At 64.0% G+C, this 55,217-nt stretch carries 57 protein-coding genes and 1 tRNA gene (2 of these 58 cut by a window edge); 39 read left to right on the top strand and 19 right to left on the bottom strand.

From position 1 onward, the window contains the following. Both ACVJNE_RS16110 and ppx read left to right on the top strand, forming a co-directional pair. Positions 1 to 1,715: the 3' portion of an RNA degradosome polyphosphate kinase gene (locus ACVJNE_RS16110; RefSeq protein ID WP_499567170.1), read on the top strand. It extends 496 nt beyond the left edge of the window; 1,715 of the gene's 2,211 nt are visible here — the last part of the coding sequence; its start codon lies off the left edge, out of view; the stop codon is at positions 1,713 to 1,715. Then, positions 1,712 to 3,226: an exopolyphosphatase gene (gene ppx / locus ACVJNE_RS16105; protein WP_499567168.1), complete on the top strand. Its 1,515-nt coding sequence runs from the start codon at positions 1,712 to 1,714 to the stop codon at positions 3,224 to 3,226. The genes ACVJNE_RS16110 and ppx overlap by 4 nt, the downstream gene beginning before the upstream one ends. 16 nt (positions 3,227 to 3,242) lie before the next feature. Here the strand turns inward: ppx and ACVJNE_RS16100 are convergent, their stop codons facing one another. The 4 genes from ACVJNE_RS16100 to ACVJNE_RS16085 form a co-directional block, all read right to left on the bottom strand. Continuing rightward, positions 3,243 to 3,944, bottom strand: a complete 702-nt coding sequence (locus tag ACVJNE_RS16100; RefSeq protein WP_499567166.1) for a DUF899 family protein — start codon at positions 3,942 to 3,944, stop codon at positions 3,243 to 3,245. 72 nt (positions 3,945 to 4,016) lie between these two features. Beyond that, on the bottom strand, positions 4,017 to 4,559 hold the full coding sequence (locus tag ACVJNE_RS16095; RefSeq protein ID WP_499567164.1) for a dihydrofolate reductase family protein: 543 nt from the start codon (positions 4,557 to 4,559) through the stop codon (positions 4,017 to 4,019). An 80-nt stretch (positions 4,560 to 4,639) separates the two neighbouring features. After that, positions 4,640 to 5,191: a dihydrofolate reductase family protein gene (locus ACVJNE_RS16090; protein WP_499567162.1), complete on the bottom strand. Its 552-nt coding sequence runs from the start codon at positions 5,189 to 5,191 to the stop codon at positions 4,640 to 4,642. A gap of 160 nt (positions 5,192 to 5,351) precedes the next feature. Then, positions 5,352 to 5,933, bottom strand: a complete 582-nt coding sequence (locus ACVJNE_RS16085; RefSeq protein WP_499567160.1) for a VOC family protein — start codon at positions 5,931 to 5,933, stop codon at positions 5,352 to 5,354. A gap of 250 nt (positions 5,934 to 6,183) precedes the next feature. On the opposite strand from ACVJNE_RS16085, the gene ACVJNE_RS16080 reads away from it, so the two are divergent. Continuing rightward, positions 6,184 to 7,395 carry a hypothetical protein gene (locus tag ACVJNE_RS16080; RefSeq protein WP_499567158.1) on the top strand — a complete coding sequence of 404 codons (1,212 nt, stop codon included), beginning with the start codon at positions 6,184 to 6,186 and terminating at the stop codon, positions 7,393 to 7,395. Positions 7,396 to 7,498: 103 nt separating this feature from the next. Here ACVJNE_RS16080 and rnd read toward each other — a convergent pair whose 3' ends face one another. The 4 genes from rnd to serB all read right to left on the bottom strand — a co-directional run bounded on the left by rnd (position 7,499) and on the right by serB (position 11,537). Then, positions 7,499 to 8,668, bottom strand: coding sequence for a ribonuclease D (rnd, locus tag ACVJNE_RS16075; RefSeq protein WP_499567156.1), 1,170 nt, complete (start codon positions 8,666 to 8,668; stop codon positions 7,499 to 7,501). A 77-nt stretch (positions 8,669 to 8,745) separates the two neighbouring features. Beyond that, entirely contained in the window at positions 8,746 to 9,993 is a 1,248-nt protein-coding gene (locus tag ACVJNE_RS16070; protein WP_173190574.1) for an MFS transporter, read from the bottom strand. Positions 9,994 to 10,092: 99 nt separating this feature from the next. Then, the gene (locus tag ACVJNE_RS16065; protein WP_499567154.1) at positions 10,093 to 10,653 is read right to left on the bottom strand and encodes a GNAT family N-acetyltransferase; all 561 of its coding nucleotides are present in this window, start codon (positions 10,651 to 10,653) and stop codon (positions 10,093 to 10,095) included. Next, the gene (gene serB / locus ACVJNE_RS16060; protein WP_499567152.1) at positions 10,650 to 11,537 is read right to left on the bottom strand and encodes a phosphoserine phosphatase SerB; all 888 of its coding nucleotides are present in this window, start codon (positions 11,535 to 11,537) and stop codon (positions 10,650 to 10,652) included. Before serB ends, ACVJNE_RS16065 begins: the two co-directional genes overlap by 4 nt. On the opposite strand from serB, the gene miaA reads away from it, so the two are divergent. Both miaA and ACVJNE_RS16050 read left to right on the top strand, forming a co-directional pair. After that, positions 11,536 to 12,453, top strand: a complete 918-nt coding sequence (miaA, locus tag ACVJNE_RS16055) for a tRNA (adenosine(37)-N6)-dimethylallyltransferase MiaA (protein WP_499567150.1) — start codon at positions 11,536 to 11,538, stop codon at positions 12,451 to 12,453. The two genes, serB and miaA, sit on opposite strands and share 2 nt — an antisense overlap. Before the next feature lie 135 nt (positions 12,454 to 12,588). After that, a complete protein-coding gene (locus ACVJNE_RS16050; protein ID WP_368802755.1) occupies positions 12,589 to 13,380 on the top strand; it encodes a GGDEF domain-containing protein in 792 nt (263 codons plus the stop codon). Positions 13,381 to 13,410: 30 nt separating this feature from the next. Here the strand turns inward: ACVJNE_RS16050 and ACVJNE_RS16045 are convergent, their stop codons facing one another. Together ACVJNE_RS16045 and ACVJNE_RS16040 are read right to left on the bottom strand one after the other, a co-directional pair. Further along, the gene (locus ACVJNE_RS16045; RefSeq protein ID WP_499567148.1) at positions 13,411 to 15,240 is read right to left on the bottom strand and encodes an ATP-binding protein; all 1,830 of its coding nucleotides are present in this window, start codon (positions 15,238 to 15,240) and stop codon (positions 13,411 to 13,413) included. 91 nt (positions 15,241 to 15,331) lie between these two features. Beyond that, positions 15,332 to 15,700: a hypothetical protein gene (locus ACVJNE_RS16040; protein ID WP_499567147.1), complete on the bottom strand. Its 369-nt coding sequence runs from the start codon at positions 15,698 to 15,700 to the stop codon at positions 15,332 to 15,334. 247 nt (positions 15,701 to 15,947) lie between these two features. On the opposite strand from ACVJNE_RS16040, the gene ACVJNE_RS16035 reads away from it, so the two are divergent. From ACVJNE_RS16035 to ACVJNE_RS15995, 9 genes are all read left to right on the top strand, one after another. Then, positions 15,948 to 17,735 (top strand): acetolactate synthase 3 large subunit, encoded by a 1,788-nt coding sequence (locus ACVJNE_RS16035; protein WP_499567145.1) that lies wholly within the window; start codon positions 15,948 to 15,950, stop codon positions 17,733 to 17,735. A 67-nt stretch (positions 17,736 to 17,802) separates the two neighbouring features. Beyond that, positions 17,803 to 18,087 (top strand): AbrB/MazE/SpoVT family DNA-binding domain-containing protein, encoded by a 285-nt coding sequence (locus ACVJNE_RS16030; protein ID WP_499567143.1) that lies wholly within the window; start codon positions 17,803 to 17,805, stop codon positions 18,085 to 18,087. Beyond that, entirely contained in the window at positions 18,071 to 18,466 is a 396-nt protein-coding gene (locus ACVJNE_RS16025) for a type II toxin-antitoxin system VapC family toxin (protein WP_173190592.1), read from the top strand. The genes ACVJNE_RS16030 and ACVJNE_RS16025 overlap by 17 nt, the downstream gene beginning before the upstream one ends. A 27-nt stretch (positions 18,467 to 18,493) precedes the next feature. Further along, positions 18,494 to 19,066: an acetolactate synthase small subunit gene (gene ilvN / locus ACVJNE_RS16020; protein ID WP_173190600.1), complete on the top strand. Its 573-nt coding sequence runs from the start codon at positions 18,494 to 18,496 to the stop codon at positions 19,064 to 19,066. A gap of 119 nt (positions 19,067 to 19,185) precedes the next feature. Beyond that, complete coding sequence (locus tag ACVJNE_RS16015; protein ID WP_444725324.1) at positions 19,186 to 19,782, top strand: LysE family translocator; 597 nt, start codon at positions 19,186 to 19,188, stop codon at positions 19,780 to 19,782. Positions 19,783 to 19,840: 58 nt separating this feature from the next. Continuing rightward, the gene (locus ACVJNE_RS16010; protein WP_499567140.1) at positions 19,841 to 20,341 is read left to right on the top strand and encodes a hypothetical protein; all 501 of its coding nucleotides are present in this window, start codon (positions 19,841 to 19,843) and stop codon (positions 20,339 to 20,341) included. A gap of 12 nt (positions 20,342 to 20,353) precedes the next feature. Then, on the top strand, positions 20,354 to 20,986 hold the full coding sequence (gene nthA / locus ACVJNE_RS16005) for a nitrile hydratase subunit alpha (protein ID WP_499567139.1): 633 nt from the start codon (positions 20,354 to 20,356) through the stop codon (positions 20,984 to 20,986). Then, positions 20,983 to 21,642 (top strand): nitrile hydratase subunit beta, encoded by a 660-nt coding sequence (gene nthB, locus ACVJNE_RS16000; protein ID WP_499567137.1) that lies wholly within the window; start codon positions 20,983 to 20,985, stop codon positions 21,640 to 21,642. Before nthA ends, nthB begins: the two co-directional genes overlap by 4 nt. Then, entirely contained in the window at positions 21,629 to 21,970 is a 342-nt protein-coding gene (locus ACVJNE_RS15995) for a nitrile hydratase accessory protein (RefSeq protein WP_499567135.1), read from the top strand. Before nthB ends, ACVJNE_RS15995 begins: the two co-directional genes overlap by 14 nt. A 20-nt stretch (positions 21,971 to 21,990) precedes the next feature. On the opposite strand, the gene ACVJNE_RS15990 is transcribed toward ACVJNE_RS15995, so the two are convergent. Further along, positions 21,991 to 22,794 (bottom strand): endonuclease/exonuclease/phosphatase family protein, encoded by an 804-nt coding sequence (locus tag ACVJNE_RS15990; protein ID WP_499567133.1) that lies wholly within the window; start codon positions 22,792 to 22,794, stop codon positions 21,991 to 21,993. A gap of 109 nt (positions 22,795 to 22,903) precedes the next feature. Between ACVJNE_RS15990 and ACVJNE_RS15985 the strand changes: the two genes are divergently transcribed. Beyond that, a complete protein-coding gene (locus tag ACVJNE_RS15985) occupies positions 22,904 to 24,031 on the top strand; it encodes an ATP-dependent DNA helicase (RefSeq protein ID WP_499567131.1) in 1,128 nt (375 codons plus the stop codon). On the opposite strand, the gene ACVJNE_RS15980 is transcribed toward ACVJNE_RS15985, so the two are convergent. Together ACVJNE_RS15980 and ACVJNE_RS15975 are read right to left on the bottom strand one after the other, a co-directional pair. Beyond that, positions 24,015 to 24,908 (bottom strand): hypothetical protein, encoded by an 894-nt coding sequence (locus ACVJNE_RS15980; protein WP_499567129.1) that lies wholly within the window; start codon positions 24,906 to 24,908, stop codon positions 24,015 to 24,017. The genes ACVJNE_RS15985 and ACVJNE_RS15980 overlap by 17 nt on opposite strands. 63 nt (positions 24,909 to 24,971) lie before the next feature. After that, complete coding sequence (locus ACVJNE_RS15975; RefSeq protein ID WP_499567127.1) at positions 24,972 to 25,379, bottom strand: SpoIIAA family protein; 408 nt, start codon at positions 25,377 to 25,379, stop codon at positions 24,972 to 24,974. 115 nt (positions 25,380 to 25,494) lie between these two features. On the opposite strand from ACVJNE_RS15975, the gene ACVJNE_RS15970 reads away from it, so the two are divergent. Continuing rightward, positions 25,495 to 26,241 carry a pyridoxine 5'-phosphate synthase gene (locus ACVJNE_RS15970; RefSeq protein WP_499567125.1) on the top strand — a complete coding sequence of 249 codons (747 nt, stop codon included), beginning with the start codon at positions 25,495 to 25,497 and terminating at the stop codon, positions 26,239 to 26,241. Between the two features lie 108 nt (positions 26,242 to 26,349). Further along, entirely contained in the window at positions 26,350 to 28,281 is a 1,932-nt protein-coding gene (locus ACVJNE_RS15965; protein WP_499567123.1) for a potassium transporter Kup, read from the top strand. A gap of 38 nt (positions 28,282 to 28,319) precedes the next feature. Here ACVJNE_RS15965 and ACVJNE_RS15960 read toward each other — a convergent pair whose 3' ends face one another. Then, positions 28,320 to 29,207 carry an NmrA family NAD(P)-binding protein gene (locus ACVJNE_RS15960; protein WP_499567121.1) on the bottom strand — a complete coding sequence of 296 codons (888 nt, stop codon included), beginning with the start codon at positions 29,205 to 29,207 and terminating at the stop codon, positions 28,320 to 28,322. A 121-nt stretch (positions 29,208 to 29,328) separates the two neighbouring features. Here ACVJNE_RS15960 and ACVJNE_RS15955 point away from each other — a divergent pair, with 121 nt between their 5' ends. The 10 genes from ACVJNE_RS15955 (at position 29,329) to ACVJNE_RS15910 (ending at position 39,405) form a co-directional block, all read left to right on the top strand. Then, positions 29,329 to 29,739, top strand: coding sequence for a winged helix-turn-helix transcriptional regulator (locus ACVJNE_RS15955; RefSeq protein WP_499567119.1), 411 nt, complete (start codon positions 29,329 to 29,331; stop codon positions 29,737 to 29,739). A 23-nt stretch (positions 29,740 to 29,762) separates the two neighbouring features. After that, positions 29,763 to 30,992, top strand: coding sequence for an FAD-dependent oxidoreductase (locus ACVJNE_RS15950; protein WP_499567117.1), 1,230 nt, complete (start codon positions 29,763 to 29,765; stop codon positions 30,990 to 30,992). A gap of 150 nt (positions 30,993 to 31,142) precedes the next feature. Beyond that, positions 31,143 to 33,254 carry a TonB-dependent siderophore receptor gene (locus ACVJNE_RS15945; RefSeq protein WP_499567115.1) on the top strand — a complete coding sequence of 704 codons (2,112 nt, stop codon included), beginning with the start codon at positions 31,143 to 31,145 and terminating at the stop codon, positions 33,252 to 33,254. A gap of 5 nt (positions 33,255 to 33,259) precedes the next feature. Beyond that, positions 33,260 to 34,516, top strand: coding sequence for an MFS transporter (locus ACVJNE_RS15940; RefSeq protein WP_499567113.1), 1,257 nt, complete (start codon positions 33,260 to 33,262; stop codon positions 34,514 to 34,516). Then, entirely contained in the window at positions 34,513 to 35,601 is a 1,089-nt protein-coding gene (locus ACVJNE_RS15935) for a DUF2218 domain-containing protein (protein WP_499567111.1), read from the top strand. The genes ACVJNE_RS15940 and ACVJNE_RS15935 overlap by 4 nt, the downstream gene beginning before the upstream one ends. A gap of 182 nt (positions 35,602 to 35,783) precedes the next feature. Further along, entirely contained in the window at positions 35,784 to 36,440 is a 657-nt protein-coding gene (locus tag ACVJNE_RS15930) for a TetR/AcrR family transcriptional regulator C-terminal domain-containing protein (RefSeq protein WP_499567109.1), read from the top strand. Positions 36,441 to 36,466: 26 nt separating this feature from the next. Then, a complete protein-coding gene (ilvC, locus tag ACVJNE_RS15925) occupies positions 36,467 to 37,486 on the top strand; it encodes a ketol-acid reductoisomerase (protein WP_173190629.1) in 1,020 nt (339 codons plus the stop codon). 225 nt (positions 37,487 to 37,711) lie between these two features. Then, positions 37,712 to 38,773: a chymotrypsin family serine protease gene (locus ACVJNE_RS15920; protein WP_499567107.1), complete on the top strand. Its 1,062-nt coding sequence runs from the start codon at positions 37,712 to 37,714 to the stop codon at positions 38,771 to 38,773. Between the two features lie 29 nt (positions 38,774 to 38,802). After that, on the top strand, positions 38,803 to 39,015 hold the full coding sequence (locus ACVJNE_RS15915; protein ID WP_499567105.1) for a hypothetical protein: 213 nt from the start codon (positions 38,803 to 38,805) through the stop codon (positions 39,013 to 39,015). A 93-nt stretch (positions 39,016 to 39,108) separates the two neighbouring features. After that, positions 39,109 to 39,405, top strand: a complete 297-nt coding sequence (locus ACVJNE_RS15910) for a PilZ domain-containing protein (protein ID WP_499567103.1) — start codon at positions 39,109 to 39,111, stop codon at positions 39,403 to 39,405. Between the two features lie 56 nt (positions 39,406 to 39,461). On the opposite strand, the gene ACVJNE_RS15905 is transcribed toward ACVJNE_RS15910, so the two are convergent. Beyond that, positions 39,462 to 39,932 carry a BA14K family protein gene (locus ACVJNE_RS15905; RefSeq protein ID WP_499567101.1) on the bottom strand — a complete coding sequence of 157 codons (471 nt, stop codon included), beginning with the start codon at positions 39,930 to 39,932 and terminating at the stop codon, positions 39,462 to 39,464. A gap of 176 nt (positions 39,933 to 40,108) precedes the next feature. On the opposite strand from ACVJNE_RS15905, the gene ACVJNE_RS15900 reads away from it, so the two are divergent. Beyond that, a complete protein-coding gene (locus ACVJNE_RS15900) occupies positions 40,109 to 41,221 on the top strand; it encodes an endonuclease/exonuclease/phosphatase family protein (protein ID WP_499567099.1) in 1,113 nt (370 codons plus the stop codon). After that, positions 41,218 to 41,940 carry a hypothetical protein gene (locus tag ACVJNE_RS15895; RefSeq protein ID WP_499567097.1) on the top strand — a complete coding sequence of 241 codons (723 nt, stop codon included), beginning with the start codon at positions 41,218 to 41,220 and terminating at the stop codon, positions 41,938 to 41,940. Before ACVJNE_RS15900 ends, ACVJNE_RS15895 begins: the two co-directional genes overlap by 4 nt. Positions 41,941 to 41,948: 8 nt before the next feature. Here ACVJNE_RS15895 and ACVJNE_RS15890 read toward each other — a convergent pair whose 3' ends face one another. From ACVJNE_RS15890 to ACVJNE_RS15880, 3 genes are read right to left on the bottom strand one after another with little or no spacing between them, the layout of a single operon-like run. Continuing rightward, positions 41,949 to 43,157, bottom strand: a complete 1,209-nt coding sequence (locus ACVJNE_RS15890; protein WP_499567095.1) for an ABC transporter permease — start codon at positions 43,155 to 43,157, stop codon at positions 41,949 to 41,951. After that, the gene (locus ACVJNE_RS15885) at positions 43,157 to 43,864 is read right to left on the bottom strand and encodes an ABC transporter ATP-binding protein (RefSeq protein ID WP_499567410.1); all 708 of its coding nucleotides are present in this window, start codon (positions 43,862 to 43,864) and stop codon (positions 43,157 to 43,159) included. The genes ACVJNE_RS15890 and ACVJNE_RS15885 overlap by 1 nt, the downstream gene beginning before the upstream one ends. 2 nt (positions 43,865 to 43,866) lie before the next feature. Beyond that, the gene (locus ACVJNE_RS15880) at positions 43,867 to 45,201 is read right to left on the bottom strand and encodes an efflux RND transporter periplasmic adaptor subunit (RefSeq protein ID WP_499567093.1); all 1,335 of its coding nucleotides are present in this window, start codon (positions 45,199 to 45,201) and stop codon (positions 43,867 to 43,869) included. 128 nt (positions 45,202 to 45,329) lie between these two features. Between ACVJNE_RS15880 and ACVJNE_RS15875 the strand changes: the two genes are divergently transcribed. Further along, complete coding sequence (locus tag ACVJNE_RS15875) at positions 45,330 to 46,253, top strand: PhzF family phenazine biosynthesis protein (RefSeq protein WP_499567091.1); 924 nt, start codon at positions 45,330 to 45,332, stop codon at positions 46,251 to 46,253. A gap of 24 nt (positions 46,254 to 46,277) precedes the next feature. On the opposite strand, the gene ACVJNE_RS15870 is transcribed toward ACVJNE_RS15875, so the two are convergent. Then, positions 46,278 to 46,517, bottom strand: a complete 240-nt coding sequence (locus tag ACVJNE_RS15870) for a PA2433 domain-containing protein (protein WP_173190647.1) — start codon at positions 46,515 to 46,517, stop codon at positions 46,278 to 46,280. A gap of 196 nt (positions 46,518 to 46,713) precedes the next feature. Here ACVJNE_RS15870 and ACVJNE_RS15865 point away from each other — a divergent pair. The 9 genes from ACVJNE_RS15865 to ACVJNE_RS15825 all read left to right on the top strand — a co-directional run. After that, positions 46,714 to 46,789 (top strand) — tRNA-Lys (locus ACVJNE_RS15865). A 416-nt stretch (positions 46,790 to 47,205) separates the two neighbouring features. Then, positions 47,206 to 48,210, top strand: coding sequence for a LacI family DNA-binding transcriptional regulator (locus ACVJNE_RS15860; RefSeq protein WP_444725350.1), 1,005 nt, complete (start codon positions 47,206 to 47,208; stop codon positions 48,208 to 48,210). 66 nt (positions 48,211 to 48,276) lie between these two features. Beyond that, a complete protein-coding gene (locus tag ACVJNE_RS15855; protein WP_499567089.1) occupies positions 48,277 to 49,644 on the top strand; it encodes an ABC transporter substrate-binding protein in 1,368 nt (455 codons plus the stop codon). Between the two features lie 75 nt (positions 49,645 to 49,719). Continuing rightward, positions 49,720 to 50,640 carry a carbohydrate ABC transporter permease gene (locus tag ACVJNE_RS15850; protein ID WP_499567087.1) on the top strand — a complete coding sequence of 307 codons (921 nt, stop codon included), beginning with the start codon at positions 49,720 to 49,722 and terminating at the stop codon, positions 50,638 to 50,640. Next, positions 50,633 to 51,478, top strand: coding sequence for a carbohydrate ABC transporter permease (locus ACVJNE_RS15845; RefSeq protein WP_444725353.1), 846 nt, complete (start codon positions 50,633 to 50,635; stop codon positions 51,476 to 51,478). Before ACVJNE_RS15850 ends, ACVJNE_RS15845 begins: the two co-directional genes overlap by 8 nt. Before the next feature lie 26 nt (positions 51,479 to 51,504). Then, positions 51,505 to 52,701: a glycoside hydrolase family 172 protein gene (locus ACVJNE_RS15840; protein WP_499567085.1), complete on the top strand. Its 1,197-nt coding sequence runs from the start codon at positions 51,505 to 51,507 to the stop codon at positions 52,699 to 52,701. Between the two features lie 2 nt (positions 52,702 to 52,703). Beyond that, the gene (locus ACVJNE_RS15835) at positions 52,704 to 53,750 is read left to right on the top strand and encodes an ABC transporter ATP-binding protein (RefSeq protein WP_499567083.1); all 1,047 of its coding nucleotides are present in this window, start codon (positions 52,704 to 52,706) and stop codon (positions 53,748 to 53,750) included. Positions 53,751 to 54,057: 307 nt separating this feature from the next. After that, complete coding sequence (locus tag ACVJNE_RS15830) at positions 54,058 to 55,080, top strand: ABC transporter substrate-binding protein (RefSeq protein ID WP_421929639.1); 1,023 nt, start codon at positions 54,058 to 54,060, stop codon at positions 55,078 to 55,080. 66 nt (positions 55,081 to 55,146) lie between these two features. Continuing rightward, positions 55,147 to 55,217: the 5' end (the start) of a sugar ABC transporter ATP-binding protein gene (locus ACVJNE_RS15825; RefSeq protein WP_499567081.1), read on the top strand. The gene runs 1,432 nt beyond the window's last position; the window shows 71 of its 1,503 coding nt (coding positions 1–71); its start codon is at positions 55,147 to 55,149; its stop codon lies off the right edge, out of view.

Below are 55,217 nucleotides of genomic sequence, written 5' to 3'. Positions count from 1 at the left end.
CGGCACATCCGTTTCCGTTCATTCCCAATCTCGGTTTTTCGATCGCGCTGAACCTGCGCCACCGCAGGCAGGCCGAGGAGATGACGGCGCTGCTGCGCCTGCCCGTAGCCCTGCGCCGTTTCATCCGGCTGCCGGACCGCAAGAGCACGGTGCGCTACATTGCGCTGGAAGATGTCGTGGGCATGTTCATCGGCAAGCTGTTCCCCGGCTACGAGGTGAAGGGTTCGGGCACGTTCCGCATCATCCGAGACTCCGACATCGAGGTCGAGGAGGAGGCCGAAGATCTCGTGCGCCTGTTCGAAAGCGCGCTGAAGCGCCGCCGCCGGGGCCAGGTGATACGCATCGAATTCGATGACGAGATGCCGGAAGGCCTGCGCGATTTCGTTGCCAGCGAGCTTGGCGTCGGTTCGTCGCGCATCAGCGTCCTGAAGGGGCCGCTGGCGGTCAACCAGATTTCCGAGATCGTCGCTCTCCCGCGCGACGATCTCAAGTTCACGCCCTACAATCCGCGCTTCCCCGAGCGCATCCGCGAGCATGGCGGCGATTGCTTTGCCGCGATCCGTGAGAAGGACATCGTCGTCCATCACCCCTATGAGAGCTTCGACGTGGTGGTGCAGTTCCTGCGTCAGGCGGCGCTGGACCCGGAAGTCGTCGCCATCAAGCAGACGCTCTACCGCACCTCCAACGACAGCCCCATCGTGCGCGCCCTGATCGACGCGGCAGAAAGCGGCAAGTCGGTGACGGCGCTGGTCGAGCTCAAGGCGCGTTTCGACGAGGAAGCCAACATCCGCTGGGCGCGCGATCTCGAGCGTGCCGGCGTGCAGGTCGTCTTCGGCTTCATCGAGTTGAAGACGCATTCGAAGATGTCGCTCGTGGTGCGCCGCGAGGACGGCAAGCTGCGCAACTACGTGCATCTGGGCACGGGCAACTACCACCCCATCACCGCGCGCATCTACACCGATCTTTCCTATTTCACGTCCGACCCGATGATTGCGCGCGACGTCGCGCAGGTGTTCAACTTCATCACCGGCTATGCCGAACCCGCCAACGAGATGCATCTGGCCATCTCCCCGCTGACGCTGCGCAACAGGATCCTCGAGCATATCAGGGCGGAGAAGGAGTTCGTGGCCGCGGGCAAGCCTGCCCAGATCTGGATGAAGATGAACTCGCTGGTCGACCCGACCATTATCGACGCGCTCTACGATGCAAGCCGCGCCGGCGTGGAGATCGACCTCGTGGTGCGCGGCATCTGCTGCCTTCGTCCGCAGGTGCCGGGGCTGTCGGAAAACATCCGCGTCAAGTCGATCGTGGGCCGCTTCCTGGAGCACAGCCGCATCTACTGTTTCGGCAATGGTCATGGGCTGCCTTCAGACGATGCGATCGTCTACATCAGTTCCGCGGATCTGATGCCCCGTAACCTCGATCGCCGTGTCGAAACGCTGGTGCCGATCACCAACGGGACTGTGCATGAACAGGTGCTGGGCCAGATCATGCTCGGAAACATCATGGACAACCAGCAAAGTTTCGAAGTATTGGCGGACGGTACCTCGCGGCGGATGATGCCCGAGGAGGGAGAGGAACCGTTCAACGCGCAGGAATATTTCATGACGAATCCCAGCCTGTCCGGTCGAGGTGACGCCCTGAAATCCCATGCGCCGAAGCGCATTGCGCAACACAAGCGCCGCAAGAAGGCCAACACAGCCGAGACTGCATGATTCATACATCCCAGGGCCGGCTGCAAGATCGCCAGCCACTGTCGATCATCGACATCGGGTCGAACTCGATCCGTCTCGTCGTCTATGAGGGTGTTGCGCGTTCGCCGACCGTGCTCTTCAACGAGAAGATGCTGGCCGGATTGGGGCGCGGCATCGTAACGACCGGCAAGCTCGACCCCGAGGCCGTTCGCCGCGCCGTGGACGAGTTCCGGCGCTTTCGCGCGCTGTCCGAGCAGGCAGGTTCCGAGCATCTGCACGTGATCGCAACGGCGGCCGCCCGCGAGGCGGAAAACGGCATGGACTTCATCCATCGCGCGGAAGAAATCCTCGGTGCGGAGATTCGCGTGCTTTCAGGCCGTGAGGAAGCCCACTATTCGGCCCTCGGCGTCATCTCCGGTTTCCACAAGGTGGATGGTATCGCCGGCGATCTCGGGGGCGGCAGTCTCGAACTGGTCGACGTGAAGGGCGAGACGATCGGCGACGGCATCACCCTCCCGCTCGGCGGCCTGCGGTTGCAGGACATGGCGAAGAGCTCGGCCGACGCGGCAACCCGCATCGCCCGGCGCGAGCTCAAGCGCGCCAAGCTGCTTGCGGGCGGGGAGGGGCGCACCTTCTATTGCGTTGGCGGCACGTGGCGAAACCTCGCCCGCCTCCACATGAATGCCACCGGCTATCCGCTCAACGTGATGCATCACTACGAGTTCGACGTCGAAGGTTCCGAAGGCTTTCTCAAGCAGGTTGCCAGCGGCGACATCGGCAAGATGAAGGGCATCGAGCGCATTTCCAAGTCTCGACGGGCGCTGCTGCCTTATGGCGCCACCGTGCTGCAGGAAATCATCACGGCGATGAAGCCGAAGGACATCGTCGTCTCGGCGCTCGGTGTGCGCGAAGGCTATCTCTATTCGCTACTGGAGGAGGAAGATCGCCGCCGCGACGCACTGCTGTCGGCGGCGGAGGAGCTTGCGGTGTTGCGCGCCCGCTCGGTCACCCATGCGCGCGAGCTGGCGGCGTGGACCGGCGAGGCGTTCGAGGCGTTCGGGCTGGAGGAAAGCGAGGAGGATGCACGCTACCGGCAGGCGGCCTGCCTGCTGGCCGACATCGGCTGGCGCGCGCACCCGGAATACCGCGGCACGCAGTCGCTCAACATCATCGCGCACGCATCCTTCATCGGTGTCGACCATCCGGGCCGCGCCTTTATCGGCCTCACCAGCCTGTTCCGGCACGAAGGCATCTATGAGGATGCGGTCTCGCCGACGATGCAGGCGCTTGCGGGCGCGCGCCACGTCGAACGGGCGCGCATACTCGGCGCGCTCCTGCGGGTGGTCTATCTGTTCTCGGCATCCATGCCCGGCTTGATGCCGCGGCTCAAATGGCGAAAGGGCGACGGTGACAGGCTCACCCTTGTCGTGCCTGCCTCGCATGCCGGCCTGCTGGGCGAACGTCCCGAGGGGCGCATGTCCCAGCTTTCCAAGGTACTCGGCAGGCCGATGGACATCGCCGTCGGCGAGTGATCGGCTCCTGCTGGCCTCAGTAGGACAGCTTCGGATACCAGTCCGTGCCGCGACCGCCAGGCGTGAGATCGAGGATCGACCACAGCGACGCGATGTCGGGCGCGAGGCGCGGGTCCTGCCCAGGGTCCGCCGCCGCAGACGGCATTTCGGCGGCCCAGAACAGCCTTACCGCGTCGCCCTCCCGCGAAAAGACCACCAGCGCAGGGTTTTCCGTGCCGTCGTCGTTGATGAGGCCCAGATCGTTGGCGTAGTCGTCGCCGACCGTCTGCATGAAATCGAGGTGTTGCCAGCCGCGCTCTTTCGCAAACGCCAGCTGGCGCTCAACCGGGCTGCGGCCGAATATCTTGAGAGATACTCGCTGTTCAATGTCGGCCGCGTTGCCGTCGACCGCGCCGAGCCAGTTGGTGCACATAGGACAGGGGCGTTCGCGCTGAGGCCCGTACATCCAGAAATAGCTGACAAGGGTGTCGTGCTTCCCGAACAGGTCCGCGAGGCCGAGGTCATTGCCTGCGGCATCCCGGAACCTGTAGTCCTTGTCTATGACCGGGCCAGCCGGCAGGGACTGCCGCTGCTCGCACAGACGCGTCATGTGGCGGCGAAATTCGATCTCCTCCGCCAGCAAGGTCTCGCGCGCCTTGCTATATTCCGAGCTTTCGCCGGGAAACGGCGGTTGCCTGAGGGCAGCCAGCTCGGCTGCCTGCGGGAGTGGATTGGCCATGTCAGCAACTCCTTCTTTTGCGATCTTACTCAAAGACGGATTGCGTTTGCCGGTTCCGACAATCCTGCAACGTCAAGTCGGCCGATCGGCGGGAACATAGGTCAACCTGACCGCTTCGTCGCCGATGCGCTCGCTTGCCGTCAGCCGCAGCTTTGGCGGGGGAGAGGCAAAGTACGGCTTGCCGCTGCCAAGGGCGACGGGATGGACGTAGAGGCGGTAGGCGTCGATCAGGCCAAGCTCTGTCAGGCGCTGCGCCAGCTCCGGCCCGCCGACCTCGATTTCGCCGTCGAACTCTTCTTTCAAGCGGTGTACCGCCGCGCCGACATCTCCGCTGATCAGCGTCGCGTTCGGGCCGACTGACTGCAACGAGCGCGACACGACCCATTTCGGCTGGCGTCGCCATGCCTCCGCGAAGGCTCGGAGATCCGGCGTCCATTCTGGATGCTCCTCGTCCCAATAGCGCATCACCTCGTAGAGGCGCCGTCCGTAGATACTGCCTGTCTGTTCCTGCGCCTGCTCGATGAAATGCTGAAACAGTACGGGGTCGGGCCCGAATTTGTCGTGGTCGACGTAACCGTCGAGCGATACGTTCATGCCAAAAACAAGCGTGGCCATCGTCTCTGTCCTCCCGGGTGCCGCGTAACCGGCGTATTGAACTCTATGCACAGCGAAAGCGTAGGTGGCTGGCAGTGCGATCACGCCATGGCGTAGCGCATCAGGACGCCGCCATTCTGAAGCGCTTTCGCTTCCAGGAGCTTCAACGACGTCTTTTTGTCGGCCGTCTTGAACAGCGGCGTGCCCGCGCCCCGAAGCACCGGCGCGATGCAGATGCGGTACTCGTCCACGAGACCTTCGGCTATCAGGGTCGAAAGCAGGTCGGCGCTGCCGAACACGTAGATATTGCGGCCGTCCTCGGCCTTCAGTCGGCGGATCGCGTCGCCGACGTCGCCGTCGATCAGCGTCGAATTGTTCCAATCGACGCTCTTGAGCGTCCGCGAGGCGACAAGCTTCGGCACCGTGTTCATTGCCGTGCCGATCTCACCTTCGCTGTTCTCGGTCCAGTGCGCTGCCATGCCCTCGTAGGTCTTGCGGCCGAAAAGGATGTAATCGAGGTCTGCCAGTTGATCGGTGGACAGTTTCTCGAGTTCGGGACCCCACACGGTTTCGTGGAAGTCGAGCTCCCAGGGTTCCGTTCCCTCGAAATAGCCATCGAGCGTTGCGACGTTCCAGGCGATCAGCTTGCGCATCGTCTTTCTCCCTAATCTGATTGCTAATTGCAACCGGTATGTGTCTTCTCTCATATCCGATTGCTGATTGCAAGTGGTATTCTTTGAAGCGCTCGCAAAGGTGCCCGGACCGGTCGGGAGAGGGTGCCGGCCCGGGCTGTGCGCAGCAGGCGGTCTGGTTCTACAAACCCGGCGCCGGATACCGCTCCCAGAAGCCTGGAGCGGGCTCCGTCTGCTGCACGACGTCGACCAGCACACCGGCCGGGTCGCGGGTCATGAAGCGGCGCTGTCCCCATTCCTCATCCGTCAGTGGATGCACGATCGGCGCGCCGCTGGCTGCAAACCGGTCATGGACGGCTGCCACGTCACTGACTTCGACGGTCAGGATCATGCCGAGCCCATTGAAGGACTCGGGGCCGGGCGGATTGGACGGATGATCGGGATGCATGAACGCAAGCGTCGCCCCGCGCGTCTCGCCGTCGGCGGGACCGGACAGGTAGACGAACCAGCTCGCCTCGAACAGCACGTCGAACCCGAAATGTGTGACGTAGAAGTCGCGCGCTTCGAACAGCGCCGGCGTGGTGATGAGCGGGTAGAGGTCGCGAACTTTCATGGCCTGTTCCTCCTGCGGTGTGGCAGCATTGTCTGCAAAGGCGGCTGTGGACGGTGCCGTGGCGGCCAGCATTGCGCCGGCGACGAGGCTTGCGATCGCGCGCGCGAGACGGCGCGCCGGCCCCCGCCTGGGGCGGCTTTGGTATTTCATGGCAGGTTCCTTTCTTGTGAGGGCAGGTGGTCACATGACCACCAGGCCTGCCGCGAGATTAGGCTTTGCCGGAAGCATAACAATTATCCGCAAGGTAATGGCGAAGACGAGCTTTGCGGTAATCGGCCGGGCACCTTGCGGGCCGCTCCCCAACCTCGCACCAACAAGCGGTGCATCACACACAATCGGTCTTCTCATGCGGTATGTTATACTATAACAAATGCCTGCCAACAGATATGGAGGTTAGGCAATGAAGTCTATTTCACGCTGGACGTGGCTGGTTCTCGCCGCCGGCGTCGCAGCCGCTTCGGTCGCAGGAAACGCGAAGGCCGATGAAGATTCGCATTGGCGGCTTTTCGTCGGCGACCACACCGATCCCGTGGTGCGCGCCATAGAGCTGGATGACGGAAAGGAGGCGGGCCGGTTCGACCTCGATTCCTATGCGAGCCTTTATCGCAGCAAATCGGGCCGTACCGTGTTCGCTGTCCAGGGCGAAGCCGGCAAGGTCGCGATATTCCGCTCAGGTCTTGCATTGGAGGATCATGGCGAGCACGTCGATCTCGACATTGACGATCCGGAACGCCTCGAAACGGCGTTTTCAGGTGAGAAGCCTGCGCACTTCTTCGAAAATGGCGGCCGCATCGCGATGTTCTACGATGGCGAGGGGCGTGCCGACATCTTCCCCGAGGGGCAGGTGCTCGACGGAAAGTTCAGCCCGCTCACCCTCGATGTCGGAGCGCCGCATCACGGCTTGGCCGCATCCTTCGGCGACTACGTGATCCACTCGGTTCCCGATCCCGAGGACGCGTCGCGCCGGCCGGTGGCGCTGCGCATAAAGGATTCCTCGGGCAATCAGGTCGGCGAAGACGTCGCGTGCCCGGGCCTTCACGGTCAGGCGGGTTCCGGCGGCGTTCTGGCTTTCGGATGCCATGACGGTATCGTCGTTGCCATGTCCGCCGGGTCGGCCGCTCCCGAGTTGCGGCACGTGCCGACCGCGGAGCTTGGAGAAGGCAACGTCTCGACGCTGCGTGGCGGCACGGCGCTGCAGTTCTTCCTGACGAATTATGGCCAGAGCGCCGTGGTTCTGGTTGAGCCGGGCGCCGAGACCACGTTCCGCAAGGTCGATCTGCCGATGCGGCGCGTCGATTTCGCGGTGGACCCGGCCAAGACGCGCAACACCTACATCCTTACCGAGGATGGCAAGCTGCATCTGCTCGACGTTCTTTCCGGCAAGATCGAGAAAAGCCTGCAGTTGACCGAGCCCTATTCGATGGACGGCCACTGGCGCGATCCGCGGCCGCGGCTGGCGGTCGCCGGCGACTATCTTGCCGTCACGGATCCGCTGAAAGGCGTCATCCGGCTTGTCGATACGGATAGCTTCTCGGAAGAGCGCACGATCGCCGTGGAGGGCATGCCCTACACCATCGTCGCCGTCGGCGGCTCCGGGAAGCAGCACGATTGATCGGGCCAATCGCTGGTCTTAGCCGGCGACATCCCTCTCCCCCGTCGATCGGGGGAGAGGTGGTCTGCAAAGCCAACCGGATTGGGGCGCGAATCGCGAAGGTTCAGGTCGCCAGTTGGTCAGGCGTTTCGAAAATCGCGATCTTGCGTTTGTGGAATTTCAGCGCGATCTCGCCGCGCACCAGGCTGAGCGCTCGTTCGCCGAAGACCTCGCGGCGCCAGCCCTGCATCGCCGGCACGTCCGCTTCCTCGCCAGCCGCGGCGATCTTCTCGATGTCGTCGCTGGAGGCGAGAACCTTGGGCGCCACGCCCTGCTGTTCGGCCACCAGCTTCAGGAGCACTTTCAGCAGTTCGGCGGCCGCACCCGTGCCCTCGGGCTGCTGTGCAAATTTCGGCAGTTTCGGCAGCTCCTCCTTCGGCAGATCCAGCGCCGCGTTGACGATACCGAGAAGCGCGGTTGCCGTCGCAGAGCGCTCCCAGCCCTTGGGCGTGGTGCGCAGACGGCCGAGCGCCGTGGTGTCGCGCGGCCCCTGCTGGGCGATCTCGAAAATGGCGTCGTCTTTGAGCACACGTCCGCGCGGCACGTTGCGTTCGCGCGCTTCCCGCTCGCGCCAGGCGGCGACGGCCTGCACGACGGCAAGCTCCTGCGGCTTGCGAACCCGCATTTTCAGCCGCTTCCATGCATCGTCGGGATGCGGATCGTAGGTCTCGCGGGCGATCAGCACCTCCATCTCCTCGTTCAGCCAGTGGGCGCGGTCCTCGCGCTCGAGCTGGTCTCGAAGATGATGATAGACGTCGATCAGCCAGGTGACGTCGGCGAGCGCATATTCGAGCTGCTTGTCGGAGAGCGGCCGACGGCGCCAGTCGGTAAACCGCGACGACTTGTCGAGCCGCGTTCCGGTCACCTTCTGCACGAGCTGGTCGTAGGAAACGCTGTCGCCGAAGCCGCACACCATCGCGGCGACCTGGGTGTCGAACACCGGATGCGGGATGAGCGCGCCCAGATGATAGATGATCTCGATGTCCTGCCGTGCGGCGTGGAAAACCTTGATCGTCGACTCATCGGCCATCAGCCGGAAGAACGGGGCGAGGTCGATGTCGGGCGCAAGGGGATCGATCAGCGCCGTGACGCCTGGCGCGGCCATCTGGATCAGGCAAAGTTCGGGCCAGAAGGTGGTCTCGCGGATGAATTCGGTGTCGATGGTGATGAAATCGGAACGGCCGAGCGCATCGATGGCAGCTTCGAGTTCGTCCTGGCGTGTGATGAGGTCCATATAACTACTTTTTTCGTGCAATCCTGCCTCAATTCCAGCAGCGGGCGCTCCCGTCAACCCTTTCGAAAGGGGGAGGGCTACCTTTCCCGGCCGTTCGTGTCTTTGCTGCCGCCGCGCTGCGCCAGTCTGGCGAAGATGGTGGAGGTGCGCAGCAACGCCGTGAATCGCCCGCGTTCGGTGCTGGGCGCGGGCGCGCGCCGCCGCATCCGGTAGAGGATGAGCGTTATGAAGATCGCGTAGACCATTGCGCTGAACAGGAACAACGCCTGCGGTCCGAACCATTCCATGACGGTCGCCGCCGCGAACGGACCGCCGATCGCCCCGAATGAGTAGAACAGCATCAGCGCGGCGTTGAGCATGACATACTCGTTCTTTGCCGCTCGATCGTTGGCGTGTGCTGCCGAGAGCGAGAACAGCGGCATGGCAAACGAGCCGAAGACGAACACCAGCGCGAAATTCAGCAGGCGATCGCCGCCGGCGAACAGGCCGAGCGCCAGCGCCGCCGCCATGGCGAGGCCGGTCGTGACCAGCAGCACGATGCGCCGGTCATGCCGATCCGACGCGTAGCCGAGCGGATACTGGATCAGCACACCGCCGATGATCGACACGCTGACGAAGGTCGCGACATCGGCAACGGACATGCCGATGTCCTGCGCATAGACCGGGGACAGCGTGCGAAACGCGCTGTTGGTGACGCCGACCGCGATGCAGCCGATCGCAGCGACCGGCGAGATCTGCCAGGCGCGCTTCAGATCGAGCTTCACGTCTTCGGGTGGCGACGGGTTCGATCGGTCTCCGAGCGAGACCGGCACGAGCGAAAGCGTGATCATGATCGCCATCACGGCGAAGATCGGGAAGCCCTCCACACCGACGATGGGTATCAGGAACTGCGAACCGGTCACCGCGCCAAGGTCGATGATGCGATAGAATGCGAGCACCCGCGCCCGGTCGGCATTGGCGACGCCGGAATTGAGCCAGCTCTCCATTACGGTGAACAGGCCGGCGAAGCAGAAGCCGGATACGAAGCGCACCGCCGTCCACATCGTCACGTCGATGGCGATCGCCATCAGCAGCGTGCCGGCCGCCGCGATGGCGGCAAGGGCGGAGAAAGCTCGGATGTGCCCGACGGCGCGCAGCATGCGCACTATAACGAGGCAGCCGATCAGGAAGCCGGCGAAATAGGCCGTGCCCATGAAGCCGATCGCGGCCGGGGAGAAGCCTTCCTGCGCGCCGCGCAGCGCGATCAGCGTGCCCTGGAGCCCGTTTCCCCCGAGGAGAATGCCCGCGGCCGTCAGGATGGGAATGAGGGGACGCAGGCTCGTCATCGGACCGGGACAGGGAGGGCGCTCATCCCTCTATAGTCTGGCCCGCCCGATTGCGCCAAGGACAGTTTGCCAGGCGTGCTGGTCCAATCCGACGCAGCGTCAGCGTCGTGAGGCCCAATCCTGTCGTTTCAGGCTGTAGAGCACATGCCGCTTGAGCTGCGGATGTGTGTCCGGCACGCGCGGGTGGTCGAAATCGCCTTCCGGGTCGCGCGTCATGCCGATCCGGCGCATGACAGCGGTGGAACGTTCGTTGTTCCAGACGGCGAACGAGATGATCTCCTCAAGGCCGAGTTCCTCGAAACCGAATACCAGCAACGCCTCAGCCGCCTCGGTGACGTAACCCTTGCCCCAGAATTCAGGGGCGAGCCGCCAGCCGATCTCGACCGCGCCGGCAGGCCGGCTCGGGGCGACATCGTCCGGATAAAGTCCCGCGAAACCGATGCTCGCGCCGGTCTCCTTCAGTTCCAGTGCCGCAAAGCCGTAGCCGCGGGCTTCGTTTTCGGCTCGAATACGATCGAGGAAAGCGTCGGCCTCGGCGCGGCTGCGTCGGAAGGGGAAGAACTGCATCACATCGTCGTCGGAATTGATGCGATGGAACTGGTCCCGATCGCGATCCTCCCAATTGCGGATGATGAGCCGGTCGGTGTCGAGCCGCATCATGCGACGAACTCCTCCTGGCGATACCCCTGCATGTAGAGCAGCGCTGTCAGGTCCCCATGGTCGATCCGGATGCGCGCCTGCGCTGCAACCGCTGGTTTAGCATGCAGCGCGACGCCGCTGCCGGCCATCGCCAGCATGTCGAGGTCGTTCGCGCCGTCGCCCACGGCAAGCGCGTCGTCAGCGGAAATGCCAAGCCGGCCCGCGATTTCCCCCAGCGCTTCGGCCTTCGCCGCGCGGCCGAGAATGGGCTCCGCCACGGTGCCCGCAAGACGACCGTTCTCCTCGATCAGCCGGTTGGCACGGTTCTCCCGAAACCCGAGCTTGCCGGCGATCGGGCCGGTAAACGACAGGAAGCCGCCCGAGACCAACGCCGTCCAGGCGCCGTTGGTGTTCATGGTGGCAACGAGTGCCGGCCCGCCAGCTGCGAGCGTGATGCGGTTTTCGATGATGCGCTCGATGACCTCGGTCCCGAGCCCCGCCAGCAGCGCGACGCGTTCGCGCAGCGCCGGTTCGAATGCGATCTCTCCGTTCATCGACCGCGCTGTGATGTCGGCGACGCGCTCCTTCAGCCCGACCTCGTCGGCCAGCTCGTCGATGCATTCCTGGTCGATCATGGTCGAATCCATGTCGGCGATCAGCAGCTTCTTGCGCCGTGTCGCGACCTCCTGCACCACCACATCGACGGTCGCGCCTGCCAACGCGTCGACCGTGATGGTCCGTGCCGCCTCCGCCGAGATGCCCTCCGGCAGGAACAGATCGGCCGCGATCCCGTCGGCGAGCCAGTCGATACGGCTTGCGCCGAGTGCGGCGAACGCCCTATCTGCCAGTTGACGATCCAGAACCGGGCGCGCGGGATTGGCGATCAGCGTTGCGACGAGGGGCATGAGCATTTCCGATTGGACTGGCCCGCATGGGCCGTTGAAGAACGCGATCCTGATAGCCGGGCCGACCGCCAGCGGCAAGTCGGCGCTGGCGTTGCGGCTGGCGCAGGAAACCGGCGGGACCGTGGTCAACGCGGATTCCATGCAGGTCTACGGCATGCTACGGGTGCTTACCGCGCGTCCCGACGAAGCGCAGCTCGCCGCCGCTCCGCACAGGCTTTACGGCCATGTCGACCCGCGCGAGGCCTACTCCACCGGCCGCTGGATGCGCGATGTCGAGGCGCTCATCCGCTCAGGCGAACTTGGGGACAGGCCGGCCATCTTCGTCGGTGGCACCGGGCTCTATTTCCGTGCACTGCTGGAGGGCCTTTCAGCCATGCCGGAGGTTCCGGTCATTCTAAGGCGGCGGTGGCGAAACGCTCTTGCCGAACATGGGCCGAATGCTCTGCACGAGCTGCTGGTCGAACGTGACCCGGTGGCTGCCCGCGCGATCCGCCCCTCCGACGGCCAGCGTATCGTGCGCGCAATGGAGGTGCTTGAAGCGTCCGGCAAGCCGATCTCTCAGTGGCAGGCGCGCTCCGGCACCCCGCTGGTCGAGCAATCGTCGGCGCAACTTATGGTGATCGAACCGGACAGGGCGGTTCTGAAGGCCCGGATCGACCAGCGCTTCGACGCGATGATCGAGGAGGGTGCACTTGAGGAAGTGCGCGCGATTGCCGCGCTCGACCTCGACGACGCGTTGCCGGTGATGAAGGCGATCGGCGTGCGCGAGATTCTGGCTGCCGACCGTGGCGAAACCGGCTTCGACGAGGCGATTGATCGAGCCAAGATCGCAACCCGCCAGTATGCCAAGCGCCAGTCGACCTGGTTCCGCAATCAGTTGGGTCTTGAATGGCTGCGGATTCCGATGCCGGAATAGGCCGCAGAATGACATAACGCGACCGTCATATCATCCGCGCCTGCGGTGAAAAAGTTCGCGTTTTAGTTGTTTAAATTAACTTCCCGTAAGCAACGGCGTGCAATAACCGGCCCTGCATTATCCGGTGGGGAGCAGATGCGGTTTCACAAGGCCGAGTCGGCTTTTTTTGTCTTTATCGTCGTCATCCTCGCCGCCGGCGTGCTGATCCTGCACGCCTACAATACGGTTTATGCGAACGCGCGAACGCCCGATCTGGCTGAGTGGGCCTCCACCCTGGACTGGTTCCCGCGTCTGCTCTTCGCCACGGGAGTCCTGCAGGCGACCGCATTGTTCTTTGGTGTCTTCTTCATCTATCCGCTCATCCGCACGCAGGTCAGGGAAGAGGGCAAGCTGCGGGCCATGACCGCCTCGCTCAGCGCTCGGTCCGAGACACTCGAACACGCCGCCCTGACGGATGGCCTGACGGGAATGCAGAACCGGCGCTTCTTCGACGACGCCTTGCGCGAATATATCGACGAGTTCCGCAGGATCGACAAGCCCGTCGGGTTGATCATCCTCGACCTCGATCATTTCAAGGCGGTCAACGATACGCACGGCCACGATGTCGGCGACCAGGTGCTGAAGGCCGTCGCCAACAGCCTGATGGACATGACGCGCTACCACGACGTCGTTGCCCGGCTCGGGGGCGAGGAGTTCGCCGTCGTCGCCCCCAACATGGACGAAGCGCTGCTGATGAAGCTGGCCGAGCGGATCCGCAAGGCGATTGCCGGGCTGGTGATCGTATCCGGCAATGTACGGCTCAAGGTCACTACCAGCGTCGGACTTGCGGTCTGGGACCAGCATGAAAGCGCGGAGGAATTCTACCGCCGCGCCGACAAGCATCTGTATGAAGCGAAGCGGCTCGGCCGCAACCGCGTCTGCGCGTAGGCGATCATTCGTGGTGTTGTCGGGCGGGGCCTATTCGTAGAGCCGTCTGAAGGAATCGTCGTCAAAGCGGCGCTGCGGCCTGCTCGCAGGTTGTTGTGCGGGCGGCTGGGTTGCTTGCGGGGCAGCGGGTTCGCCAGCCTGACGGAATGTCTCGACCGGAGAGCCCAGCATTGACGGTGTGGTTTCCTGCTGCAGCATATGTCCCACGCTGCGAAGGTTGCGAACAAGCGAGGCAAGGTCGACTTCACGTTCGCCATTGGCTGCTTCGGCCACGTCGTCACCCGTCGTTCCCGGAAGGAGCGAGGGCGGCAGATATTCGAACTTCATGCGCATCGTCGTCGCCACGCCTTCGCCGAAGGCGATCGCCTCGCGCTGTCCCATCGACGAGAGGAAGGCAAGCGTGGAAGCCGACGAATCCGCGATGGCCGAACGAACGATTTCCTGGTCGATCTCGTTGGCAAGCCGCATCGCGAACACCGTCGAGCATTGCGACAGAACGGTCGGATCAAGCTCTCCCGGGCGCTGGGTTACGATGCCGAGATAACAGCCGTATTTGCGGCCTTCCTTGGCAATCCGCGAAAGCGCATGCCGTGTCGGCGCAAAGCCCAGCCGGCTGTCAGCAGGCATGTAACGGTGCGCTTCCTCGCACAGGACCAGCAGCTTGAGCCGTCCATGGCTGTTCAGCGCCAGGTCGAAGGCAAGCCGCGCCAGAACCGAGCAGACCGAATTGACGACTTCCGAAGGCATGCCGGCCAGCTCGAAACAGGTGATCGGCCGGCCTTCGTGCGGCACGCGGAAGATGCGGCCGATGGTTTCGTGAATATTGTCGTCGATCAGCCGCGAGCCGAACATGAACCTGTAGCGGGGATCGTTCAGCGCTGCGTCGATGCGGGCGCGTAGCGCGCGGTAGAACGGGCGGTCGTTCTTCGTCTCCAGCATGCCCATGCGCTCGTCGATGATGCGCAGTACATCTGCAATGCGATAGGGGACGGGCGTATCGGCGGTAAGCGCATTGGCGTCGGCGGCCCTGCGCATGAGCCCCGCCTGACCCGAACTGCGGTAAAGCTGCTTGGCGAGCGGCACCAGATCGCGCAGGAGGTCTACTTCTTCCGGCACCGAGTCGCGGCCGCGGAACAGGACCTCCACCAGTTCCTCGAGGCGAAACAGCCAGAACGGCAGGTCCAGCGTCGTCGTGTCGATGCGGATCGAGCGATCCGGAAATGCAGAGGAAAATTCGTTGTGCGGGTCGAGGATCAGCACGCGCAGGTCCGGCCTTGCCTCGATCGCCTTGCGCAACAACAGCGACACCGCCGTCGACTTGCCCACGCCGGTTGTGCCGACGACGGCGAAGTGGCGGTTGAGCGTGTCGTCGATCGCGATGCGAGCGTCGATCGCCGTGTCCTGCGACAACTGGCCGATCGTCAACGTGCGGCGGCCTGCGAGATCGTAGACTGCCGCGAGGTCGCGTGCGCGGATGCGGTGCGAGATCGCGCCGATATGCGGATAGGTGGTGATGCCGCGGTCGAAGACTGGCTTGCCGTCTTCGGTGTCGCGCACCTCGCCCACGAGTTCGACATGAACGTTGATCGGGTTCGGCTCGTTCTCGCTCCAGGTACCGACCGGCGTCTCGATGCGATAGACGAGGCCCACCGTGCGGATGTTGCCGAGGTTGATGGAGATCATGCGGCCGACCGTCCAGAGGCCTTGCATCGCTTCGCTGCCGTCGGAAGCGTAGGCGGCCAGCATCGCGCGCGCGCCGTCGCACTGGACGACACGCCCCAGAACACGCGAATCCGATTGCGAACCGTCGCGCCGTTCCTGGCTCGTTGCCTCGCCGATCTCCGCGCGTTCAACGAACATTGATCACACACTTCCCCGCTTACAATCCTCCCAACTTAGCAGCAGGACGGTTAAGCGGCGGTGTGGCTGCATGGTTGAGAGGACGTTAAGCTTAACCGGCGCGTTTGAACTTAGTGGGCATGGGCGAGGGTGGCGTGACGCCTGGGCTCACGCAGGCCGCTCCCGAACCGTTGTCGATGGCCAGGCTGGCATCGGTGATCGTGTAGTTGCAGCTGACCGTCACGCCATTGCCCGATGTCAGCGCGACACGTCCCTTGCTGGCGAGCTTCCAGTCGAGGCGAAGCATGTAGCCTCTGTCGTACTGGTAATCGAAGACGCCGTCGGCCTTGAACTCGACATTGCGGCCGGATCCGTCGTCGGGCAGCCAGATTGCCGTCAATGCGGCCCTGTCGGCCTCGGTTGCCGGCTCGCCGCAGCCGGGAAGCAGGACAGTTGGCACGATCAGAAGCCATTTGCGCATGGTGGCGCCCTCCAGGATGCACGACCATGCCGGATTTCCGATTGACAGTCATCGGATTGCGCAATTAATGTCTGCTCCAATGACAAATATAGCGATCATTCTCGTAGGAAGGCGCATGGGCAAGGCGGTGTAACCGCCGGGCGGAAGCTCCCATGCGCGAAACATAGGCTCCTCAGGGGGCCTTTTTTATTGCCCGCAAGACCGATAAACGACCATTGGCGCGATACGCGAAGACAGGAAGAGACCGATGAGCAACGCAGGAAGTGACGCCGGCAGGCGCGAGATGAGCGGCGCGGAGATGGTGGTGCAGGCGCTGAGGGACAATGGCGTCGAGCACATCTTCGGCTATCCGGGCGGTGCGGTCCTTCCGATCTACGACGAGCTTTTCCAGCAGGACGATATCCAGCACGTTCTCGTGCGCCACGAGCAGGGCGCAGGCCACGCGGCGGAAGGCTATGCACGCTCGACCGGCAAGGCTGGCGTTTTCCTCGTCACCTCCGGCCCCGGCGCGACCAATGCGGTGACGCCGCTGCAGGACGCGTTGATGGATTCGATCCCGCTGGTCTGCATCACCGGCCAGGTTCCGACGACGCTCATCGGCTCCGACGCGTTCCAGGAATGCGACACCGTCGGCATCACGCGACCCTGCACCAAGCACAACTGGCTGGTGAAGGACGTCAACGATCTGTCGCGCATCATCCACGAAGCGTTCCATGTCGCCACGACTGGTCGCCCCGGTCCCGTGGTAGTCGACATTCCCAAGGACGTCCAGTTCGCCAAGGGCATCTACACGCCGCCGCAGCAGGCCCCGCGTACATCCTACAGCCCCAAGGTGCAGGGCGACATCGAGGCCATCAAGCAGGCGGTCGCATTGATGGCGGGCGCCAAGCGGCCCGTGATCTATTCCGGCGGCGGCGTGGTGAACTCGGGCCCCGAGGCCAGCCACCTGCTGCGCGAACTCGTCGACCTCACTGGCTTCCCGATCACCTCCACGCTGATGGGGCTCGGCGCCTATCCGGCTTCGGGCAAGAACTGGCTCGGCATGCTTGGTATGCATGGCACCTACGAAGCCAACATGGTCATGCACGACTGCGACGTGATGATCTGCCTCGGCGCGCGTTTCGACGACCGCATTACCGGCAGGCTGGACGCGTTCTCGCCCAACTCGAAGAAAATCCATATCGACGTCGACCCGTCATCGCTGAACAAGAACGTCCATGTCGACATCCCGATCCTCGGCGATGTCGGCCGGGTGCTGGAGGATTTGGTCCGGCTGTGGCGCGCCACGGTGAAGCCCGAGAAATCGGCTTTGCACCCGTGGTGGGGGCAGATCGCGCGCTGGCGCTCGCGGGACTCGCTCGCCTACCGCAGCAGCGACGACGTGATCATGCCGCAATACGCGATCCAGCGGCTCTACGAACTGACGAAGGACCGTGACACCTACATCACCACCGAGGTCGGCCAGCACCAGATGTGGGCCGCCCAGCATTACGGCTTCGAGAAGCCGAACCGCTGGATGACGTCGGGCGGCCTCGGCACCATGGGTTATGGCCTCCCGGCAGCGCTCGGCGTGCAGATCGCGCATCCCGACGCGCTCGTCATCGACATCGCCGGCGACGCGTCGGTGCAGATGACGATGCAGGAGATGTCGACCGCGGTTCAGTACGAGGCGCCGATCAAGATCTTCATCCTCAACAACCAGTATATGGGCATGGTGCGCCAGTGGCAGCAATTGCTCCACGGCAACCGCCTGTCGCACTCCTACACCGAGGCGATGCCCGATTTCGTGCTGATGGCGCAGGCCTTCGGGGCGCACGGCATCCGGTGCGAGAAGCCGGGTGACCTCGACGCCGCGATCCAGGAGATGATCGACGTGAAGAAGCCGGTCCTGTTCGACTGCCGCGTGGCAGCACTCGCCAACTGCTTCCCGATGATCCCCTCCGGCAAGGCCCACAACGAGATGCTCCTGCCTGACGAGGCGACCGACGAAGCCGTCGCCAACGCCATCGACGCCAAGGGCAGGGAACTGGTTTGACCTACAATTGAAGTAAGACGCGGTAAGGCGTATATTCGTCTTACCGCATCTTACCTGGAGCAACGCGATGAACGCGCGGGCAAAAATCTCGAGCAAGGGTCAGATCGTCGTACCGAAGGCGGTTCGCGACGAGCTAGGCCTTGGCGAAGGCAGCGAAGTCGAGTTCATCCGCAAGGGAAAGGGATTCTTCGTGCAGCCGGTCGAGAAGTTGGATCCGAGATTCCCGCTTCAACCCAGAGGCGCGTTCCTCAAGCACGTGCTGAAGGTCGACCGGCCGTTTCCCACGGATGCCGAGATCGATCGCGCGATGATGGCCGAGGCGGCCAGACGGTTCGATGCCACTCGCCGTTGACACCAATGTCCTCGCCCGGGCGTTGGTTGACGACGGGTCGGATCAGTCGAAACGTGCGCAGAAGCTCTTGACCGACGAAGAGATTTTCATCGCAGATACGGTCCTTTTGGAGACGGAGTGGCTGATGCGCAGCGTCATGAATGTCGCCCGGGAAGACATCGGCGGGATATTCGCCGTGCTCGTGGCGACCGAGAACATCTTCTTCGCGGACCGCGGGCGGGTCGCAAACTGCATCCTGGCCCACCAGGCCGGGCTCGACTTCGCGGACGCCATGCATCTGTACGCCGCAGCCGGCAACGATGCCTTCGCCACATTCGACACCGGTTTTCGCCGCAAGTCCAAACGCTTGGCAAGCAGTGTTCCAGTGATCGCGGCATAGAATGAAACTTCAAATTCGGAAACAGTCATGAACGCCCAGCTTCAGCCCACCGGCTCCGCCTATTTCATCGCCAAGGAAACCGAGAGTGCGGAAAAGCACACGCTTTCCATGCTCGTAGATAACGAGCCCGGCACGCTTGCCCGCGTCATTGGTCTGTTCTCTGGCCGCGGCTACAACATCGACAGCCTGACCGTGTCGGAGACCGAGCATGAGAAGCACCTGTCGCGCATAACGATCGTGACGCGTGGCACGCCGCACGTGCTGGAGCAGATCAAGCACCAGCTCGAGCGCATCGTGCCGGTGCATCGCGTCAACGACCTGACGGTCATCGCGCGTGAACTTGGGCAGGAGCGCCCGCTGGAGCGCGAGCTTGCGCTGGTCAAGGTGGCCGGCACCGGCAATGCGCGGGTAGAGGCGCTGCGGCTGGCCGAAGCGTTTCGCGCCAACGTGATCGATGCAAACACAGGCCATTTCATCTTCGAGATCACCGGCCGTGTGTCCAAGATCGAGCAGTTCATCGCCATCATGCAGCCGCTCGGCCTTGTCGAGGTCTGCCGCACCGGCGTAGCCGCCATGAACCGCGGTCCGCAGGGCATGTAGCGGGCGCCTGCGGTGATCGTCGGAGCGGTTTGCTTGAATTGTCACCGGGACAACAATGCGCTTGGAGTTGCTGTTTTAGGTCAGTAATATTGACTTAAAACGCCCTTGGGAAACGCCCCATGTCCACCGACCTTTTGCTTGCGCTGGTCGTCTTCGCCTTTGTGACGTCGATCACGCCGGGCCCTAACAACTTCATGCTGCTGGCGTCCGGCGTCAATTTCGGCTTCCGGCGCACCATCCCGCATATGCTCGGCATCGGTGGCGGCTTTCTGTCGCTGCTGCTGGGCGTCGGCTTCGGGCTCGGTGCGTTGCTGACGGCCTATCCGTCGCTTCATCTTGCGCTCAAGCTCGCCGGCGGCGCCTATCTCCTCTATCTCGCCTGGCGTATCGCCATGTCGCGTTCACTGTCGGAAAAGGACGGCAAGGCGGCGCGGCCGATGACGTTCCTGGAGGCTGCGGCTTTCCAGTGGGTCAATCCCAAGGCGTGGGTGATGGCCGTCACCGCGATGGCGGTCTATTCGGACCCGGCGGCGCCGTTCCTGTCGGTGCTGGTCGTTGCGCTCGCCTTCGCGCTGGTGAATCTGCCGAGCGTCTCGACCTGGGCCGGCTTTGGCATGGCGCTGCGCGGTTTCCTCGCCGATCCGGTCCGTTTGAAGTGGTTCAACATCGCCATGGGCGTGGCGCTGGCGGTCAGCCTGTGGCCGATGCTGCGCTAACGATTGCCCTGACGCTGGGTAATCGACGGGGCAAATCGCTGCTGCTAGGGTCTCGGGCATGATTGAGAAGCTCGTCTCGCTTAAAGGACTGGTGCTGGTGGCCGTGGTGCTGCTGGTGCCGCTGTTCGCGCTCGGCTGGCTGACCCGGGAGGATCCTGCCGACAAACCCTATCTGCGCATCGTCGGCGGCGGCTTCATCTTCAACTACCGTGTTTCCGACGTGTACTACGGCTTCACCGCGATCGTGCAGAAGCCGCTGCCGACGGGCACCATCGTCGAGGCTGAATTCGAGGACCCGGCTGGCGGCACGATGCATACCGTGCGCCAGCGCATCGGCGGGTCGGAGATGGCGAAGTTTGCCATGCGTTCACCCTCCGTGCGCGGTGTCGAGGCTGGCAAGCCCTACAACGTGGCGATCCGCGTTTTCGATCGCGATGAAAAGCACCTGCTGTGGCAGGATGACATGCAGTTCACCAGCCAGGTCAGCGATGCGGTGGTGCCTGATGCGCCGCTCACCGTTGGGCCGGGCTACGCCCGCAATCCCAATGCCGGCGGATAAGACGGGAATGCAATGAGCGGCCAGGGACACGACCACCACGATCACCATCACCACGACAATCATCTCGACCCGATGGATGCCCGGGTGAGGGCGCTTGAGACGATCCTGACCCGCAAGGGCCTCGTCGATCCGGCCGCGATCGACGCCATCGTCGAGACCTACGAGACGAAGGTCGGCCCCCGAAACGGCGCGGCGGTGGTGGCGAAGGCTTGGGCCGATCCGGCCTATGCCGACTGGCTGAAACGCGATGCGACGGCGGCCATCGCCGAACTGGGCTTCACCGGCCGGCAGGGCGAGCACATGCAGGCCGTGTTCAACACGCCCGACACCCACAACCTCGTCGTCTGCACACTCTGTTCCTGCTATCCGTGGTCGGTGCTTGGCCTGCCGCCGGTCTGGTACAAGTCGCCGCCCTATCGCAGCCGCGCGGTCATCGATCCGCGCGGGGTGCTGGCCGAGTTCGGGCTGGCGCTCGCCCCTCGGGCGCAGGTCCGTGTGTGGGATTCCACGGCCGAACTCCGTTATCTGGTCGTCCCGCTGCGCCCGGCTGGCTCGGAGGGCTGGAGCGAGGAGCAGCTTGCCGGCCTCGTGACGCGCGATTCAATGATCGGAACCGGTCTCGCGACCGCTGTGGAGGCGGCATGAACGGTCCCCACGATCTCGGCGGCCAGATGGGTTTCGGGCTGGTCGCGCCCGAGACAGACGAGCCGTTCTTCCACGCCGATTGGGAAAAGCGCGCGCTGGGCGTCACGCTTTGCGCTGGCGCGATGGGCCACTGGAACATCGACGAGAGCCGCCACGCGCGCGAATCCCTGCATCCGGCGGTCTATTACGGCTCCAGCTACTACGAGATATGGACGAGGGCGCTGGAGACGCTGTTGAAGCGTCACGGCTTCGTCACCGATGCCGAGTTGGCTGCGGGTGCTGCACTCGAAGCAGGCACCCCGCCGCGCAGGGTGCTGAAGGCAGCCGACGTGTCTGCGGTTCTGGCGCGGGGCGGCCCGTGCGACCGGCCGGTCGCCGCCGAGCCGCGCTTTTCCGTCGGCCAACGCGTGCGCGCCCGCAACATGCACCCGACCGGCCATACACGTCTGCCGCGCTATGCGCGCGGCAGGACGGGCGTGATTGAGGCGATGCATGGCGGCTTCGTGCTGCCCGACACCAATGCGCATGGTCAAGGCGAGAACCCGGAACGGCTCTACACGGTTGTCTTCACCGGGCCGGAGCTTTGGGGCGACGCAGCCGATCCGACTCTGACCGTTTCGGTCGACGCCTGGGAGAGCTATCTTGAACCGGCCTGACGCGTCGCCGGCCGACCCGAAGCCTTTCGACGCGCCATGGCAGGCGCAGGCCTTCGCGCTTGTCGTTGCGCTGCATGAGCGCGGCGTCTTTACATGGGGTGAATGGGCCGAAGCGCTCGGCGCCGAAGTCCACCGCGCCGATGCTGCCCCGGATGGCCACGACTACTACGAGCACTGGCTGGCAGCACTCGAAGCGCTGCTGGGTCGCAAGGGCATCGCGCTGCCGGCGCAGGTAGAGGAACTGGCCGATGCCTGGCAGCGCGCAGCCCACGCCACGCCCCACGGCAGCCCCATCCTGCTCGCCAACGATCCTTCGGGTGGCCCCTGACCTGCTCACGTGCTGGGCTGTCAGACAAACTCCAGCAGCAGCGGCCGGTGATCCGAGACCTCCGGTTCGGCGAGGACATCGAACGACAGCACCTTCACCGCATCGTTGACGAGCATGTAATCTGCATAGCGGCCGGCTTTGGTGTAGTACGACGTCCGCGTATCGGTGAAGCCGCGCGCCGTCACGAGATCAGCAAGGCCAAACCTGCGCAGCACCGCGAAGGTTTGGCTGTCCGGAAGCACGTTAAAGTCACCGCAGACGATAATTGGGTCTCCGTCCTCAGCGACGGATCGTGTCAGTTCGAGCAGCCCCGCGGCCTGCGCAGCACGCGCGGGCGTGTCGTGCTTGCCAGTGGGGTCGCGCAACCCGTGCATATGGGCGATCGTCACCGGATGATCGGCTTCCGGATCGTAAAGCCGCACCGCATGGGCGCTGCGCGAGCGCGGATGCTCGCCATAACCGTGCGGCGAGAATGCGCCATGCACGAAACCCTGCTGCTGACCGATAATCGGTACGGTCGCACGTACGAATGTCGCAAGCCCCCAGAAGGACGGATAGCGCTGCTCACCGTTCCAAAGGTCGCCGCGAGCAGCAGGGCAGAAGGTCGCCGCATGGCCGCGCAGGGCGCTACTCACCTCGGCAAAGAAGTTCGCGCGCTGCGGCAGGTCCGTCCCGCCGTCGCGATAGGTGAGCCAGCCGCGGTTGGTGGATGGCGTGTGCACCACTTCCTGCAGGCACAGCACGTCCGGATCGGCTTCCGCAAGGAAGGCGAGCAGCGTTTCGTGGAGCTTTCCGCCCCATCCGTTCAGGCAGATCAGGCGCAATGGAAGGCCTCGACTCGTCAATGGATGCGCCGACCATACTGTCAGCACTTGATGCATCAAGAGCCTGCCCGGTATTGCCCCCGTCCTGCGAATCCCGCACTAACGCGCGATGCAGTTCTCACCGCAACAGGACGAGGCACTCCGCGCCGTGGCACGCTGGCTGAAGGAGGGGCAGAAGCCGCTCTTTCGCCTGTTCGGCTATGCCGGCACCGGCAAGACGACGCTGGCGCGCTATTTCGCCGAGCATGTCGACGGGCAGGTGCAGTTCGCGGCCTTCACCGGCAAGGCCGCGCAGGTGCTGCGCGCCAAGGGCGCGACCAACGCCCGAACAATTCATTCGCTGATCTACCGCCCGCGCGGCGAGGAGGCGGTCGAGGACGAAACCACCGGCAAGACCTCCATCAATCCCACCTTCTCGCTCAACCGCCAGAGCCCCATCGCCAAGGCCGCCCTTGTCGTCGTAGACGAGTGCTCGATGGTCGACGAACAGCTCGGCCGCGACCTGATGAGCTTCGGCACGCCGATCCTCGTTCTGGGCGACCCCGCGCAGTTGCCGCCGATTTCCGGTGGCGGCTTCTTCACCGAGCACGAGCCGGACCACCTGCTGACGGAAATCCACCGGCAGGCGCGCGACAACCCGATCATCCGGCTGGCGCTGGACGTGCGCGAAGGCCGCGAATTCATGAAGGGCGACTACGGCACGGCAAAGGTGATCGGCCGTGACGAGGTGAACCAGGACCTCGTTCTGGCGGCGGACCAGGTTCTTGTCGGCACCAACCGCACCCGTCGCCGCTACAACCAGCGCCTGCGCGAGCTGAAAGGTTTCGACGCATCCTACCCGCAGGCCGGCGACAAGCTCGTCTGCCTGCGCAACGATCCCGCCAAGGGCCTGCTGAACGGCTCCCTGTGGAAGGTGATGACCTCGTCGCGCGAGACCGTTAAGCCCGGCATCAACCTGCTCGTCTCGCCCGAGGAGGACGATCCCGATCGCGGCGTGTCCAAGATCAAGCTGCTCAAGGCGGCCTTCGAAGACCCGGACGCCGACATTCCCTGGCAGCAGAAGAGGCGTTTCGACGATTTCGACTACGGCTACGCGCTGACCGTGCACAAGGCGCAGGGCTCGCAGTGGGACGAGGTCGTGCTCTTCGATGAAAGCTACGCCTTCAAGGACACGCGCCAGCGCTGGCTCTATACGGCGATCACGCGCGCGGCCGAGCGGCTTACCGTCGTCCGCTGACCGCGCGATCCTCCACGATTTCGAACAGCACGGCCGTGGCGTCGTCCGAAACCTTGAAGCGCGGATAGGCCTGCCCGTCCGGGTCTTCGCGCTGCTCGATCGTGCGCAGTTCGGCCAGCAGCGGCACCAGCCCATCCGTGCGTGCGCGCTCGATCAGCGATGCGGCGTCATAGCGCCCGTAAAGGTCCACCAGCGCAGCGAAGCCGTCGGTACAGAGCAGGCCGCGAGCCGGCAGCGTAGCGGGCAGGGGCTGCGAGACGATGTGGGAAGCGGCTTCCGGGTTGGCGCCCAGCGTCCAGACCGGCCCGCCATCGGTGTTATAGAGCGCCCGGCGACGGCGCAGTTCGGCGCGGATTTCGGGCTCGGTCGACAGCGACCTGAACTTGGTCAGGCCGCCGGCATGGGCCACGGCGCGCTTTGCCTCCTCGTTCTCCGCCGCCGCGCCGCCTTCGATAGCGCTCAGGGCGTGCGTTGCGCCGGCCGCGTCCTGCAGGAACAGCCGGCAATCACCGAGGCCATGGCTCACGATGCCGTCTTTCTCGACCCGGATCATCTGGAAACCGGCGCAGGGCAGGTTCCAGAGATCGACCGGCATGGAGCCAGCAAGGTCGCCGATGATACGCGACACGCGCTCATTGATCTTGCGGACGCTCTTGGCCACCGCGCAGCAGGCCAGCGCGTCTTCCTCGAAGGTTACGGCTGCGAACTTCGCCAGCCACGCCGCATCCGATTCGGCCTCGTCGATGATGTTCTCGCCAAGGCCGGTCGCCCCGTCGATGACGAAGGCGCAGTTTGCCGCACCTCCGCTTGCGTCTTCGTTGGGGCGGCGAGGGTCGCCACGGTCGGTGATCGAATCGAGAATGCGCAGATGGGTCATGGTGCGCTCACCTGCACGCCCGCGGTGTAAACAATGTGACGGTTCGTCGGCGGTAGTGCGCCGCTAGATGTTTTCTTCGATCTCGTTCGCGCCGAGCCACCGCCATGCCTCAGGCTCGTCATCGGTTGCGAAATGACGCGTCTCGATGCCGTCGCCGGGGTCGAAGAGCCGCGTCACGCGGTCCGCCCAGCCGCCGTCGTCGATGATCGCACAGCGCCCGACATGCTGGGCGACGTGTTCCTTCATGAAACTGCTCGTCTCCGGCGAAAGATCGGCAGTGTCCACTTCCTGAAGCTCCACGAGGCGCACCAGCAGGTCGAGTGTCGGGTGAATCGCAAAGGCGCCTTCCAGCAGGCCGCATAGATTTTCAGCGTCGGCGGATGTGAATTCGCCGGTGATCTCGATGGCGAAAACGCTCGATTTGTCCGTTTCCAGACGCCGGACAGCCGGAACCCGTTCCAATGGCCGCATGTTTGCTCCTTTCGTTCCGCGTGCAGTTTGGTCTGGAACACACGAAACCCGATGTCTGTTCCTCATCAAATGGATATAGGATGACGCGACCGTTTAACCAGAAGACCGCCAAGCAATGCCTGCAAAGCTTTCCGTCAACCTGAATGCCATCGCCCTGTTGAGAAACCGGCGCGACCTGCCGTGGCCGAGCGTGACCGGGCTGGGTCGCATCGCGCTCGCCGCCGGCGCGCACGGGCTGACCGTACATCCGAGGCCCGATCAGCGCCACACGCGCAATTCAGACCTGCCGGAGCTGCGGGCGCTGATCGACGACGAGTTTCCTGCGGCCGAGTTCAACATCGAAGGTTATCCGACAGGCGATTTTCTGGCACTGGTGGAGGCCGCCGAGCCCGAGCAGGTGACGCTCGTGCCGGACGATCCGGAGCAGCCGACCTCGGACCATGGCTGGGACTTCGTCGCCAATCGCGACATGCTCAAGGCGATCGTCACTCGTCTGAAGAAGACCGGCGCGCGCATTTCGCTCTTTTGCGATCCCGACGCGTCCGAGGAGCAGATCGCAGCGGCAAAGGCGACCGGTGCGGATCGTATCGAACTCTACACCGGCCCCTATGGCGGTTGCCATGACGATGCAGAAAAAGCCGCCATGGAACTGGAAAGACTCGGCAAAACGGCCGAGCTCGCCAGAGCTGCCGGCCTCGATGTCAATGCCGGCCACGACCTGACCGTGGCCAACCTGCCGCCGTTGGTCCGGCGCATTCCACATCTGGCCGAAGTGTCGATCGGCCATGGCCTGACGGCCGACGCGCTGGAGCATGGCATGGCTGGAACCGTGCGCCGTTTCCTGACTGCGAGCGGCTGGTAGCCCTGCGTCTCGCGCATGGCGGGCCAGGGGAGTCCCCGCAAAGCAGCATTTGTTGTTGCACCGCAACAGGAGTAAAAACCGCGCCCGTCCTTTGAAGGAGGGCAAGACATGCACGATAATGCAGAAGGTTCTGCCGACGCAGACCAGTGGGCCGCCAAAGGCGGCCGAAAAACCCCTCACAAAACCTCACAAACGACCGCCGCCCTTGCACTGGGCGCGATCGGCGTCGTCTATGGCGACATCGGCACCAGTCCCATCTACGCGCTGCGCGAGGCGACCCGCGCCGTAGCCGGAGACCGTCCACCCACGGAAGCCGAAATGCTCGGCATCCTTTCGATCATCGTCTGGTCACTGACGCTCATCGTCTCGGTGAAATACGTGCTTTTCGTGCTTCGCGCCGACAACGACAACGAAGGCGGCACGCTTTCCCTGATGGCGTTGGCCAGGCGCGATGCCGGCCGCTATGCGCCGGCAGTTCTTTTTCTCGGCATGGTTGGCGCCGCGCTCTTCTTCGGCGATGCGATCATTACGCCCGCTATCTCCGTGCTCTCGGCTGTCGAGGGGCTAGAAGTCGTCACCCCTGCCTTCTCTGATTACGTGGTTGCCATCACGTTGGCGATCCTGCTGGCGCTCTTCGCCGTCCAGCGTTTCGGCACGGCAGGGGTTGCGAGCGTGTTCGGTCCCGTAACCGCGACATGGTTTGCCACGCTCGCCGTGTCGGGTGCGGTTGAGCTTACGGAGCATCCGTCGGTACTGGCCGCGCTCGACCCGAGCTATGCCGTTCTGTTCCTGATCGACCACAGTGGTGTTTCCCTGGCCGTTATGGGCGCTGCGTTCCTCGCCGTCACGGGCGCTGAGGCGATTTATGCCGATCTCGGCCATTTCGGCCGCAGGCCGATCATGCTGGCGTGGTTCGCCCTCGTCTTTCCCGCCTTGCTGATCAACTATTTCGGGCAGGGCGCATATGTGATCTCGCATGGCGGCTTGGTGGGGCAGCCTCTGTTCCAGATGGTTCCGTCATGGGCGACGCTGCCGATGGTCGTCCTCGCGACTATGGCGACAGTCATTGCCAGCCAGGCCGTGATAACCGGTGCCTTTTCGCTGGCCCGGCAGGCGGTCCAGCTTCAACTTCTGCCACGTCTTGAGGTTCAGCATACGTCAGAGACCCAGTCCGGCCAGATTTACATGCCGCAGGTCAATCTCCTGCTTCTCGTCGGCGTGTTCATTCTCGTCGCAGAGTTCGGCTCGTCGGAAGCGCTGGCCTCTGCCTACGGCATATCGGTTGCCGGCGAGATGGTGGTGACGGCGTTGCTGCTGTTCTTCGTCTTCTGGCGCACGTGGCACCGGCCTGCCCTGCTGGCAGCGCTGGTGGTCACCCCCTTCCTGCTGCTCGACCTAACCTTCCTGTGGGCCAACGCACAGAAATTCGCTGATGGCGGCTGGGTGTCGGTCGCGGTGGCGGCGGCGCTTGCGGTTATGATGATGACCTGGCGCAAGGGCAGCAGGCTGCTTTTCCGCAAGACCCGCAAGACGGAAATCCCCCTTGCGCTGCTCACCGATAACCTGGCCGCCAAGCCGCCGCATCTTGTCGCCGGCACGGCGGTGTTCCTGACGAGCGACCCGGAAAGCGCGCCGACGGCCCTGATGCACAGCCTCAAGCACTATCACGTGCTGCATGAGAAGAACGCCATCCTGACCGTGGAAATGACTGAGGAACCCTATGTTGCCGAAGAAGCACGCGCGCAGATCACCCCGATCAACGACCTGTTCATGAGAGTCGTGCTGCGGTTCGGCTACATGGAGCAGCCGAACGTGCCGAAGGCGCTCGCGGTCTGCCGCAAGCTGGGCTGGAAGTTCGACATCATGTCGACTTCGTTTTTCGTGTCGCGTCGGTCGCTCAAGATCGCGCGCCGCTCTTTCGTGGCGCGCTGGCGGGACAAGCTGTTCATCGTGCTGGCTCGAAACGCCAGCGATGCCAGCGCATATTTCCAGATCCCCACCGGCCGCGTGGTCGAGATAGGTACACAGGTTACGCTCTAAGGGACGGGGCGGCGCGAATTCCGCGCCGCCTCGTCATTTCAGCCGGCCAGTGCGGCCTTGTTCGCAGCAAGGAAGTCCCGCAGCGCTCGCGGCTTCCTGCCCGACAGGCGTTCGACATCCGTGGTGATTGCCTCAAGATCACCTTCCCGTGTAGCCACGTCGAAGGAGACGAGCGTCGGTATGACCGGCTCCGGCACGCCGGCGGCCTTCATCCCCTCCGCCAGTTGCCCGTCGCTCACGTCGACGACCGTGATCGGCTTGTCGATGACATCCGATGCCAGCGCAGCGATTTCTGCGTTGGTGAAGGCCTCGTCGCCTGTCAGCGTGTAGGTGACGCTGCCTTCGGGCGGGTTGGCGAGTGCTGCTGCGATGGCCGCGGCGATGTCGTCGCGGGCGACGAAAGCCGTGCGCCCATTCCCTGCGGAGGTGAACCACTGGCCGCTGGCCGCGGCTTGCGGCAGGCTCATCTGCAGGTTTTCCTGATACCAGCTGTTGCGGAAGATCAGGTGGGGAAGGCCGGTGGCTTTCACCGCTTCTTCGGACTGATGATGATCCGGAGCAAAGCTGACATGCGAACTCTCTGCCTTGGGAAGCGACGTATAGGCGATGCGCCCGACGCCGGCCTTTGCGGCTGCGGCAATTGCCACCTTATGCTGGCGTAGCCGCGTCCCGGCGCCATCCAGCGCGTCGGTGGAGATGACGAGAACCGTGCCGCCGCCGGCAAAGCCGCTTTCCAGGCTTGTGGCATCGCCGAAATCGATATGGCGAGCGGTCACGCCTTTCGCGGCGAGGCCGGCCAGTTTCTGCGGGTCGCGCGTACCCGCGATGATGCGCGAGGGCTCGACACCCTGGCTTTCGAGGAGGTGTCTGATGACGGCCCGGCCGAGATGGCCCGATGCGCCGGTGACAAGGATCGTGTTGGACATGGCGGTAACTCTGCTGGTTGCGTTGTCGCTCTCATTTTGAGACCAGCACTACATTGTAGATTGACCGCGTCCCGTAAAGGAGGCAGTTTCGGCTCTGCTGGTAACCTGGAAGGAACCACCCATGGACACGACGGTTGTTTCGGCGCGCCGCAAGATCGAGATCTACCGCGCCAATGTTGGCAATGGCGGGCTCGACAACTGCCCGATCCGCACAGTCGTGCAGAACATTTCCGGCAAGTGGAGCGCCTTGCTGCTGATGGCTCTTGCGGAGCGTCCGTACCGCTTCGGCGAGCTTCGACGGCTCGTGCCTGACATTTCGCAGCGCATGCTCACCCAGACCTTGCGCGATCTCCAGCGCGACGGCTATGTCAGCCGCGAAGTCTTTCCAACCAAGCCGCCCAGCGTCGAGTACAGCCTGACGGATCTCGGTCGCTCGATGTACGGCGCGATCGAGCACCTGTTCCATTGGGCCGAGAACAATCACCAGCAGGTACGTGCGGCACGGGTGGAGTTCGACGCGGCGGAAGACTGAAGGCCGGCGGGGCAGGGCAGCATTTGAAATCACTCGATATTGCAATTGCCGGTGCGGGGCCGGCCGGGCTTGCTGCGGCGCTGTTCCTTCATCGCGCCGGCCACCGCGTCACCGTCTTCGAGCGCTTCGACACACCGAAGCCGCTCGGCTCTGGCCTGATCCTGCAGCCGACGGGCCTCACCGTGCTCGATCGACTCGGCCTGCTGCCCGAAATTATGACGCGCGGCAGCCGCATAGATCGCCTCCTCGGCAGCGATGCAAAAAGCGGCCGCACCGTGCTGGATGTACGCTATGACGCCCAGCGCAAGGGCCGGTTCGGCCTCGCCGTCCATCGCGCGGCCCTGTTCGGCGTCCTGCATCGCGCCGTCGAGACGCAAGGCATCGCCATCGAGACCGGCAGCGAGATCGTGGCGCTGAATGCGGGCTCCGCTCATGCGACGCTCAAGGGCGCGAGCGGTCGTGACATCGGTCGCTTCGACCTTGTGGTCGATGCCAGCGGCGCTCGCTCCCCGCTCGCCGCCTTCTCGGTTCGGCATGCAACCAGGCGTCCGCTCACCTACGGCGCATTCTGGGCGACGCTCGACTGGGTCGGCGAGGGCTTCGACGCCAACGCGCTGACGCAGCGCTACCGCCGCGCCAGCGTCATGATCGGTGTGCTGCCGATCGGCAGCGCCGAGCCGGGCGGCAAAGGACAAGCGGCCTTCTTCTGGAGCCTCAAGCCGGACGACGCGGATGCGGTAATCGCCGCCGGGCTCGATACGTGGAAGGAGCGCGTCGCCGGGCTTTGGCCGGAAACCTCGGCCTATCTAGACCAGATCGCCGACTTCTCGCAGTTGACGCTGGCGCGCTACGGCCACCATACGTTGAAGATGCCGGCAGGCCGCCGGCTTGCCGTGATCGGTGATGCAGCGCATTCGACCAGCCCGCAGCTCGGGCAGGGCGCCAACATGGCACTGCTCGACGCGGCCGGACTCGCAAGGGCGCTGGAGCGGTCGCCCGATCTCGAAACGGCGCTCGAAGCCTATGCCCGATCCCGCAGGCTGCATGTGCGGGTTTTCCAGGCGCTCTCGGCGGCCTTCACGCCCTTTTATCAGTCGGATTCGGTCATGCTGCCGCTGCTGCGCGACCGGCTGGTGGCAACGGTTGCAAAGGTCCCGCCGGCCCCGCAGATCCTCGCCTCGATGGTCGCCGGCACCATCGTTGATCCCTTCGGCCCGATCGGTCTGGTGGAAAAGGATTGGAACCGCCCCTGACCTGCCGCTGGGTCATCGGTCATCCACGCTGCAATCGACATAACCCGCCATTCGCTAAGTTGACTCATAGAGTCATCTTTTATAGCAGTCGCGCACAGGGAGCCTCTTTGGCACCCGAAAGGAATCCTCCAACGCCGCAAGGGGGCCGTCGTGTCTGCTCGTTCGTTCCGTACCTTCAACGCCGCTCTGCTTGCCGCAAGCGCTCTCGCAGCGCCGACGGTCGGCCTCGCACAGGAAGCCCCGACTGTTCTCGACGTCATCGAGATTCAGTCCGAGAGCAACGACATCCTCGTGCAGGAGGGTTATGTCGCCAAGCAGGACAGGATCGGGACCAAGGTCGATACGCCGATTGCGGATATTCCGCAGGCCATTTCCGTCATCACGCAGGACCAGATCGAGGACCAGAAGCCGCGTACGCTCAACGAGACGCTGTCCTACACGGCAAGCGCCAATCCCAACGGGTTTGGTTTCGACAGCCGCTACGACGCCTTTACGCTGCGCGGCTTCCCGTCCTACTACAACGGCATCTTCCGCGACGGACTGCGGCAGTACAATGGCCCATCGGCCTGGTTCAAGACTGAGCCCTACGGCATCGAAGGCCTGACCGTGCTCAAAGGGCCGGCGTCGTCGCTCTACGGCATCAGCGGCCCCGGCGGGCTGGTCAATCTGGTCACCAAGCGACCCAAGGACGAGCCTTTCCGCGAGATCGAGTTGCTGCTGGGAGGCAACGACCGCTATCAGGCCGCATTCGACCTGTCCGGTCCTGCCAATGAGGACGGCACGCTGCTCTACCGCCTGACCGGGCTTGCGCGTAAGTCCAACACCGATCTTCCGGGCTACGCCGACGACAAGCTCTATCTTGCGCCCGCGGTCACCTGGAAGCCCGACGAGGGCACCAAGCTGACCGTTCTGGGCGAAATCTCGCAGGCGGTGACCGGCGGAACCGCGTTCTTCTACAACCCAGCCTACGGCGAGGTGTCGAACCTCTACGAAGGCGATCCGGCCTGGAACGATTTCACCGGCTTGCAGGGGCGCATCGGCTACGAGCTCGAGCATCGTTTCAACGACACGCTGACGGTGCGCCAGAACCTGCGCTTCAACGCCGTGGATGCCGATCTGCAATATAGCGGCCACTACCTGGTCGATCCGTCCGACCCCGACGATCTCGCCCGCTACTGGGGGCACTACAAGGAGAACGCGAAGAATTTTGTCGTGGACAATCAGGCCCAGTTCGAGTTCGACACCGGCCCGGTCAGCCATGTCGCCGTTGCCGGGCTGGACTATAGCTGGACGGATTACGACGCGCAGAACGCCACGTCATACGTCTCGGTCGAGGACATCGAGAATATGCCGATGTCGTTCTCCGGCAGCCAGCGAATGCACCAGATCGGTGCTTATGTGCATGACCAGATGCAGTGGAACAACTTCACACTGTTCGCCAGCGGCCGCTACGACTGGGTCGACACGCAGAGCGTCGACTACCTGTTCAACGAGACCGAGCAGACGGACAGTGCGTTTTCCGGCCGCGTCGGCGTTTCCTACCGCACGGATTGGGGCATCATCCCCTACGCCAATTACTCCACCTCGTTCTCGCCCAATATCGGCTTCGTCTATGACAGCGCCACGAATGAGCGCCGGGTCGCGCGACCGACCAAGGGCGAGCAGGTCGAGATCGGCGTCAAATACGAAATCCCCGACTACAACGCCATCATCAACGCCTCGGTCTTCAACATCGATCAGATGGACGGCGTCGTCTATGACGGCACCTTCGACGATGCCGGCAACCAGCGCCAGCGCCAGCTCGACCTGAATTCGCGCGGATTCGAACTGGAGGCCGCCACGACGCTGGACAATGGCATCAGCCTGGTCGGCTCATACACCTACATGCGCATGAAGATCGAAAGGGGTGCGGCCGGCACCGAAGGCAACGAACTGTCGTCGACGCCCAACCACATCTTCTCGCTGTGGGGCCAGTATCGGTTCCGCGACGGTGCGATGGCTGGTCTCGGACTCGGCGCCGGCGTGCGATATGTCGGCGAGAGCTTTGGCGACGATCAGAACTCGTTCAAGAACGATGACCGCGTATTCGTCGATGCGTCGGTCTCCTACGATTTCGGCGTCCGCAACCCTGAGCTCGAAGGCCTGCTGCTGCAGGTCAATGCCAAGAACCTGTTCGACGAGCGCAAGAAGATCTGCACCGCCGGCAACTGCTACTGGGATGAAGGCCGCTCGGTCTTCGGCAGCCTGCGCTACCGGTTCTGACACCGATGGCCGACGGCACGCCAGTGTCTGCCAACCCCGCAGCGGTCGTGTTCGCGGTGGGCGGCCTCTACGTCGCGCAAAGCGTCATCGGCGGGGTGACGTGGACCGGGCTGCCTGCCGTACTGCGCGATCAGGGCCTGTCGCTCGATAATGTCGGGCTTCTGTCGCTGATCGCGCTGCCGTGGGCCTTGAAGTTCCTGTGGGCGCCGATAGTGGAGCGCTATCGCTTGCCGCCGGTGGGCCGCAACCGCTCCGGCGTCATCGTCGCCGTGGGTGGCATCATCTCGATCGCGGGCCTGATCGTGGTTGGCCTGCTCGGGCCGAGCCCGCTGGCGCCCGTTCTCGCCTGCCTCACGATCGTTGCCCTCGCCGCGGCCACCGTCGACATCGCGTGCGACGGCTACGCGGTCGAAAGCCTCCCGCGCTCGCAGCACGGCTGGGCAAACGCGGCGCAGGTCGGCGGCGCGTATCTGGGGTCCGCCATCGGTGGCGGGCTGTTCCTGCTGCTTGTGGCCGGCCTCGGCTGGACCGATGCGATGTGGGCGATGGCAGCACTTCTGGCGGTCCTTGGATTGCCGTTTCTGCTGCGCTCGCAGGCCGCCGGGGCGAGCGAGGAGCGTGCGCACGTGCCGTCGCTTGCCGCAGCCCTGCGCCGGCCGGAGATACGCCGCGGCCTGCTTGCCGCCGCGCTCTATGTGGTGGCACAGAAGACGGCGCTGATGATGCTTGGCCCGTTCCTTGTCGATGCCGGGCTCGACCTCGCGACCCTAGGGTTGCTCAACGGGGCCGGCAGCATGGTTGTCGGGCTTGGTGCCGCACTTCTTGGCGGGGCGCTGGTGCGCATGCTTGGCGCGCGTTCCGTGCTGGTCATCGCGCTGGTCCTGCAGGCGCTTGCGCTCGCCACCTTCGCATCGCGTGACTTGTTCATCGACCTGCCGCTCCCGGTGCTGCTCGCCGTCGCCGTCGCCAGTTCCTCGGGCACCATGGCGCTTGGCTTCGTCGCTCTCTATGCGCAGTTCATGCACTGGTCCGACCCGCGTCAGGGCGGCGTCGACTTCACGCTGTTCCAGTCGATGGATGCTCTCGTCAGCATGGCCGGCGGGGTTGCCGCCGGTTTCGTGGCCGAGCATCTCGGCTACGGCGTCTTTTTTGCCGGGGCCGGCCTGATCGCGCTCGCGACGATACCCGCCATCGCGTTCGTCACGCGCCCCACGACACCAGACATTCCCGCAACGCTTGAACCGGCCGGAGAAAGCCAGTGACCCCGCAACACAATCTTCGTGCCGAAACCACAATTGCCATCGCATCGCCGCTCGACGTGATGGCACGGCTGCGCGATCATTTCATCGAACATGGCACGGTATCTGGTTCCGACGAGCGATGGAGCGCGGATTTCGGTATCGGCACCGTCGAAGCCACCGCAATCGCGCAGGCCATGCAGTTCCGCGTTCAGGCCTCGGACGAGACCTCGCTCGCCTTCCTGCAATGGGGCGTCACCGATCATGTCGGCGAGTTCGCGGATGGCCCCGTGCCGGATGTTGTCTGGCAGGGTGGCATCCGCGCAGGCGCGCCCTTGCCCTATTTCCGCGAGATGAGGGTTGTCCGCGCAGCCCAGGTCACGCCGCGCATGCGCCGGCTGACGCTTGCCGGCGACGATTTGCGGCGCTTCAGCTATGGCGGCCTGCATATGCGGCTGCTGCTCGCTCCGAAGAAGGGTGTCTCACCCGTGTGGCCGGTCATGGGAGCCGACGGGCGGCAGGCGTGGCCGGAGGGTCCGAGACCGATCAACCGCGTCTATACCATTCGCCGCATCGACGTCGAGGCAGGTGAGATCGATGTCGATTTCGTTCTGCACGAGGGCGACGAGATGCCGGGCGCGACATTTGCCGCCGAAGCCGCTGCGGGCGATGTCGTCGGCATGACCGGACCGGGCGGTGGCGAGCTGCGCGATGCGGACTGGTGCGTTCTGGCCGGCGACGAGACCGCTTTGCCCGCCATCGGCCGCACGCTCGAGGAGATGCCGGCCGGCCGCAAGGTGGTCGCCCTGATCGAGATCGCCGACGACGCGGAACGCCAGCACCTGACCACGAAGGCCGATCTCGACCTCCGCTGGCTTTCGCGGGAGGGCAGGCCCGCCGGAACGACGAGGCTGCTGGCCGATGCGGTCAAGGGTCTGGTACGGCCCGAAGACGGCCGCTCGATCTTCATCTGGGCAGGCTGCGAGCACGCCGCCGCGCGCGAGATACGCACCTACCTGCGCAAGGAATGCGATCTGCCGCGCGGCAGCAATCTCATTGCCGCCTACTGGCGTCGCGGTAAGAGCGGCGAGGTCGCGGACGCCGACTGACCGGTTCGCGATGCGCTGTCCAGCCCGGCAGGGCAGGGTCGTGCCGCCATGGACAGGAATTTTCCCTAACCCCGCCTCGGGCCTCTTGCAATCCGCCGGATTTCGGGCGATAGACCCGAACCGTAACGTACGGTACTGGGATTGAAGCCCGCTGCCGACAGCATCGCAACGAGGCGGATCAGGTGCGGGAAACGAGCGCTATCGAGCACGAGGAGACGCTGACGCCCCGCCAGGGCGAGGTGCTCGATGCCGTGCTGGCGCTGCTGGTGGAAGGGCGCGACGCGCTGACCATGACGGCTGTTGCACGGCGTGCGAGTTGCTCCAAGGAAACGCTCTACAAATGGTTCGGCGACCGCGACGGCCTGCTTACCGCCACCGTCAAATGGCAGGCATCCCAGGTCCGTGCTGGCAATTATGACCGGCAGAAGCTGGATGCGGCTGCGTTGCGCGAGAGCCTCGAGCGGTTTGCCGTGAACTGGCTCGGCGTGATCTCGTCGCCCACCTCGATCGCGCTCAATCAGGTCGCCGTGGCTCATGCCGGTTCCGCCAAGAGCAATCTTGGCGGCATCGTGCTCGCCAACGGGCGTTTCGCCATCGGCGAGCGGCTGAAGCCGCTGCTCGAAGCTGCCCGAACGGCGGGTCTGATCGATTTCGAAGACGCCGAGGAGGCGTTTCGCACCTTTTTCGGCCTCGTCGGCCGCGACATTCAGATCCGGCTGCTGCTGGGCGACCGGCTGGAAATGACTGAGGCGGGGATCGCGCGGGATGCCGCGCGCGCCACGCGGCAGTTCTTCGCTCTCTATGGGGCAAAACCGACACCGGCGGCGAGCGCCGGCTGAGATCAACGCAAGGGAAGGAAACGACAATGCGGGTTTATTACGATCGCGACGCCGATCTGAATCTCATCAAGGGCAAGAAGGTCGCCATCATCGGCTACGGCTCGCAGGGGCGTGCCCACGCACTCAACCTCAAGGAGTCGGGCGTCAAGGACATCGCCGTCGGCCTCAAGGCCGGTTCGCCCACCGCCGCCAAGGTGGAAGCCGACGGGCTCAAGGTCATGACGGTTGCGGAAGTCGCCGGCTGGGCCGACCTGATGATGATGGCCACGCCCGACGAACTGCAGGCCGACATTTACAAGAACGAGATCGCGCCCAACATCCGCGACGGCGCGGCGATCGCCTTCGCTCACGGCCTCAACGTCCATTTCGGCCTGATCGAGCCGAAGGCGACCGTCGACGTGCTGATGATCGCGCCGAAGGGCCCGGGCCACACCGTGCGCGGCGAATATCAGAAGGGTGGCGGCGTGCCGTGCCTCGTCGCCGTCCATCAGGATCCCTCGGGCAACGCACTCGACCTCGGCCTCTCCTACGCCTGCGGCGTCGGCGGCGGCCGTTCGGGCATCATCGAGACCAATTTCAAGGAAGAGTGCGAAACGGATCTCTTCGGTGAGCAGGTCGTGCTGTGCGGCGGCCTGGTCGAGCTCATCCGCGCCGGCTTCGAGACGCTGGTGGAAGCCGGCTACGCGCCCGAGATGGCCTATTTCGAGTGCCTGCACGAAGTGAAGCTGATCGTCGACCTCATCTACGAGGGCGGCATCGCAAACATGAACTACTCGATCTCGAACACCGCCGAGTGGGGCGAATACGTGTCGGGTCCGCGCATCATCACCGCTGAGACCAAGGCCGAGATGAAGCGCGTGCTCAACGACATCCAGACCGGCAAGTTCACCTCGGAATGGATGCAGGAGTACCGCTCCGGCATGGCGCGCTTCAAGGGCATCCGCCGCATGAACGACAGCCATCAGATCGAGGAAGTCGGCGAGAAGCTGCGCGGCATGATGCCATGGATCGCCAAGAACAAGCTGGTCGACAAGGCCCGTAACTAAAGCATGTCTCCCGAAAGTGGGAACCGGTTTCGGGACAAAGACATGCGCAAAAACAAACGCTAAAGCGCGGCGCGCTTTAGCCCACTGCGTCTGGTCCGCTGGCCTTCGATATTGTGTCGGAGGCGGGCGGTAAAGCATTGCGAAACCTCATCGAGCCGCGGCGCACACCGCGGCTCGATTTTTTGCTAGGCTGCGATTCGCGGGCGGGGCGCGTTGGAGGACGCAATGAAGGTCGATTCCGCGCTTGAGCTCCAGGCCCGCATTTTCTCGCAGATTTTCGAGTTCGTCGAAGCGCCGGTGGTCGCCGGCCTGGAATATCCCTCGCCGGGCCTTTTTCTGGATCCGGCACTTCTGGAAACGAAGGCAGCCCGCCCGAAGAAACCCAGGCATCGCGCCGTCGAGGACATCGCACTCGGCATAACGGCTGACGAGGGCAGGGACGACGCCAGGCTGGCGATCCTCGTGCAGGACCGGCGCAAGGTGAACTGTTCCGTGGTCGAGCAGGCCGTCGAGGCGGCCCGGGGCGAGGCCGAAGTGCTCTATATCGGCCGTCAGAAGCCGCTGTGGACCATGGTGCGCAACGATCCGCTCAGGCTCGGCTGCAGCATCTCGCCGACGATCGTCAGATATGCCGGCACGTTCGGCTGCTTCTGTCGCGACAACGAGAGCGGTAGCGTCGGCATCCTGTCGAACAACCACGTGCTCGCCGACGTCAACAGCACGCCTGTTTCCACCCGGATCATGCAGCCCGGCGCGCGCGATGGCGGTCGGCCGGGGCCGGACGACATTGCCGAGTTGACGCGCTTTGTTCCGATCCAGTTCGGCGGTTTCCCGAATCCGGTCGATGCTGCTTTTGCTACCCTCATCGATCACGACCGCGCCGAAGACAGGGCGACGCTCTTCGACAGCGCCGACGAGCCGCAACCCGCCATCACGCTTCAGCCGGCATCGCCCGTCGATGCGATGCCCGGCATGACCGTGCTCAAGACCGGCCGCACCACGCGCCACACGCGGGGTCTGGTGCGTGCCGTCAACGTCAACAATTTCCTGGTCGACGTGGGCGTGGGCGTCGCGCGCTTCGACAACCAGATCGTCATCGAGACTGCAGCGCCCCCGCAGCCTTTTGGCAGGCCAGGCGACAGCGGGTCGCTGATCGTCGACGACGAGGGCAGACCGGTCGCGCTGCTCTTTGCGGGCTCGGCCTCCGGCGGCGCAGGCAATGTTGGAATTACGGGGGCAAACCCTATATCATCCGTGACCGTTCAACTGGGAGTGACCTTGGTCTGAGGCATCGAATGGTGGCCACGAAACACTCGATGGAACAAGCCATCGAGATACAGAAGGCATTTGAACGCCGCTTCGCCGGCAAAGGCGAAGTGCTGAGCGTCGGCATCGGGCTCAACGGTGCTAAGGACGATCTGGCCATCAATGTCTGCGTCTCCCGCCCGAATGAGGCCGAAAACCTGCCCAAGACATTCGACGGGTTGGACGTCGTCGTCGACGTCGTCGGCGCAATCAGAGCTTACTGATCAGCAAGCGAGCTTACGGCTGTTCTGTTTCGGCACAGCGCATCTGGCACGTCTTTCGCTGGAAAGCCGGTATCGAAGCAGGGGAGTTTCGCTATGGAACCCATCCACACCAAGTCGATCGGCCTCGATGGCGAGGTCTTCGAGGAACGGCGCAGGGAAACGCGTCGTCGTGCCTTGAAGGGCGCCACACTCACTTTCAACGGCGGTTATGGCGCTTTCGAGTGCGTGGTGCGCAACATTTCGGAGGTCGGCGCCAGGCTCACATTCGGCGATGCGTCGGCCGTCCCGGCACGGTTTGATCTCACCATGTCGGGCGACAGCCACAGCAGGTCTGCCGCGGTCCGCTGGCGCTCACTCACCGACGTGGGTGTTGAGTTCGTGCCAGCCTGAGTAAAAAAATGCCCGAAGCGAATGGTCGCTCCGGGTATTTCCGTTGGCAGAAGGCCTTAGTAGTAGGGCGACACGCACTCGCGGCGCGGGCCGTTATAGGGCTGGTAGCTGTTGTCATACGCCCTGTACGACCGCCAGCGCGCCTCACACCAGCGATAATGGGCCGCCGACAGGCGATAGCCGGGGCGTGGCCGGTAACGTGGCGCCGGCGCGACATGGAACTCGATGGTCGGGCGCGGGCGATAGTGACGGCGGTAGCGCCAGCGGTCGTCGTCGCGCCAGTCACGGCGGCCACGCCAGTCGCGACGGTCACGCCAATCGCGACGATCACGCCATTCTCGGCCACCGCGCGGATTTACCCAGTTCCCGTTATCGTCGTAGAACTGGGCTGGGACCACCGTCGCTGGCGCTGCAGTGGAAATGGCGCCATTCGCGAAGGCGGCCACCGTCGCGTTTGCCGGGCTTGCAAGGCCGAATCCCAACGCCAGCACGGCGAAGGCTGCAACAGCCGAAAGTTTGCGTTTCATGTCATTCTCCTGGACTTGATATCGTTTCCAACCCCCGACGCGTCCCTACATCTACGCTGGCCGCATATTCGCCTTCCGCAAATGAACGAGCGATGAACGCAAATTAACGCCTTTTGCGGGTTTTCGTTGCCGGCCGGTGCTTGCATTCGCGCGCGCGGTTGGGTCAATTGCCGGTCATGTCGCTTCGCCTTGCCACCTTCAATGTCGAGAACCTGATGAACAGGTTCGATTTCTCCGGTTTCCGCAACGAGTTGCACCAGGACAGGGTGCTATCGCTTTACGAGATCAAGGACGAAGCCGAATACCGCCAGCTCGAGCGCGCCCGCGCGATTTCGCACACGGATGATGCGCGCCAGCTCTCCGCATTGGCGATCGCCGCGGCCCGCGCCGACGTATTCTGCCTGCAGGAGGTCGACAATATCGAGGCGTTGCGCGCCTTCGAATACGGCTACCTCTTCAAGATGATCGGCCACGGCTACCGCGAGAAATACACGACCCAAGGCAATGATGGGCGCGGCATCGACGTGGCCGTCATGGTTCGCGACCAGACAGTCCACGGCCAGCCGATCGAATTCGTCTCCATGCGCAGCCACGCGCATCTGACCTATGCCGATCTGGACCTGTTCACGCCGGGGCTGGCGGAATTGGGCGAAGAGCCGCATGAGCGCATCTTCCGGCGCGACTGCCTGGAGCTCGACCTGCGTATCGGCGGCAAGCCGATGACGATCTATACGGTCCATTTCAAATCCATGGGCAGCCCGCGCAACGGGTTGAATGGACGCGATGCGACGATGCCGGTCCGCTTCGCCGAGGCCGCCGCCGTGCGCCGGATCATCGAAGACCGTTTCGGCGTCGATCATGCCGCCGACAAACGTTGGGCCATCTGCGGCGACTTCAACGACTATCGCGAACGGGTCATCATCACAGGTGACGCGCACAACGGCTTCGCCTTCGACCCGGTGCGCGAGGCGCGCTCCAGCATAGACGTGCTCACCGCCGGCGATTTCTGTGAGAACGTCGTCGAGCGCAGGGCCGAGCTCGACCGCTGGACGCTCTACCACACGCGGGGGCCGGCCGAACGGCACCTCTGCCAGCTCGACTACATCATGCTGTCGCGCGGCCTTGCGCGGCGCAACGCCACGGCGATGCCCGACATCGTGCGCGCCGGCCAGCCGTTCCGCACGCCTTTCCCTCCGGGACAGGAGGTGGACCGGTTCCCGCGCACCGGGTGGGATAGACCGAAGGCTTCCGACCACTGTCCCGTTGTCGTGGAACTCGACATCGCATGAGCTTCGACCTTCCAGCCGACGTCATCCTTCCGGTGCGAAACGTCTCCGTGCGGCTAGATCCTGCGCCGCACCCGTTCGGCGTCGCGAATGAGGAAGCGATCGCGCAGCACTGGCAGCGCGCGGTGGCCGCCAATCCAGCACTTTTCAACGGAGAGGTGGCCCTGCTTTCGAGCCTGCGGATGGAAGATGGCGACCTCATCGGACGCTGCCATATCGTCCGCTATGCCACCTTCCTCTACTGGCGCAGCCTCAGGCCGATCAGCGGGGCAGGGCATGCCTATACCCACGCCATGCTGGTCAGCGCCGACAATGCGCTGGTGGCGATACGCATGGGGCCGTCGACCATCAATGCCGGGCTGGTCTATTTCGCTGCCGGGTCGTTCGAGCCGGTTGATTTCCGCGGCGGCCAGGCTGACCTCGAATTCAACATGCACCGTGAGGTCGGCGAGGAAACCGGCATCGACCTTTCCGGCGTGCGGCATGAGGATCGCTACCACCTTTTGTCGAAAACCACCGGCACCGTGCTCTTCCGCCGCTACTTCCTCGACCGGCCGGCCGACGAGCTCGCCGAAAAAATCCGCCGTCATGTCGCAGCGGAAGACGATCCCGAGATCGAGGGTCCCGTCATCATCCGCGATCCGAACGACCTACCGGACCGACTTGCCGCCCAGATGCCGGGCCTGATCGATTGGCATTTTTCGACGCCGCGCGCGGGGTGACGCTGGCGTCATTCGTGGCGCAAAGCGTCGATCGGGTCCAGCCGCGCGCCGCGCAGGGCGGGGAAGAACCCGAACACCATGCCGATCATGGCCGAGAAGCCAACGGCCAGCGCGATGACCGATAGGCTCGGCACAAACGGGATGGACAATGTCGTCGTGGCCAGCACGGCCAACAGCAGTCCGAGCGCAATGCCGATCAGCCCGCCCAGCAGCGACAGCACCGTCGCCTCGACGAGGAACTGCACGAGAATGTGCTTCTCATGCGCGCCGATGGCAAGCCGGATTCCGATCTCGCGCGTGCGCTCTGTTACGGAAACCAGCATGATGTTCATGATGCCGATGCCTCCAACCAGCAGGCTCACGCCCGCCAGCGCGCCCAGCATGCCGGTCATAACCGTCGTCGTGCTGGTCATCGCGTCTGCGATTTGCGTCATGTCGCGCACATCGAAATTGTCTTCCTGGCCGGGTCCTATGCGGCGCGTATCGCGCAGGATCTGCTCGATGTTCGTCATGACCTCGCTCGTCGAGACGCCGTCCTGCGCCGCGACATAGATCATGTCGATGTCGCGATTGCCGGCGATGCGCCGTTGGAACGTGCTGTGCGGCATGACGACGATGTTGTCCTGATCCTGGCCGAAGCCGGATGTGCCCTTGGCCGCGAGCACGCCGATCACGCGGCAGCTCATCCGCCCGACCCGGATCGCCACGCCGGTCGGGTCGCCCCCGCCGAAAAGCTCGCTGCGAACGGTCTCGCCCAGCAGGCACAGATTTGCGCCGCCCCGCACTTCCGAATCCGTGAAGGCGCGCCCCAGCGCGACATCCCATTCGCGCGCGATGAAATAATCGGTGTCGGCGCCCGTGACCTGCACGGCCATGTTGTCGGCGCCATAGACCACGCGCACGGTCTGCTGGGACGCTGCCGCGACCGCCTTCACGCCCTCCAGCCCCTCGGCCAGACCTTCCAGGTCGCTTTCGCCGAGCGCGCGCGGGGTGAAGTTGGTGAGCCCGCCGCGCATCGGGCGCGAGGCGCGCACCATCAGGAGGTTGCTGCCCAGCTTGCCGATGTCCTGCTTGACCTTTTCCGTGGTGCCGGAACCGATGGTGATCATGGCGATGACCGCCGCCACGCCGATGACGATGCCCAGCAGCGTCAGGAACGAGCGCAGCGCGTTGCGGCGAACCGAGCGCAATGCCAGCCGGATTGTCTCGAACAGCATCAGACCGTCTCCATCCGGGCGGTGTCGGACGCGATCTTGCCGTCGACGAAGGAAACGATGCGATCTGCATAGGCCGCGACGTCTGCTTCGTGCGTCACCATGACGACGGTCAGGCCCTTTTCCGCGTTCAGGCTGGTCAGCAGGTCCATGATCTCGTGCGTGCGGGCCGTGTCGAGATTGCCGGTCGGTTCGTCGGCAACCAGCAAGGTCGGCTGAGTGACGATGGCCCGCGCGATCGCCACGCGTTGCTGCTGCCCGCCGGAGAGTTCCGCCGGCGTATGGCTCTCGCGGTCCTGCAGCCCCACCTGCGCCAGCGCCTGCATGGCAAGCTCGCGGCGCTCGCGTCCGGGCACGCCGCGATAGGTCAGCGGCAGCTCGACATTCTCCGCTGCGGTGGTGCGCGGCAACAGATTGTAGCCCTGGAAGACGAAGCCGATGTAACGGTTGCGCAGCATCGCGCGCCGCGACCGGTCGAGCGCGCCGGCGTCGATGCCGAGAAAGCCGTGAACGCCGCGCGTTGGCGTGTCGAGGCATCCGATGATGTTCATCGACGTCGACTTGCCGGAACCCGAAGGCCCCATGATCGCGACGAATTCGCCCCGGCGGATGGTGAGATCGACGCCGGCCAGCGCATGCACCTGCGCTTCGCCGGTACCGTAAGTCTTCCATACGTCGCGGAAGGTGAGGAGAGGGGTATCGGCCATCATGTTCATGGCCGACCGCTCCTTGCGCCTCCCTCTGCCGCTGCGCGCGGTTGGCCCTGAGAGATACCGACGATCACGCGATCGTCCTGTTCGAGCCCCGAAAGGATTTCGACGGAATCGCCGTCGGTGGCACCGGTCTCCACGCGTACCTGCTGAGGTTCACCGTCGCGCAGCACGTAGAGCGGACGGCCGTCGCTGTCGCCGCTGCCGCCGGACCGCCGCCCGAAACCGCGGCCCATGCGCATGCGCGGCATGAACAGCGATTGCAGCGACCAGCCTGCGCGCTCTTTCGTCTGCGGCGGGCTGAAACGGAAGGCGGCGGCCGGCGCGAGCAGCACGTCATCGGCCTCGCGCGTGACGATGTCGACCGTCGCCGTCATGCCCGGGCGCAGCAGAAGCTCGCCCTTGTCGACATTGAGCCGCGCCTGATAGGTCACCACGCCCTCTGTCTCGGCCGAGGCATAGGAGATGTCGCGAATCGTCGCGTCGAACCGGCGGCCCGGAAACGCGTCGACGGTGAAGCGGGCATTCTGGCCGGCCTCGACTGCGCCGATGTCGGCTTCATCGACGGCCGCTTTCAATTCCATCGTCTCCAGGTTTTCGGCAATGACGAACAGCACCGGCGCCTGCATGGAGGAGGCGACGGTCTGGCCCGGATTGACCGCGCGGCTGAGAACGATGCCCTCGATAGGCGCATAGATCGTGCTCTTGGCGAGATCGGCCTGTTGCAGTTTGAGCTCGGCCTCGGAGACCGCGAGGTTGGCGCGGGCGATCGACACCGCGCTCGCCGCCCGGTCGTTGGAGGCGGTGGCAGTTTCCAGCGCCTGTTCGGTTGTCATCCCGCGCCCGGAGAGCTGGCGCGTGCGCACCAACATCTGTTCGGTCTCGCGCTGCGTCACCTCGGCATCGACGACCCGCGCGTTGGCGGCAGCGACATTGGCTTCGGCCCGTTCGATCTGTGCGAGGATGCGCGTCGTGTCGAGTTGCGCCAGCACGTCGCCGGCCGAAACCCTCTGGTTCTCCTCGACGTCGACCGAACGCACGACACCCGAAAGCTCGCTGGAGATTTCCACCTGCGTCAGCGGCTGCAACGTGCCCGTTGCGGACACCTCCACGGTCAGCGACCCCGGCTCGATCGGAACGGCCCGGTAGGAAACCTGCTGTGTGGACGCGCCACCGAACTGCCACCACGCAAACCCACCGCCGGCGGCAAGCACCAGCAGGACGAGCAGCGGCCATCGCCGCCTTCTGCGCCCTGCGCCTTTAAGCGCAAGCGCTTCCTCGATCGGTTCCGGGGAGGCGAACGTTGCCTTCTCGGGGCGCTCGACGATCTGGTCCATGCGCTCTTCCGCCTATGGTCTATCAATATCCCTTCAACCGACACATCATGGAAATAGCACGTGATTTCAAATTAAAGTTTGGCCATCTTTTGCATCGCGCCATGGTTGAAGGAGGCTCGAAACACCCAATGCCGCAACGCCCATACCTCATCTACGACGTGTTTGCCGACCGCCGGCTAGCCGGCAATCCGCTTGCCGTGGTGCTCGACTCCACCGGGCTCGACGATGCCGCGATGCAGAAGATCGCAGGCGAGTTCAACCTGTCGGAGACCGTCTTCGTCTCGCCGGCTTCGAATGGGGCGCATACGGCCGCGATCCGCATCTTCACGCCGAAATACGAGCTCCCGTTTGCCGGTCATCCGACCGTGGGTACGGCCATCGCGCTTGCCGAACGCGGCAGCGGCGATGGTCCTGCCAACGATGCCGCAGCGATTCTCGTGCTGGAGGAAAAGATCGGCAATGTGCGCTGCGCGGTCACGCATGAGGGCGGCCTCGCCTTCGCAGAGTTCGATCTTCCGCAGCTTTCGAGGAAATTGGAGTTCGAACCCGACAATGAGGCGATCGCGGCAGCGATAGGTCTGGGACCGCACGAAATCGGCTTCGAGAACCACCAGCCCAGCCTGTGGACGGCGGGCGTGCCTTATCTCGCCGTGCCGGTGGCCGGCCTCGAGGCAATGGCGCAGATCCGCTTCAATGGTCCCGCCTGGCTCGAACTTGCGCCGCGCCGCGACGACGGCAATCCCGCCTGCGCCTATCTCTACTGCCGCGAGACCGTCGGCCATGACAGCGCGTTTCACGCGCGCATGTTCGTGCCTGGCCCGCCGACCTATGAAGATCCGGCCACCGGTTCAGCCGTGGCAGCGTTCTCCGGCGCGGTGCTGCACTTCGATCAGCCGCGCGACGGCACCCATACCTTCTGGGTCGAGCAGGGGATGGAAATGGGCCGTCCGTCCCGCATCCGGCTCGAGATCGAGGTGAAAGGGCTTGCCGCGAAAACGGCGCGCATCGGCGGGAACGCGGTGAAGATCGCCGAAGGCGTCCTCACCGTTTAAGCCTTCCGTCGTGATCCGTCTCCGTCAGAGGCCGAGCAGCGCCTTGGCTTCCTCGAGCGCGGCCATCGATCCGTCATGGTCGCCCGCCCCATGGAGCTCTTCTCCCCGGGCGCGCAGTTCGGCAACCTTGGCCGCGTCCTCACTCGAGAGTTCGGCGTCCGGCAGGGCGGCATCGATTTCGCCCATCAGAACAGGGCAGGAGTGTGCAAACGCGGCAACAGGCGTAAGCGCCAGACCCGCGGCGACAAGCATTATACGCAACATAGTTTCCTCCTTCGCCGGCTTGGTCGGCTCGTATCGAGCGACCTGCGACCGACCGCAAAAGCCTACACCCGTGCAGGCCCGCAAAACAGGCTTGCCGGATAATTTGATTGGTGGCGGCATTTGCGTCTGGACAGCCGTACCATGAGCCGCTATAGGGGCCTCCTCTTGCAGCGGCCGTACGCGGCTGCGGCCCGGCGGGTGATTAGCTCAGTTGGTAGAGCAGCTGACTCTTAATCAGCGGGTCGTAGGTTCGATCCCTACATCACCCACCATTTCAAAGACTTGCGCCAGGTTTGTTACCTTCCTCTGCCTCCCATCGAGCGCTTTGATGAGGATTGATGACTCCGTCCGGCGCCGAACACACTAGGCGTTCCCATCAGACCGCGTTCGCCCATCGCCTGAACCTATCGGCGAAACGGGCTCAATCTTGCAGCAACCGTCCGCGCGCACGACGCTTCGCTTTGGGGGGCAGGGGGGGCGTAGCTGTGGCCCGGTTCGCGCCGAAGCGATGGCAGCGAAAATCCGGCATTCCGGAAGCGCGTTTTCGCTTTCGCCGGATGAGCCATTCACGGGCGCAATCCCGCCGCCAATCATCGAAATTGCAGCTGTCATCCCGACGACCGATTTGCGGCAGCGCACAATGCAAATGCATTTGCAAAACGATTTGCAGTGTGTTTTTGTGCGCTCCATGAGCACAATCGCAAAAGTGGCTGAGAGGGCTGGCGTGTCGCCGACGACGGTTTCGCACGTCATCAATCATGCTGACCGCGTATCGAAATCCATGCGCGAGCGTGTCGAGGCCGCCATCCTTGAGCTCGGCTACAAGCCCAACCCGCAAGCCCGGAGCCTGCGCACGGGCCGCACGAATGTCGTGGCGATGCTCATCCCGGATATTCGCAACCCGTTTTATCCGGAACTGGTCAAGATCGCGCAGTCACAGCTCGAGGCTGTCGGCCTCGACATGCTGATTTTCAACACCGACGTTCCCGGCGGTCATTCGCAGGAGCACGGCCGCGAATATCTGCGCCAGATCAGCAACAAGCGTGTCGACGGGCTGATCGTCGGTGATTTTGCGCTGCACGGCATGCATGACGCGCTGCTGCGCATTGAGACGCCGACGGTCTTCATCGGCAATTTGCCCAATCGCGCGGTCGACTGCATCCGCATCGACGATTTCGGCGGCGGCTACCAGATGGGCGCCTATCTGGCGCAGCAGGGGCATCGTCGCGTCGCCCACGTGACCGGCCCGTCCTTCTTCGCCGAGGCGATGCAGCGTGCCGAGGGTTTCGAAAAGGGTCTTGCAGACCACGGCGCGCCGGTCGAGCCCGCATTGCGGTTCGAGGGTAGCTACCTGTCGCCGTCCGGCAAGGCGGCAGCGGAATGGCTGCTCGCGGAACATGGCGATGCGCTGCCCTCGGTAATCTTCTTCGCCAACTATCTGATGGCCGCCGGTGCGTTGGCGGAGTTCTACGATCGCGGCATTCACGTGCCCGCAGATATCAAGGTCGCCGTGTTCGGCGACCAGCCGCAGCTCGAATTTGTCCGGCCGCGCCTGACGCGCGTTGGCAGCGCGCCGGCCGAACTGGCGCAGCGCGCCACCCGTATGCTGCTCGATCGGCTGGACGGGACCTATTCGGGCGAGCCGCGAAGCGAAGTCGTGCCCTGCACATTGAGGGTGTTCGACACGGCCTGAAGTCGAGGAAACGCGGGGCCTTGGAGGAGACGGGGCCCTTTGCGGGAGTGTAACAGGGAGGTACTCATGAGTGATAACGATAAGCGAATTCTGAAGTCCGGCTGGTCGCGCCGGCGGTTTCTGCGCAATGGTGCGACATTTGCGGCAGCGGGCGTCGCCAGTGGCGTCAGCGGCTTTCCCTTCATCAACAGGCTGCCTGTGCGGGCCCAGGGCGCGCCGCTGAAGTTCTGGCAGTTCTATGCCCCGGGCGGGCAGGTGAAGCCGCAGGTCGAATGGTTCGAGAAGATGGTGGCGGACTGGAACGCCACCCACGAGCAGCAGGTCGAGCTCGAGTTCATTCCGAACAAGGAATACATCAACGGCCCCAAACTGGCGACCGCCTTCGCGTCGGGCCAGGGGCCGGACATCTTCATCATCTCGCCGGGAGATTTCCTGCGCTACTACAATGGCGGCGTGCTGCAGGACCTGACGCCCTATATCGACGAGAAGGCGAGGGCGGACTTCCCCGAAAGCGTGCTCGCCACCCGCATGGTCGACGGCAAGATCTATGGCCTCCCGATGGAGGTGGAGCCGATGGCCATGTATTATTCGGTCAAGGCTTTCGAGGATGCCGGGCTGAACGAAAATGACGTGCCGAAGACCTGGGACGAGCTTTTGGAACTCGGCAAGAAGCTCACGACACCTGAACGCTATGGCCTGCTGTTCCAGACCGCGCCAGGCTATTACCAGAACTTTACCTGGTATCCTTTCCTCTGGCAGGGCGGTGGCGAGTTCCAGGGTGACGACGGCAAGAGCGCGTTCGACTCTCCGGCCACCGTCCAGGCGCTCAAGCTCTGGCAGGACGCCGTCAATTCTGGCGCGGCACCACGTCAGGTGTTGGGCAATGGCGCCAATGACAGCGTCGCCAATCTCGCCTCCGGCTATTGCGCCATCCAGAACGTCGGCATCTGGGCGATCTCGCAGTTGAAGAACAATGCCAAGGACTTCCCCTATGGCGTGTTCCGCCTGCCTACACCGGCCAATGGCAAATACGTGACGGTCGGCGGCGGCTGGGCCTTCGTTGCCAATGCAAAGGGCCAGAACCCTGAGGCGGCCGGACAGTTCTGCGCCTGGGCACTGGCGTCCACCGAGCAGGGTTCGGTCGACCGCGTGGCGACCTGGTGCACCGAGGCAAAGTCGGACATGCCGCCGCGCGACAGCGCGCTGAAAGCACGCGAGGCGGCCTTCAGCGAAGGCATGATCGGCAAGTTCGCCAGGGAGATCCATCCCGGTACCCGTGCGGAGCCGCGCGTGCCGCCGGAGGTCAACAAGATCATCTCCGACGCGATCCAGCAGACGATGCTGGGCGGCGCCGATCCGCAGACGACAGCCACCGCGGCCTCGCAGCAGTTGGATGCCTATCTGGCTTCCTACTCCGGCGCCCCGCTGCTCTAGGTTTCCTCCCGAGCGGCGAACGCTTCCCGGTTCCGGCCGGGAAGCGCTCGCCGGACCGGAACGTTTGCATCACCGATGATCGCCCAACCCAAATTCAAGCGCAGCCGCATGTCCGCCCGCCACCGGGAGTGGATCGCTGGTTACCTGTTCGTGCTGCCGGACGTGCTCGGCCTGTTCGTATTTCTCGGCCTGCCGATGCTGCTGTCGCTGGTGCTCGGCCTTTACGACGTCGACGGTTTCGGCTCCTACCGTTTCGTCGGCCTCGCCAACTACCGCAAGATGATGGCGGACCCGCTGTTCTGGCAGTCGGCACGGGTCACCGTGCTCTATGCGGTGATGCTGGTGCCGCTGCTCTATGTCTGCGGCCTTGGCCTTGCCCTGCTGGTGCAGAAAACCAACCGGTTCAACGGCGTCATCCGCTCGATGTTCTTTGCGCCGCACATGGTCAGCCTCGTTGTCGTGGCGCTGGTTTGGCAGTTCCTGGTAGTCGACAAGATCGGCGTTCTGAGCCGGCTAGCCGCGTCGCTCGGCCTGGGTGGCATTTCCTTCCTCGGCGACCCGGATTTAGCGTTGTTTGCCGTCGTCGTCGTCAGCCTGTGGTTTCTCATGGGCTACTACATGCTCATCTTTCTCGGCGGCCTGCAGGATATTCCGGCAATGTATTATGAGGCCGCGACCATGGATGGCGCCGGGCCGGTCGCGCGCTTCTGGTACATAACCCTGCCGCTGCTCAAGCCCACCAGTTTCTTCGTCGTCATGATCTCGATGGTGGCGGCCGTCGCCGGCAGCCAGGCCTTCGACATCATCTGGGTAATGACCGGCGGCGGCCCCGCCAATTCCACGTCGGTGCTGATCGTCTACATCTATCAGCAGGCTTTCGGTTTCGGCGCCTTCGGCTATGCGGCCGCGATGTCGTCCATCCTCGTCATTTCCCTGATGGCGTTGACCGGCATCATGTTCCTTCTCACGCGCGGGGGCCGTTTCAGCTATGAGTAGCAAGCCTTCGCCCTACTTCAGCACCTCGCAAATCACCGTCGTGCGGCTGGTGTGGATGACCGTTGCCGCAATTCTTGCGCTGATGATGATCTTCCCGCTGCTGTGGATGGTCTCGATTTCGTTCAAGACCGCTCAGGACTCTTTCTCGCCTGCATTGCTGCCCGCGTCGCCGACCTTCGAGAACTTCATCTACGTGCTGACCGAGGTTCCGTTCATCCGATACATGGCCAACAGCCTGTTCGTCTCGGCAACTGTCACCGTGGTGGCGCTGCTCTTCCATTCGATGGCAGGCTATGCGCTGGCGCGGCTGCGCTTTCCCGGTCGCGAGATGATCTTTCTCGGCATCTTCTCGACGCTGCTGGTCTCGCTCCCGGTCATCATCGTACCGCTGTTCATCATCGTGCGCGCCATGGGGATGCTCAACACCTATGCCGGCATCATCGTGCCCTCGATCTTCAATGCGTTCGGCATCTTCCTGCTGCGCCAGTATTACCTTTCGCTCCCGCGTGAGATCGAGGAGGCGGCGGTGATCGATGGCGCCGGATACTGGCGCATCTACTGGAGCGTCATCCTGCCGCTGTCCAAGCCCATCCTGGCGGCGCTGGCCATCCTCTTCTTCCTCGCCAACTGGAATGCCTTCCTGTGGCCGCTTACAGTCGCCTCCGATCAGGATCTCTGGGTGGTGCAGGTCGGGATCGCCAATTTCAAGAGCGAGTATGCCGCCGCGTGGAACTACATGATGGCGGCATCCACCATCGTCGCAATCCCGACCCTCGTGCTGTTCCTGATCTTCCAGCGGCAGATCATGGACTCGATCAAGACGAGCGGACTGAAATGACTGCCAATGCTGCCAAGGATTCCAGAATGACCAATGCAGGCCTTTCCCCGTTGCGCGGCCTCGCCAAGTTGCGCAAGGCCAGGACCCGGCGCTTCTCCAGCTACGACCGCACCGGCGGCAATGACGACCGGCTGCATGTCGAGCCGGGCCAGACCGTGACGATCGCCGAGCATAAGGGCGCTGGTATCGTCACCCACATCTGGGTCACCATCCAGTGCCAGAGCGAGAGCTACCTGCGCAAGGCGGTGCTGCGAGCCTGGTGGGACGGGGAGGCGGAGCCCAGCATCGAGGCGCCGATCGGCGATTTCTTCGGCATGGGCCATGCCCGCACCAAGAATTATGCAAGCCTGCCGATGCAGGCCAGCCCCGAGGACGGCAAGGCCTTCAACTGCTATTTTCCGATGCCTTTCGGCTCCGGCATGAAGTTCACCATCACCAACGAAGCCGAGCACGACCTGCTGTTCTACTACTATATCGATCTTGAACTGCACGACGAGCTGGAGGAGGACCTTGGCCGCTTCCACGCGCAGTACAGGCAGGAGCGTCCCGAGCCGTTCGATGAGACCGGCCTGACCAACGAGCAGGTGCTGTTCGGCGGCGAGACCGCCGATGCCAGCGACAACTACGTCATTCTCGACGCCGCGGGCCACGGCCACTATGTGGGCGTGCTCTACAGCGTCTATTCGCGCCGTCGCGCCGAGGTCTGGGATTGGTACGGCGAAGGCGACGACATGATCTTCGTGGACGGCGAGCCGGGTCTGTCGGTGCCGGACGGCGTCCGCAAGCCGGACCCACGCATCGGACCCAGGGCGCCGTTGATCGAGGATCGGCCGGAATCGGCGCCCGGCGCCAACGACGCATGGCCGCCGACCCTGCACGGCACCGGCACGGAGGACTATTTCAACACCGCATGGTGCCCGACGCAGGACTATGACGCGCCCTATCACGGCATCATCGCCGCCGGCGGTCCGAACTGGACCGAACCGGTGACGCTCTATCGCTGGCACATCGAGGATCCGGTGATTTTCCAGAAGAACATCCGCGTTACCATCGAGCGCGGCCACGCAAACCGTCGCGCCGACGACATGTCGTCAGTCGCCTTCTGGTATCAGGCCGAGCCGCACAAGCCGTTCGGGCCGTTTCCGACGGTCGAGGACCGGGTGCCGACCTTCCGCCGCCCCTACCACAACTGGTCGGCCGTGGATGCCGGCAAGAGGCGCTAGACATGGCACGCGTGGAGATCGATCGCGTCGTCAAGGCCTATGGCGCGGTGCAGGTTGTGCACGGGGTCTCGGCAGCCATAGAAGATGGCGAGTTCGTCGTTCTGGTCGGGCCGTCCGGCTGCGGCAAGTCGACCCTGCTGCGCATGATCGCCGGGCTGGAGCACATTTCCGAAGGCACGATCAGCATCGACGGCGAGGTCGTCAACGATGTTGCGCCGAAGGACCGCAACATCGCCATGGTGTTCCAGAACTACGCGCTCTATCCGCATATGACGGTCGCGCAGAACATGGCTTTCTCGTTGAAGCTTGCAGGCGTTTCCAAGGCGGAGATGCAGGCCAAGGTAGACAACGCGGCGCGCATCCTCGGGCTGGAGAAGCTGCTTGAGCGCTTCCCCGGCCAGTTGTCCGGCGGCCAGCGCCAGCGTGTCGCGATGGGGCGCGCCATCGTGCGCAATCCCGAGGTCTTTCTATTTGACGAGCCGCTCTCCAATCTGGACGCCAAGCTGCGCGTTCAGATGCGTGCCGAGATCAAGGCGCTGCACCAGCGGCTGAAGACGACCACGATCTATGTCACGCACGACCAGGTCGAAGCCATGACCATGGCCGACAGGATCGTTGTGATGCGCGACGGGGTGATCGAGCAGGTCGGCTCGCCGCTCGATCTTTACGACGAGTCTGCCAACCTGTTCGTTGCCGGTTTCATCGGCAGCCCGACGATGAATTTCGTCGACGGTCGCATCGAGCGCGGCGAGTTCGTTTCGCTGGCAGGCCTTCGTTTTTCCGCCCCCGCAGGTTTTGTCGACGGCGACGTCGTTGCGGGCATCCGGCCCAACGATGTGGGCCTCGACGACGGTGGAGCGAAACTGGAAGTCGCGGTGATCGAGCCGCTCGGCGCGGAAACCCAACTCGTCCTGGGGGCCGGCGACACCCAGATGGTGGCCCTTGTGCAGGGGCGTGTGCCTGCGCGGCCGGGGGAGGCGGTCGGCGTGACGATTGATCCGCGGGCCATTCACTATTTCGACCCCATATCGGGCATGCGCCTCGTTTGACGCCGGCTCACGGGCCGCCTGCCTGACGGGCGATCATGCCTGAGCGGACAACGCGGCCGGAACGACACGGCCATGGCAGTCCGGCGGCGGCGCCTTCTTCAGTGCGACAAAAGCGCCGCACCGGCGTGCATCTCAAGCCATTCGATAACCATGGTCGGGCGTGGCCCGGCTGGCTGCATGCTCTCCTTTCCGCTTCCAGAGCCGCCCGGTCTGCTGCGCTGCAGCACAGATTTCCTCCAAAAAGACTATTGAAATCGATTTCATTGCCGATACAATCGATTTCATCGAGTTCTTTGGGAGGAGTTAAATGTCCAGACTTTCCGCATTCGCAGCATCCGTCGCCGCTATCGCGCTTACCGCGTCCGTCGCGCAGGCCGATGAGTTCACCATCGGTCTTTCCAACGGCTGGGTCGGCTCCGAGTGGCGCACCCAGATGATCGAGGAAGCGCAGGCCGCCGCAGCCGCTTGGGCCGACAAGGGTCACACCGTCAACGTTGTGGTGCAGAGCGCCAATGTCGACGTGCCGGGCCAGATTGCGCACGTGCGCAACTTCATCAGCCAGGGCGTCGACGCCATCATCATCAACCCGAATAGCCCGACGGCGTTCGATCCGGTTTTTGCCCAGGCCAAGGAAGCCGGCATCCTGGTGATCTCCACCGATGCCGAGGTGTCGTCGCCTGATGCGATCTATGTCGGCATCGACCAGACCGCCTGGGGTGCTGCCGGCGCCGAGTGGCTTGCCAAGACGCTCGACGGCAAGGGCAAGGTCGTCGCGATCAACGGTGTTGCCGGCCACCCGGCCAACGAGATGCGCGTCGCCGGCTATCGCTCGGTCTTCGAGAAGCACCCCGACATCGAGGTCGTCAACGAGGTCAACGCCAACTGGGATCAGGCGCAGGGCCAGCAGGCCATGCAGAACCTGCTCGCCACCTATCCGGACATCAACGGCGTCTGGGTGCAGGACGGCATGGCCGCCGGCGCGTGGAAGTCGATCATGGATGCAGGCAAGGCTGGCGATATCGCAGCCACCGGCGAAATCCGCAAGGATTTCATCGACCTGTGGACGGCGGATAACCTGAACTCCGGCGCGTCGGTGAACCCTCCGGGCGTGATGGCCTCGGCGCTCAACGTCGCCGTGTTCATGCTGGAAGGCCGCGAGCTTAAGGAGCCGGCCACGGCGGGCCAGTACGGCAATGCCATGTATCTGCCGATCCCCTTCATCGACTCGTCGAACCTCTCGGAGGCCGCGGCGCAGGTCGAGGGCAAGCCGGGGCATTACTCCTACACCAGCGCGCTCTCCATCGAGGACGCCGAAGCGCTCTTCAAGTAAGCGCATCGCGGCTGGCGCGCCGTCTCCTGCGGCGCGCCGGCTTACCTTTCAGTTCGAGGCAAGACGATGACCGAGCTGCTGATCCGCGGCGCGCGGAAAGCCTATGGCGCGACGCTGGCTCTTCGCCGCGGCGATTT

The organism is Mesorhizobium sp. DxT (assembly GCF_058448885.1).
The sequence above is the reverse complement of the archived record's forward strand: the minus strand, read 5'-3'. Positions and strand labels throughout refer to the sequence as shown.

Bases quoted from the DNA above. Each gene is read 5' to 3' on its own strand.
- ppx (WP_499567168.1), top strand. From the start codon at position 1,712: ATGATTCATACATCCCAGGGCCGGCTGCAAGATCGCCAGCCACTGTCG.
- ACVJNE_RS16100 (WP_499567166.1), bottom strand. From the start codon at position 3,944: ATGGCCAATCCACTCCCGCAGGCAGCCGAGCTGGCTGCCCTCAGGCAA.
- ACVJNE_RS16095 (WP_499567164.1), bottom strand. From the start codon at position 4,559: ATGGCCACGCTTGTTTTTGGCATGAACGTATCGCTCGACGGTTACGTC.
- ACVJNE_RS16090 (WP_499567162.1), bottom strand. From the start codon at position 5,191: ATGCGCAAGCTGATCGCCTGGAACGTCGCAACGCTCGATGGCTATTTC.
- ACVJNE_RS16085 (WP_499567160.1), bottom strand. From the start codon at position 5,933: ATGAAATACCAAAGCCGCCCCAGGCGGGGGCCGGCGCGCCGTCTCGCG.
- ACVJNE_RS16080 (WP_499567158.1), top strand. From the start codon at position 6,184: ATGAAGTCTATTTCACGCTGGACGTGGCTGGTTCTCGCCGCCGGCGTC.
- rnd (WP_499567156.1), bottom strand. From the start codon at position 8,668: ATGGACCTCATCACACGCCAGGACGAACTCGAAGCTGCCATCGATGCG.
- ACVJNE_RS16070 (WP_173190574.1), bottom strand. From the start codon at position 9,993: ATGACGAGCCTGCGTCCCCTCATTCCCATCCTGACGGCCGCGGGCATT.
- ACVJNE_RS16065 (WP_499567154.1), bottom strand. From the start codon at position 10,653: ATGATGCGGCTCGACACCGACCGGCTCATCATCCGCAATTGGGAGGAT.
- miaA (WP_499567150.1), top strand. From the start codon at position 11,536: ATGAGCATTTCCGATTGGACTGGCCCGCATGGGCCGTTGAAGAACGCG.
- serB (WP_499567152.1), bottom strand. From the start codon at position 11,537: ATGCCCCTCGTCGCAACGCTGATCGCCAATCCCGCGCGCCCGGTTCTG.
- ACVJNE_RS16050 (WP_368802755.1), top strand. From the start codon at position 12,589: ATGCGGTTTCACAAGGCCGAGTCGGCTTTTTTTGTCTTTATCGTCGTC.
- ACVJNE_RS16045 (WP_499567148.1), bottom strand. From the start codon at position 15,240: ATGTTCGTTGAACGCGCGGAGATCGGCGAGGCAACGAGCCAGGAACGG.
- ACVJNE_RS16040 (WP_499567147.1), bottom strand. From the start codon at position 15,700: ATGCGCAAATGGCTTCTGATCGTGCCAACTGTCCTGCTTCCCGGCTGC.
- ACVJNE_RS16035 (WP_499567145.1), top strand. From the start codon at position 15,948: ATGAGCAACGCAGGAAGTGACGCCGGCAGGCGCGAGATGAGCGGCGCG.
- ACVJNE_RS16030 (WP_499567143.1), top strand. From the start codon at position 17,803: ATGAACGCGCGGGCAAAAATCTCGAGCAAGGGTCAGATCGTCGTACCG.
- ACVJNE_RS16025 (WP_173190592.1), top strand. From the start codon at position 18,071: ATGCCACTCGCCGTTGACACCAATGTCCTCGCCCGGGCGTTGGTTGAC.
- ilvN (WP_173190600.1), top strand. From the start codon at position 18,494: ATGAACGCCCAGCTTCAGCCCACCGGCTCCGCCTATTTCATCGCCAAG.
- ACVJNE_RS16015 (WP_444725324.1), top strand. From the start codon at position 19,186: ATGTCCACCGACCTTTTGCTTGCGCTGGTCGTCTTCGCCTTTGTGACG.
- ACVJNE_RS16010 (WP_499567140.1), top strand. From the start codon at position 19,841: ATGATTGAGAAGCTCGTCTCGCTTAAAGGACTGGTGCTGGTGGCCGTG.
- nthA (WP_499567139.1), top strand. From the start codon at position 20,354: ATGAGCGGCCAGGGACACGACCACCACGATCACCATCACCACGACAAT.
- nthB (WP_499567137.1), top strand. From the start codon at position 20,983: ATGAACGGTCCCCACGATCTCGGCGGCCAGATGGGTTTCGGGCTGGTC.
- ACVJNE_RS15985 (WP_499567131.1), top strand. From the start codon at position 22,904: ATGCAGTTCTCACCGCAACAGGACGAGGCACTCCGCGCCGTGGCACGC.
- ACVJNE_RS15980 (WP_499567129.1), bottom strand. From the start codon at position 24,908: ATGACCCATCTGCGCATTCTCGATTCGATCACCGACCGTGGCGACCCT.
- ACVJNE_RS15975 (WP_499567127.1), bottom strand. From the start codon at position 25,379: ATGCGGCCATTGGAACGGGTTCCGGCTGTCCGGCGTCTGGAAACGGAC.
- ACVJNE_RS15970 (WP_499567125.1), top strand. From the start codon at position 25,495: ATGCCTGCAAAGCTTTCCGTCAACCTGAATGCCATCGCCCTGTTGAGA.
- ACVJNE_RS15965 (WP_499567123.1), top strand. From the start codon at position 26,350: ATGCACGATAATGCAGAAGGTTCTGCCGACGCAGACCAGTGGGCCGCC.
- ACVJNE_RS15960 (WP_499567121.1), bottom strand. From the start codon at position 29,207: ATGTCCAACACGATCCTTGTCACCGGCGCATCGGGCCATCTCGGCCGG.
- ACVJNE_RS15955 (WP_499567119.1), top strand. From the start codon at position 29,329: ATGGACACGACGGTTGTTTCGGCGCGCCGCAAGATCGAGATCTACCGC.
- ACVJNE_RS15940 (WP_499567113.1), top strand. From the start codon at position 33,260: ATGGCCGACGGCACGCCAGTGTCTGCCAACCCCGCAGCGGTCGTGTTC.
- ilvC (WP_173190629.1), top strand. From the start codon at position 36,467: ATGCGGGTTTATTACGATCGCGACGCCGATCTGAATCTCATCAAGGGC.
- ACVJNE_RS15920 (WP_499567107.1), top strand. From the start codon at position 37,712: ATGAAGGTCGATTCCGCGCTTGAGCTCCAGGCCCGCATTTTCTCGCAG.
- ACVJNE_RS15915 (WP_499567105.1), top strand. From the start codon at position 38,803: ATGGAACAAGCCATCGAGATACAGAAGGCATTTGAACGCCGCTTCGCC.
- ACVJNE_RS15910 (WP_499567103.1), top strand. From the start codon at position 39,109: ATGGAACCCATCCACACCAAGTCGATCGGCCTCGATGGCGAGGTCTTC.
- ACVJNE_RS15905 (WP_499567101.1), bottom strand. From the start codon at position 39,932: ATGAAACGCAAACTTTCGGCTGTTGCAGCCTTCGCCGTGCTGGCGTTG.
- ACVJNE_RS15900 (WP_499567099.1), top strand. From the start codon at position 40,109: ATGTCGCTTCGCCTTGCCACCTTCAATGTCGAGAACCTGATGAACAGG.
- ACVJNE_RS15895 (WP_499567097.1), top strand. From the start codon at position 41,218: ATGAGCTTCGACCTTCCAGCCGACGTCATCCTTCCGGTGCGAAACGTC.
- ACVJNE_RS15890 (WP_499567095.1), bottom strand. From the start codon at position 43,157: ATGCTGTTCGAGACAATCCGGCTGGCATTGCGCTCGGTTCGCCGCAAC.
- ACVJNE_RS15885 (WP_499567410.1), bottom strand. From the start codon at position 43,864: ATGATGGCCGATACCCCTCTCCTCACCTTCCGCGACGTATGGAAGACT.
- ACVJNE_RS15880 (WP_499567093.1), bottom strand. From the start codon at position 45,201: ATGGACCAGATCGTCGAGCGCCCCGAGAAGGCAACGTTCGCCTCCCCG.
- ACVJNE_RS15875 (WP_499567091.1), top strand. From the start codon at position 45,330: ATGCCGCAACGCCCATACCTCATCTACGACGTGTTTGCCGACCGCCGG.
- ACVJNE_RS15870 (WP_173190647.1), bottom strand. From the start codon at position 46,517: ATGTTGCGTATAATGCTTGTCGCCGCGGGTCTGGCGCTTACGCCTGTT.
- ACVJNE_RS15860 (WP_444725350.1), top strand. From the start codon at position 47,206: ATGAGCACAATCGCAAAAGTGGCTGAGAGGGCTGGCGTGTCGCCGACG.
- ACVJNE_RS15855 (WP_499567089.1), top strand. From the start codon at position 48,277: ATGAGTGATAACGATAAGCGAATTCTGAAGTCCGGCTGGTCGCGCCGG.
- ACVJNE_RS15850 (WP_499567087.1), top strand. From the start codon at position 49,720: ATGATCGCCCAACCCAAATTCAAGCGCAGCCGCATGTCCGCCCGCCAC.
- ACVJNE_RS15845 (WP_444725353.1), top strand. From the start codon at position 50,633: ATGAGTAGCAAGCCTTCGCCCTACTTCAGCACCTCGCAAATCACCGTC.
- ACVJNE_RS15840 (WP_499567085.1), top strand. From the start codon at position 51,505: ATGACCAATGCAGGCCTTTCCCCGTTGCGCGGCCTCGCCAAGTTGCGC.
- ACVJNE_RS15835 (WP_499567083.1), top strand. From the start codon at position 52,704: ATGGCACGCGTGGAGATCGATCGCGTCGTCAAGGCCTATGGCGCGGTG.
- ACVJNE_RS15830 (WP_421929639.1), top strand. From the start codon at position 54,058: ATGTCCAGACTTTCCGCATTCGCAGCATCCGTCGCCGCTATCGCGCTT.